Origin of the sequence: Vibrio sp. Isolate30 (genome assembly GCF_022397975.1) — a bacterium.
GTDB classification, from domain to species: Bacteria; Pseudomonadota; Gammaproteobacteria; order Enterobacterales; family Vibrionaceae; genus Vibrio; species Vibrio fortis.
Map to the genome: position 1 here is coordinate 57,380 of NZ_JAKEUS010000006.1, position 54,657 is coordinate 112,036.

The window sequence follows — 54,657 nt, forward strand, 5'->3', positions numbered from 1 at the left end:
TGGCTGCCTTGCTCTCAAACCAGTAGAGTTGCCCCAATGGTGATTCCTTGAGCAACTATTAAGAATATCGATTTAAGCAAAACCGCTTAGCGAGCAGGAGCTTATATGTCCTTTGACCAATCATCGCTTGTCGTTAAATTGGAAAATGTCAGTTTCCGATGGAAGCCAGACCTACCACCAACGCTCGAAATACCCTCTCTTCATATCCATGCCAAAGAGCACCTTTTTATTAAAGGGCCAAGTGGCTGTGGAAAATCAACATTACTAGGGTTATTGACGGGAATAAACCAAGCACAGCAAGGTGAGGTTTCTATCTTAGGTCAAGACCTAAACCAACTATCGCCGCGTCAACGCGACAAGTTTAGAGCCGACCACATAGGCTATATTTTCCAGCAATTTAATCTGTTGCCCTATCTATCTGTAACGGACAACGTGACACTACCTTGCCAGTTTTCCAACATCAGAAAGCAAAATGTCATTCAGGGAAATAGTGGATTAAAGGCAACCGCAGAAACCCTTCTTCAAAGGCTTAAATTGCCGGAAGCATTGATGGATAAGCCGGTAACCGAGCTCAGCATTGGCCAACAACAACGTGTTGCAGCCGCAAGAGCGTTAATGGGGCAGCCACAAATCATTATTGCCGATGAACCAACATCTGCACTAGACCATGACAACAGAGAAGCCTTCATTGAACTGCTGCTCGAGCAAGCGGACCAAGCTAACTCTACGCTTATCTTTGTGAGTCACGATCCCACACTGGAAAAGCTGTTCACACGCAGCATCGACCTTACGACCGTAAACCAAGCGAAGGCTATCGTATGAAAGTAATTACTCACTTAGCACTCAAAAGTGTGCTAAATCGTAAGGCCACCGCCATTCTTACGATTCTTACCGTAGCCGTTTCTGTCATTCTTTTGCTTGGCGTAGAGCGTGTACGTACAGAAGCCAAAAGCAGTTTCGCCAACACCATTTCAGGAACCGACCTTATTGTTGGCGGCCGTTCTGGACAGGTTAACTTGCTGCTCTATTCAGTATTTAGAATCGGCAACGCAACGAATAACATCGACTGGAAAAGCTACCAAGAGTTCAGCCAGCACAAAGCGGTAAAATGGGCGATCCCAATCTCACTCGGTGATTCGCACAAAGGTTTCCGCGTCATGGGTACTAACCACAGCTATTTTGAACACTATCGCTACGGCAGTAAGCAACTACTTACTATCGAACAAGGACGTGAGTTTAATGAGCTATTTGATGTGGTTATCGGTGCTGATGTCGCGAAAAAGCTCAACTATAAGATTGGCGATAAAATCATCTTAGCGCACGGTATTAGTGATGTGGCATTCAGTCGTCACGACAACCTGCCATTTACTGTCGTCGGTATCATTGCGCCAACAGGAACACCAGTAGACAAAACGGTACACGTCTCACTGGAAGCTATTGAAGCTATTCACGTTGGCTGGGAATCTGGGGCTAACCTTGGCCATACACCAGATGCCGAGACACTTAAAACCTACGACTTTCAACCAAAACAGATCACGGCAATGATGCTTGGCTTAAACTCCAAGATTCAGACATTCGCACTGCAACGTGAAATCAACACCTACCGTCAAGAACCATTGAGCGCAATCATGCCTGGTATTGCTTTGCATGAGTTATGGGGCATGATGGCAGTTGCGGAGCAGGCACTACTCGTTGTATCTGGTTTTGTCGTTGTGGCGGGACTACTCGGCATGCTCAGCAGTCTACTGACTAGCTTGCAAGAGCGTCGCAGAGAGATGGCTATCTTACGAGCGATGGGCGCAAGACCAAGGCATGTATTCGGTCTGCTGATCAGTGAAGCAAGTGCGCTTACTTTCCTTGGTATTACGTTAGGCGTCGGATTACTCTTTGGTTTAATTGCAGTAGTTGCTCCTATCGTGCAACAAAGTTATGGTATCAACATATCGATATCCGCAATCACCCCACATGAGTGGAAACTCATTATGATGGTTCAAGTTGCTGGAATTATCATTGGCTTTATTCCCGCATTCCGAGCGTATCGTCAATCTCTTGCTGATGGCATGACCATTCGAATCTAATATAGGAACACATTATGCAGCACAAACTCTTGCTGATCCTTGGGTTGCTTCTTTTTCCGTTTGCGACAACCGCATACGCAGAAGCACCATCAACAGAAGAATCCGTCCTTACTTTGGAATGGATTGACCTAATTCCAGAATCGGAACGTGCCCAGCTCGACCCTTTTGGCATGCCAACCGTCGATCACAGCCAGGAAAGCCCTCAACAATCTAAACTAGGTGCTGTTCGTCCAGAACTGAATGGCAGCAAAGTAAAAATTCCAGGTTTTGTTATTCCGCTGGAAGGGGATGAGAATATGATCACCGAGTTTCTACTGGTGCCATATTTCGGAGCATGTATTCACGTTCCGCCACCGCCACCAAACCAGATCATCTATGTGAAGTTTCCAAAAGGCGCACCGATTCAACAATTGTGGGATGTTATCTATTTAGTGGGAACACTGAAAACAGAAACCATTACGCACGATTTGGCGCAGACTGGCTATCTAATTGAAGGGGTAGCAATCGAAGAATACGACGATATGTAGGGATATCGACTTATCGATTATGAAAATGGTAGCTCAACTGGGCTGCCATTTTTTATAGGCAACGTTTATAAGCAACTAGTGTTATAACAATTTTCTAACGATGAAGTATCGCTAGGTTAAGCAATATATTTAGACAGATACGCTAGGATAGCGACATAACTAACGAGTAATAGTCCGATTGCCAGCTGTTTCTTCAGCTTATTATCATTCACCTGATTCATAACTCCTCCTTGGATTACACAACAAATTTAACATTTTATTATCATCAGAAAAAGTAAATTTTGTTTAATCCTTCAACTTTACTCGTAATATCTAGTCACAAGTTCAATAAAGAGTTACATTTTAACCAGTTAGATTTCTGTCTTAAGGTTTGTAGGTATCGTTATGTCTGACTCTCAACAACCCGTGGTCATTGAACACGTGAATGACACCGCTCCCAAGCAAGAAAAAAAGCCCCATATTGCTGACAGCGCCAGTCGCATGCTCAATATCGCCCAGAACTTCGGTTTAGATGCTCTGCTTAGCCCAGGAAGTAAATCGTCAGATAAAGGTGAGAAATCGCTAATAGAGCGAGCACTGCTGCGAGAAAAGAAGCGTAAAGAGCTACGTCAAAAGAACCTTGAACAGATCCTAAAATTAGCGCACATGTCTTGCAAAGATGAAGCAGCTGGCGACCCAGACCAAGACTGGCTGTATCGATTTTTCGACATGGCTCAAGAGATCCATAATAGCTCGATGCAAAGATTGTGGGCTCAAGTGCTAAAGAGAGAAGTGACCAATCCAGGCTCGACCTCAATGAAGGCACTGAAGATCCTGCAAGATATGACACCTAAAGAGGCACTAACTCTACAACGTGCAGCTTCATTAGCGTGTAGCTTTGGTAGTGACCATAGCCGCAAGCTATTGCTCGGTTTCAAAACGCAGGCGGGCTTATTCAGTTTTGGTAAAAGAACTGGCGCTAGCACGATCAATTTGGGCAGCCATAACCTGCCCTATTCAAGCTTATTGCATCTCATTGAGCTCGGTATTCTGCATGGAACAGAATTAGAATCCGGTGAGATTGATTTTGACCCAGCACTCAACCTAACCTATCAAGGCAAACAGATGGCCGTTACGCCGCTCTCAAAAGGGGTGAAACTTGTCTATTATCGCTTCAGCCCAACCGGTAATGAACTGTGTGTGCTGCTCGGAAACAAGCCTAATAGTGTCTATTATGACCAGCTTATTGCGCTGTTAAGTCAGAAGTTTACGGTACAGACCGAAGCGAAACCTGGCAGCGTAAACCACACCGTATAAAACAAAATAGCCTTGGTATTGAACCAAGGCTACATAGAGTTATGTTGACGATAACTTAGTGTTAGTTAGCAATAATCTGGCGAGCTTCTAACGCTTCAATACACTGCTCCACCAGCTCATCTAATGTCTTATCACCAGCAGGAAGATCGATCTCTGGCGTTTCAGGAGCCTCATAAACGGAGCTGATGCCTGTGAAATTCGGGATCTCACCTGCTCTTGCTTTCTTATAAAGTCCTTTAGGGTCACGCTGCTCACAGACCTCGATTGGCGTGTTCACATAAACCTCTAAAAACTCACCATCGGGTAATAGATTTCGTACTAACTCACGCTCAGCTTTATGAGGAGAGATAAAGGCAGAAAGTACGATGAGACCGGCATCGGCCATCAGCTTGGCGAGCTCACCAATACGACGAATGTTCTCTCGGCGATCTTGCTCTGAAAAGCCCAGATCACTACACAATCCATGTCGAACATTATCGCCATCGAGAAGATAAGTATGGTAACCCAGCTGTGCTAAGCGAGTTTCTAACGCACCAGCCACCGTCGATTTACCTGAACCCGATAACCCTGTAAACCACAATACCGCTGGTTTTTGTGACTTGAGTTGAGAGCGAAAGGCTTTATCAACAGAGTGCTCGTGCCACACGATATTCTCGTCTTTCGGTTTCACTGCAGTGGTCATAATTAGTCCTTTAAATAAACAGCATTAAAATGGGAAAAAATAAGGGATTAGCGTGAGTACTAGCCCAGAGTAAACAATAGAGATCGGGATACCGATACGCAGATAATCTGTCAGGTGGTAGTTGCCCACGCTATACACTAATAAATTGGTTTGATAGCCATAGGGGGAGATGAAACTCGCACTGGCTCCAAACAGAACCGCCATAATAAACGGCATAGGATCAACACCATAACCAACCGCCATGCTGTAGCCGATAGGAAAAGAGAGTGCTGCTGCGGCGTTGTTGGTCACCAGTTCAGTTAACACTAAGGTCATCAGATAGGTCGCCACCAGCGCACCAAATACGCCCCAGCCATTAAACGCTTCAATAAACATCTGCCCCATCTGTTCAGATAAACCAGATGAAATCATCAATTGTGCAATCGACAGCGCAGAGCCAACGATCACCACAATATCAACCGGGAAGCGACGTCTTAGCTCACTCAGCTGTACCACTCCAAACGCAACCAGCAATAACAGAAAACCAGCTAACCCTTTGATAATCGGTAGCATGTTAGTAAGCGCTAGGCCTATCACAGCCGCAAACCCCAATAAAACCAAGGCAGACTTATCCGCGTCCAATTTGGCACTTGAATCCAAATCATTCATCAACACAAACTCTTTGCTGTGTTGCTGGCGTTGCTCTTCAAAACGTTTACCCGGTACCAACACCAGGGTATCACCCGCCGTTAATGTGATGTTTCCCAGCCCACCCTCAAGGCGTTCATGGCCACGACGAATCGCCACGACTACCGCGTCAAAGCGGTCTCTAAACTGACTGGTTTTCAATGTTTTATTACAGAAGCTTGCCGATGAGCTCACAACCACTTCAACAAAGCTCTGGCCATTGAGATGATGCTGACCAAACAGAGTTAGTCCTTGGATTTCTTGCAGCGTCGCGACACTCTCGACATCGCCACAAAACAACAATCGGTCGCGTGCTTGCAACACGAAATCAGGGTCAATTGATGCCGTTGTCTTGCCATCACGAATGACTTCCGCAAGAAACAGTTTACGCAGTGCTCTGAGGTTATTTTCGCTTACGCTACGCCCTACCAGAGGAGAGCCAGGTTCAACACGAGCTTCCAAGAAATAAGGTAACTCATCTTGCGAGCCGTCATCGTAGCTTGGTAGAAAATAACTCAGCGGAATCAAGATCAGCACACCACCGACTAGTACCGCCAAGCCGATCAACGTCGGTGTGAAGAAGTTCAAACTCGGTAAGCCCGCATCTTCCACAAAGCTATTAATGATCAAATTGGTTGAGGTGCCGATCAAGGTTAAGGTACCGCCCAAAATCGCAGCGTACGAAAGTGGGATCAGTAGCTTAGAAGGTGCATGTTGTTGATTGCGTTTGATCGCACCGATCAACGACACCACAACCGCAGTATTATTAGTAAAAGAAGAAAGTAACGCTGTGGAAACACCCAACTTTGCCACAACTGTACCAAGCCGACCTTCTGAAATGTTCCGGCTTACCCAGCTGATTAAGCGAGTTTTCTCCAACGCACTTGAAGCGAGAATTAGCAGCACTAAGGTGAGTAGTGATGAGTTTGTGAAATTGCCAGCCAGACTGGATACATCGATCATTCCAGCCATAAACGCAATGAAAGCCGCACCTGCAAAAATAAAGCTCGGCTTAATACGCGTCGTTAGAAGGCAAGTTACGATGCCAAGCAATAGCGCTAATACAAATCCTTGTTGCCACATATACCTGTCCTTGTATGGCGAGAGCCTAAGCTCTCGCCGATTGCTTTACATCGAAACTTGATACCAATCGTAGTAAATAACTGCTCGCCCTAGCTTGTTAAAATGCTCGATAACTGCGTTAGAATTTTTGATTGTAGAATAACTACTTATCGAAAATTCCGCCTTGTTCTCAAGCCTTTTTTCTGCGCTATTTCTGATCATTTACTTACTGTGATTGGTATGATTACTTAAGTAATTGACTGATATCTTTGGCATCCCAGTGTGGGAAATGCTTACGAACCAGAGCATTAAATTCGATCTCAAACGCTGAGAAGTCACCGACTTTTTGCTCAACAGAATCTAAGCGTTCACGGATTAAACCAGCACCAACCGTTACATTGGTTAGACGGTCAATCACGATGAAACCACCGGTATCTGCACTATCGCGATATTTATCCAGCGCAACGGTTTCATTCAATGACCACTCACACAGACCAATACCATTAAGCGGCAGCTCAGACGCATCATGTGTTGCAAGGTTATTGATGTCGTATTGATGACGAACAGCTGTCACCTGACCTACCGTCTTCTTGCCCGCAATTTTGATGTCGTACTCACGACCCGGTTGCAAAGCCTGCTCCGTCATCCAAACCACGTCAGCCAGGATGTGATTGGTTGATTGCACTTCCGCATTCTCAAGCACAATCAAATCACCACGACTGATATCGATCTCATCTTCCAACGTCAACGTCACAGCAAGGCCAGCCTGCGCCGATTCTAGATCACCATCAAAGGTAACAATGCGTGCTACTTTCGAGGTTTTACCTGATGGAAGCGCCTTGATTTCGTCACCCACCTTGACACTGCCAGAAGCGATCGTGCCGGCAAAACCACGAAAATCTAGGTTTGGACGGTTCACATACTGAACAGGGAAGCGGAACTCACCTGCCGAGCGTTTCTGGTCGATATCAACGCTCTCAAGTACTTCAAGTAGCGATGGACCTTCAAACCAAGCCAGCTCTTTACTCGCCGCAGCAACGTTTGCACCCTCTAGCGCTGAAACCGGTAGGATTTGAATATTCGTCTCGCCCTCTAGGTTTTCTGCAAACTCTAGGTATTCGTCACGAATCTCTTCAAAGCGACCTTGTGAGTAATCGACGAGATCCATCTTGTTAACCGCAACCACGAAATGTTTCAAACCTAGTAGGTTAGAGATGAACGAGTGACGACGAGTTTGATCCAGTACGCCCTTACGTGCATCAATCAAGATCACCGCCAGATCACAAGTCGATGCACCGGTTGCCATGTTACGTGTGTACTGCTCATGCCCTGGAGTATCAGCAATAATAAATTTACGTTTTTGAGTCGAGAAATAACGGTATGCCACATCAATGGTAATGCCTTGCTCACGCTCCGCTTGCAAACCATCAACAAGTAGCGCTAGGTCAGGTTTCTCACCCGTAGTACCTACGCGTTGGCTATCGTTATGAACCGCTGCCAGTTGATCTTCATAGATCTGTTGGGTGTCATGGAGTAAGCGACCGATCAAAGTACTCTTACCATCATCGACCGAACCACATGTTAGGAATCTAAGCATGGATTTATGTTGGTGCTGACTTAGGTAACCTTCGATCCCAAGTTCAGCCAATTCAGCTTCTACTGCACTATTCATTTTTCTTTCCTTAGATCCTTAGAAATAACCTTGACGCTTTTTCAGCTCCATGGAGCCCGATTGATCGTGGTCGATCGCTCGTCCTTGACGCTCACTGGATGTCGCCACCAGCATCTCTTCAATGATGCCTGTTAATGTATTGGCTTCAGATTCAATTGCCCCTGTCAGTGGGTAGCAACCAAGCGTACGGAAACGAACACTCTTCTCTTCAATCACCTCGCCTTCTTGCAGCTCCATACGATCGTCATCAACCATAATCAGCATGCCATCACGCTCAACAACGGGACGCTTCTCTGAAAGGTAAAGCGGTACAATCTCGATGTTTTCTAGGTAGATGTATTGCCAAATATCCAGCTCAGTCCAGTTTGAAAGCGGGAATACACGAATGCTCTCGCCTTTGTTTACCTGACCGTTGTAGGTTTTCCATAGCTCTGGACGTTGGTTTTTCGGGTCCCATGTGTGGTTCTTGTCACGGAAAGAGTAAACACGCTCTTTCGCACGCGACTTCTCTTCATCACGACGAGCACCACCAAAGGCTGCATCAAAACCGTACTTGTTTAACGCCTGCTTCAAGCCCTGAGTCTTCATGATATCGGTGTGCTTTGATGAGCCGTGGACAAACGGGCTACAACCCATTGCTAAACCTTCTGGATTCTTATGAACCAAAAGATCGAAGCCGTACTTCTCAGCAGTGCGATCACGAAACTCAATCATTTCACGGAATTTCCAGTCGGTATCCACGTGTAGAAGAGGGAAAGGGATTTTGCCCGGATAAAACGCTTTGCGAGCTAGGTGAAGCATCACAGAAGAGTCTTTACCGATGGAGTACATCATCACTGGGTTATCAAACTCAGCCGCTACTTCACGGATGATATGTATACTCTCCGCTTCAAGCTGTTTTAGGTGGGTTAAACGTTCTTGGTCCATTTCAGTGCTTCCTTTAAGGCTCGTATCACGAGCGATGCAATACTTGGTTCAACCAAGCATGGGAGTTAACTCATTCACCGTGATGTGAATTGGCGTATTCGGTAGCAACAAAAAGTCTTTGCTATGCATTCAAGCCCAATACGCCCTCAATGAAAGCATTATGACGAGCCTCTCATATTACTGGAAATTCTAAAATTTCATTTTTTATTCGAAAAGCTGATAAGGAATGGTTGTAACATTTATTCCTTATAGAAATGAATGGGCTACCTTTAATAAACGCTTGTTGCGTATGGATTGAGCGGTTTGGGATAAGGGTGGCAGAACAGCATAAAGTAATAAGATCCATGTCACGAATTAGCACATGACGTACTCATTGTTTCATTCCACTTTGTTACATTACGCAACAAATTCTTCCCCATCCAATCTTGGAGCTCCATAATGAAAGTTGCAATGAAACCTTTATCGCTAGCGGTACTGGCTGGACTAGGTTTGACTCTAGCTGGCTGTACAACCACCCCAGACACAGATGAAGTAATCAAACTGCGCGTCGTAGAAACGACTGACATTCATACTAACCTAATGGATTACGACTACTACAAAGACAAGCCATCACAAAAGATCGGTTTAGCGCGTACTGCAACTCTTGTAAAAGAAGCTCAAAGTGAAGTAACGAACAGCATTCTTGTTGATAACGGTGACTTGCTGCAAGGTAGCCCTATGGGTGACTACATGGCAGACAAAGGTATTGTTGCTGGTGAAGTTCACCCAGCATACAAAGCGATGAATCAACTAGATTACGATGCAGCAAACATCGGTAACCACGAGTTCAACTACGGTCTTGAGTTCCTAGAAGAATCTATTAACGATGCTGATTTCCCATACATCAGTGCTAACGTTTACGATGCAGAAACTAAAGAACACTACTTCACGCCTTACATCATTAAGACTCATACCTTTGCAGATACTGCAGGTGTAGAACATGAAGTAAAAGTGGGTTACATCGGTTTTGTTCCACCACAAATCATGACTTGGGATAAGAAGAACCTTGAAGGTAAAGTTATCGCTCGCGACATCCTAGAGACTGCGAATGAACTGGTTCCTCAAATGAAAGCTGAAGGCGCTGAGGTTATCGTTGCGATTCCTCACTCTGGCGTTTCTCAAGACCCATACAAAGCGGGCGAAGAAAACTCAACACTTTACCTATCTGAAGTAGAAGGCATCGATGCGATTGCATTTGGTCACTCTCACGCGGTATTCCCGGGCAAAGGCTTTGACAACATCCAAGGTGTTGACAACCAAGCGGGCACAATGAACGGCGTTGCAGCGGTTATGCCAGGTCGTTGGGGTAGCCACGTAGGTATTATGGACCTAACGCTGGTACAGAAAGACGGCAAATGGGAAGTAGTAAAAGGTCAATCTGAAGCTCGTCCTATCTACGACAAAGTAGAGAAGAAATCACTGGCTGCGGCAGACGAAGGCATTGTGACGGCACTGGAGAAAGATCACGCCGGTACTCGTGACTTTGTAAACCAACCAATCGGCCAAGCTGATGACGTAATGTACAGCTTCCTATCTCTTGTACAAGATGACCCTACGGTTCAAATCGTTAACCTTGCACAGAAAGACTACGTTGAGCGCTTTATTCAAGGCGACCCAGACCTGGACGGTACACCAGTACTTTCTGCAGCCGCTCCGTTTAAAGCAGGTGGCCGTAAGAATGACCCAGCAAACTTCACTGAAGTAGAGTCTGGTCAACTGACTTTCCGTAACGCTGCCGATCTATACCTATACCCGAACACGCTTGTTGCAATGAAGGTAAAAGGTAAAGAAGTTAAAGAGTGGCTAGAGTGCTCAGCAGGTCAATTCAACCAAATCGACGCTAACTCTACAGCTCCACAATCACTGATTGAGTGGGATAACTTCCGTACTTACAACTTCGATGTTATTGATGGTGTGAACTACCAAATCGACGTTACACAGCCAGCAAAATACGACGCGAACTGTAAAGTGGTTAACCCTGAGTCAGAGCGTATCATTGGCCTAACCTACCAAGGTAAGCCAATCGACATGAACCAAGACTTCTTGATTGCGACCAACAACTACCGTGCTTACAGTGCGAAGTTCCCAGGTACAGGTGTTGAGTACATCGCTTTTGATGCACCGGACGAGAACCGTACTGTTCTTGCAAACTACATCTCTCGCGTAAGCAAAGAGCAAGGTAAAGTAAGCCCAACAGCAGATAACAACTGGTCTTTTGCACCAATCGAGACAAGCAAAAAGCTAGACATCCGTTTTGAAACATCACCAAGCGAGAAAGCGGCACAGTTCATCAAAGAGAAGGGTCAGTACCCGATGAAACGTGTTGCGACTGACGATGTTGGCTTTGGCGTTTACCAAATCGACCTAACTAAATAAGATTTTTCAATCATCTTTAGTTAATGTTTCAAAAGGCTGAATTTAACGATTCAGCCTTTTTTCATATAGGTAAGTCACCTCTGTAAAAATCTTTATTTTTCTGGATGTTAATCGTCAAAAGCGTTTAATTTTAAGCAAGTCCCTTATCCCATAAATTCACAATTCCCTCCCCCATTTCTGCTCCTAAGAGTGCACTGTAAGCACAAAAATTCTACAACTCACTGCAAGTTTTTATCCACTGCCCGTGTCTATTTCATTTACTACACTCAATGAGTGGTCAGTAAGGCATTCATTTATACGATAGATAGGGACATTTGATGGGCACCATCGAAAGCATTCAAGCGTGGTTACATTCAGGGGAAGAGTCTCTGCTCTGGCTGATGCTCGGTATCATTGCGCTCTCTTATCTACTTGAAGACTTAGCCATTGTGTCTGCGGCAGGACTGGCGACTCAAGGCCTCTTGCCAGCACAGTATGCACTGTTGGCTATTTTCATCGGTATCGCGACCGGTGACTTGGGGCTCTATTACCTTGGTAAATCAGGGCGATATTTTAGAGGTGTCCGTTATAAAGCTCTGACTAACCGTTACTTTCGCACGCTTCGAACCAAGCTTCGTCACAACTCATTCAGTAGCCTTTTTATCATTCGCTTTATTCCAGGGCTGCGCACTGTTGGTTTTACCTTAAGTGGCTTTTTCGTCATCCCTCTTCCGATTTTCTTATTGGCCGTTATCAGTGCGACCGCGCTCTGGACTGGTGTGGTCTTCTCTACCATCTACTATTTAGGGACATCAGCGTGGCTGCAAGCCTCTGAATATCAATGGGTCGTTATCCCGTGTGCTATTGCATTGCTGTTTATCAGTAATCGATTAATGAATAAAACCTACTCTAGAGGACTGTCATGAGTTCATCGCAAGATATTCACATCATTCCAGCACATCAAATCAATGCCGGGATGCCCATACTCGAAAAAGATACCGTGCGTAGCGTTTCTCCCTATGAGTTTCTTCCTGCTTGGTTTTTCTACACGCCAGTGGTGGCTCAGAGTTTGATTCAAGGGTTACGGCATTTTGACTGGGCACTGCCTTTAGTTGCCAACCCAAGCATCAAACTCAGTGGCATGGTTGGAGAGTCAAAGCACGATATCTTGAGTCTTGCTGGATCGTATAGTCAGCGCTGGATCTCTCCCTTTATTACGTTAACCAAAACTGATCTCAACAGTGAAAAACAGGCAGAGGATGCACACCGAGCCTTGATCCAATCGAATCTTGATTTCCCCGTCGTCGCTAAGCCGGATCTTGGCTGTCGCGGTGCGGGCGTTAAATTGATCAATACTCAAAACCAGCTAGAGCAATATGTTGAGTCCTTCCCTCAGGGCGCTCGTTTTTTGCTACAAGAAAAAGCGCCTTACCAAGCGGAAGCGGGACTGTTTTACGTTCGTTATCCCAATCGTCGCCAAGGAGAGATCATTTCGATCACACTCAAATACGCGCCAATGGTGACAGGCGATGGCACATCTACAATCAAGCAGCTAATTGAAAGCAGCCCACGCGCGGGACAGCTCAGCCACCTTTACCTGCCAAGACATCAAGATAAGTTGGATCATGTGCTTGCTGATGGCAAAGAGTTTCAACTCGCTTTTGCTGGTAGCCATAGCCGCGGCTCTATTTTTAGAGATGGTAATCAGTACATCACCACAGCGCTAACCGATCGCCTAGATAAGATATTTAACGATTTTGATGGATTCCACTATGGAAGATTAGACGTCAAGTTCAAAGACATTCATAGCCTAATGAGGGGCGAAGAATTTACGATTCTTGAGGTCAACGGGGCGAGCAGTGAGGCGGCACACATCTGGGATCGAAACACCCCACTACGAGAAATATTTTCTACGCTGCTTCAGCAATATCGCATTCTTTTTGATATTGGCGCGCAACAGAAACAGCGAGGCCATCAGCCACCTTCTTTTAAAAGTCTGTTTGCTGCGTGGCAAAAAGAGCGACGCCTTGTTCAACAATACCCGACCACTGACTAACCTTATACGAGGATCATGAATGAACCCGATAGCCCAACCAAGCGCCTTCACTTCTTTCTCTCCTAGTATCCAAGGAGCCGTTGAAATATTGAATCAAGGCCAAGAGTTCTTGTTAGCCATCTCTGACAGTGACTACCTGACACGTGCTAAGCCACACGTCTCAAGCTCCATTGGTGAGCATACTCGCCACACGCTTGATCTGTTTCATGCTCTGATTTTAAAAGAGAACGCGACCATTGATTACAACACTCGTCGCCGCGGTCATCCAGTCGAGTTCGACCGCTCGATTGCCTTAAAAGAGATCCAATATGTCATCAACTGGCTTGAGCGATTAGATCATGATGATCTCAAAGCTCCTATAACGGTCCAAACCGAGGTTTCAATGGATACTCAGGTGCTTGCAAATTTGCCTTCAACGCTCGAAAGAGAGATCACTTTTGCTGCCCTACATGCGAATCATCACTACGCAATGATCAAGGTGATCACCACCTTCCTTGACGTAGAAACCTGCAACACCTTTGGCTATGCCCCAACCACCAATAGCTACCTGAGGGAGCAGTAATCATGTGTTCAGTATCTTGGCTGCTCGAAGAAAATGGCTATCAGGTCTTTTTTAATCGTGATGAGCAGAAAACACGAGCGTTAGCTATGCCGCCGAAGCAATATCAGGTTAACGGTGTCGATATCATTATGCCGCTTGACCCTGCTGGAGGTGGTAGTTGGATCAGCATTAACGAGTTTGGTCTTTCACTGTGCTTGCTCAATAACTACCAAGGTATTGTGCCAGATGGTCCATTGACTAGCCGTGGGATATTGCTTAAGAACATGTCGTCATGTCGCAATATCAATCAGCTCACAGAGGCATTTCAGCGACTAGATTTGAATGCTTTCGCGCCATTTACCCTGCTCGCTTTCGCCCCCAATTTGACCCAACACAACGGTGTCGTCGTCGCTTACAAGTGGGATGGACTTGAGCACAACATTGTTGAAACCGATTCGCCACTGTTCTCTTCAGGCATCGATTTGGCAAGAGTGCAGGCCTACCGACAAGCAAAATACGACCAGCTTATCTCTGCAGGTAAGAACCAACAAAGTTTATTGAAGTTCCACTCTCACCATCACAGTGAACAACCCCATTTGGGTACTTGTATGCACCGTACCGATGCTCATACAGTCAGCTTTACCCATTTACGTAATCAGCAGGGCCAAGCGTCGATGTTCTACGCATCAGGAGCTCCCTGTGAACCGCTACAACCTGCTCAGATAAACCAGCAACGTTTCACCTTCGACCTTGCCCCAGCAATCAACTTATAGATGGAGTCTATTATGAGAAAACTACTCACGATGATCATGCTACTTGTTAGCCCATACGTGCTTGCCGCCGATGAAATCTATACCGGCTTTTTCAGCAATAAAGCACTCGATGGCTACGATACAGTCGCCTACTTCACTTCTGGCCAGCCCATTGAAGGAAGTAAAAAGTTCAGCACCGAATACAAAGGCGCGGATTGGTACTTCTCTTCTGAAAAGAATCTGACTTTATTTGTTAATAATCCTGAAAAGTATGCGCCTCAGTATGGTGGTTATTGCGCATGGGCCGTTTCTGCCAAAAACGACTTTGCACCTGGCGATCCACAATATTGGACCATAGTTGATGACAAACTTTACCTTAACTACGACCAAGAGATTCAAGAGACGTGGGAGCAAGACCGTGCACAACACATTCAACAAGCCGATAAAGCTTGGCCGAAGCTGATCAAGTAAGGGAATCACGAGGCATATTCCTAGCTTAACAACCTCCTTTAATAAGGTAGCTATATTATGATTGATAGTCCTTTTCGTTTACCACGTTACACGCCTTTTGGCCTAGGAGAGTCTGTTGTCGAGTGGGCAACTGGGCTATCTAAGCTAGACCGACTCTATCAAGATCGACAAGACGAGTTATCTAGCTTTGAATTCATGAATTACACCCTATCGGCGCTCAATATTGACTACTCCATTGCATCGGGAGGCACGGACAACATCCCCAAAGAGGGGCCTGTGGTGATCGTGGCAAACCACCCGCTTGGCGCCATTGAAGGAGTGATCCTTGCTGATCTCGTCGGATCGGTTAGAAAGGATGTGAAGGTACTGGCCAATGAACTGCTCAAGCGACTGCCTGAGTTGGATGATCTTTTCATTGGTGTCGATGTCTTTAATAGCAAAGAATCAAAACGAACCAATGCCAAAGCGATCCGAGACGCTAATCGTCACTTAGCTGACGGCGGATTACTGATTGTATTTCCGGCTGGCGAAGTGTCTAGCTACCGTAAAGGAGCAAAAACACTCACTGATATCGAATGGAGCAAATCAGTCGCGAAATTCGTTAAACGTCATCAAGCCACAACGGTTCCTATCTTTATCAATGGCAAAAACAGTGAGCTTTTCTACCAAGCAGGGCGTGTTCACCCGCTGCTAAGGACGGCTTTACTTGGTCGTGAGCTCCTAAACAAGCAAGCGACGACCATCTCGATTTCAATTGGCGCTTCCATCCCTTATTCAGAGATCAAGTCGTTTGAACAAGAGATGGATATCGTCAACTACCTCAGGCTCAATACCTACCTAATGAGTCAACAAGAGAGTTCTGATAGCCTCATCCAAGCGCCCTCTTTTGATACTCAAGTGATCGCCCCAATTTCATCAGAGGTATTAGCGATTGAGGTTGGTTCACTTCCCAATGAAATGAAGCTCCTTGAGCAAGGCGAGTTTGAGGTCTACTGTACACCAAGCCAATCTATTCCTAATCTGATGCGTGAAATTGGCCGAGTTAGAGAAGAGAGCTTTCGAGAAGTCGGCGAAGGCAGTGGACTCGCCTGTGATTTAGATGAATACGACCTTTACTACCATCAACTGTTCGTGTGGAACAAAGCCAAGGCGGAGCTGGTTGGTGCCTATCGATTGGGTATGGTGGACAAACTGATAGCCGAACACGGACTTGATCAGCTCTACTCCCGTAGTCTGTTTAACTACAATCAAGAGTTCATTGATACCCTTGAAAACAGTATTGAGCTGGGGCGTTCAGTGGTGAGTAAGCCTTATCAAAAGAGTCTTAATTCACTGTTGCTGCTGTGGAAAGGCATCGCGACCTTTGTGTCTCGTCACCCACAATACACTCATCTTTTTGGCCCAGTCAGCATCAGCAACGATTACAGTCATAACGCACGACTGTTGATCGCCACGACCTTATCAATCCACCACTACGATGAAGAGAAAGCTAACCTAGTTTCACCGTCATCTCCTTTGAACAGCAGTAGTCATGTGTTCTGGCAAAATCACTTGCTCTCTTCTTTGGCGAGTGTCCCATTGCTCTCCAAAGTCCTTGCACGCATGGAGCAAGGAAAAGGCCTTCCAGTGTTACTTCGTCAATATCTAGGCATGAACGGCAAACTGGTGTGTTTTAATGTCGACCCATCTTTTAATGACGCCTTAGATGGTTTGATTGTCGTGAACCTTAAAAAAGTACCGCTAAAAACGCTTGGTAAATACATGGGTAGAGAGCAAGCTCAAGATTACTTGGATTCTCATACCTCCTCTCAAGCTCAGTAATTCAACATAAGCTAGCGCTATACCTAAGCCATAGAAAGTGCGATTATCTTTGCATTGAAATGGCTTAGGTAGTGACCATGCACCACGCATTAACAGAACAATTAGAAAGCTTTGGCTTTACCCCATCCCAAATCGAGTCTCTCCTTGAGATAGCTAAACCACTAGAGTTGCCTACTCGACATATCCTCACCAATCAAGGCGAGGTGCCAGACTCGTTTTACTTCATTGTTGAAGGCCTATGCCACGCGTGTTATCTAACGCAAGAAGGTAAACAGTTCAGCAAAGAGTTCTATTGGGAGCATGATTGGGTGATAGGCTTTGAAAGCCTGATTAAGCAACAACCGTCTCCATACCTGTTAGAGACATTGACGCCAATCTCATTGTTTGAGCTACCAATGCAAGCCCTGACAGAGTGGCGCGATACGAACAACCCTCTGTACCTCAAGCTGCTCGAGACTCAATTGATGCACAAAGAGAACAAAGAACGCTTTATGTTGCTCTATACCCCAGAGCAGCGTTACCAACTGTTCTGCGAGCACTACCCTGATTTGTTGCAGCGCTTGAACGACAATCAAATAGCAGCCTACCTTGGTATTACCGCAATCAGCCTGAGCAGAATCAAGAGCAGAATTAACAATGGTTAATGCACGGCATCGTCGGTGCTGCTAGATTGGCGCCAAGTACAGATTTAGGAAGATATTATGATCACTTGGTCTACCCCAACCTTTGCCGAGTTAACCACAACCGAACTTTATGAGTTACTGAAGCTGCGAGTTGACGTGTTTGTTGTCGAGCAAACTTGTCCCTACCCAGAACTGGATGGCAAAGACACTCAGCCTGGTGTGCGCCACCTCTTGGGGTATGAAGGCGGCCAACTGGTCGCTTGCGCTCGTTTGCTGCCTGCGGGTACCACCTATGACAATGTCAGTATTGGTAGAATCGCAACCAAAGCCGAAGCTCGAGGTGCCGGTTTAGGCCATAAGCTTTTAACGGAAGCCATCAAGCATAGCCGTGAGCTGTGGCCAAATAGCACCATTGATATCGGTGCTCAACAACACTTAGAAGCCTTTTACCAAAGTCACGGCTTTGTTACGATCTCAGAGATGTACCTTGAGGACGATATTCCGCATATCGATATGAGATTACAGGGCTAATGTCCAACATTACACTTGGGATTTTGCTGCTGGTGGCAGGTAATTTTTTTGCTTCGCTCTCTGATGTGGCAGTGAAATTGCTCAATGGTGAAGTGCCGCCACTGCAATACATCTTCTTTCGCCAACTATTGTCACTGCTTTTAATTACGCCATTGTGGTTAAAACAAAGCACAGTACAACGCCAACTCAAACAGGCAAAGATCACCTTTGCTCGCGGCCAACTGATATTAATTGGTAGCGGATGTATGGTCGTGGCGATTACTCACTTACCGCTGGCGACAGCCAACGCCGTATTTTACGTTGCGCCATTGTTGATGCTCCCATTATCGGTACTGTTGTTAGACGAACGCCCTGCTCTGGGGAAAGTCATCGCTACTACAATCGGTTTTATCGGTGCGCTAATCGTACTCAGACCATCGCAATTTCATTGGGCGGCGGTATTTGCGCTTGGTACGGCATGTACCCTAGCGCTGTTCAATGTTTTAGTTCGCAAACTCCCGAGTGAGCAATCGGTAGTGACGACACTTTGGTGGACTACTCTGTTCTCGCTACCCATTTCTTTAATACTTTGCGTACTATTTTGGTCACCAGTGTCTTGGGGGCACCTTGGTTATATCGCCTTAAGCGCAACGCTGATCTTGGCTTATAACGGGTTGGCAGTTTCGGCTTATCAGAAAGCACATTCGAGCCAAATTGCCCTAGCAGAATACTCGGGGTTAGTTTTCGTAGCACTCATCGGTATGATTTGGTTTAACGAAATCCCAGATATTCTCACTTTTATCGGTATTCTTTTGATTGTACTGCCTTTAGCGCCAATTCCGCGCATAAAAAAAGGAGCGAGATAAACGCTCCTTTTCGAATCTTTTAAAATACTTACTTGCTGCGCCCAAAACCACCATCAGACAGGCGGAAGAACATCACCGAGCTGCTGCCTTTCTCAAGCTGAAGAATGTCTAACTGTCCATTCTCTGCGAGCTTAAATCGAACTAATTGGCCTTTTCTGATCTGACTCAGAGGTTTATCGTCGCCCTCAATGCGTACCAGCGCATTAAGGTCAGATAAAGGCAGTTGGTTATTACGAAATACCTGCGCTAAGGTATCCCCTTGTTGTACCAAGTACTCTTTCCAATGGCTTGATTTTAGAGACTGCTGTTGCTCACTTTTCTGCTCGCTCAAACCGACAGTATTAATCTCAAGCTCGACGCGGCTAGTTGCCGGCTCGCTTTGAGTCATTTCTGATTTTGGAAAAGGGACGATTAATAGCAACAATACGACAGGCGTCAGCACCATCAAAGCGCGTTGGTGTAATTTAGGCAAGCTCTGCCATAAGCCACTAATCTTATTTTTGGCTTCGCCAAATTCGATGGCATTGAATTTATCTTTGCACAGCTGCAAATAATCTACTTGTTGTTTCTTCTTATGACGACGATTCATACGGCTGCGCCCTAACTATTGATTAACTACAGTATAAAAACCAAAACTTGAACAGTATAGATTTTTCCTTCATTACGGGAGCAATGCAATAAAAATAGTGCCATTGTGATTTGAGTACGTGAAAGCTAGGGCGAATCAGGGTGTAGCCGTTTCTTCGAGCTGTTAATACTGGTATTCTTACCTTTTTCGTACTGACACAAAAAGAGTAACTTTCATGTCTGAAGTAAAATTTGAAACTGTAGAGCAAAAAGCTAGCTACGGTATCGGTCTACAAATGGGCCAACAACTAGCTGGTTCTGGTCTTGAAGGCCTAAACGTTGACGCAATCGCTGCTGGTATCGCAACTGCACTAACTGGTGACATGCCAGCTATCGAAGTTGACGAAATCAACAAAGCTCTTCAAGAGCTTCACACTCGCGCAGAAGCAATCCGTCAAGAAGCAGCTAAAGCAGCAGCAGCTGACGGCGAAGCGTTCCTAACTGACAACGCTCTACGTCCAGAAGTAACTGTTCTTGAGTCTGGCCTACAGTACGAAGTAATCACTGAAGGTACTGGTGAAATCCCAACTGCTGATAAGCAAGTTCGCGTTCACTACCACGGTGAGCTAACAGACGGTACTGTATTTGACAGCTCTGTATCTCGCGGTCAACCAGCTGAGTTCCCAGTAACTGGTGTTATCCAAGGTTGGGTTCAAGCTCTACAAATGATGCCTGTAGGTTCTAAGTGGAAACTATACATCCCACAAGATCTTGCATACGGTGAGCGTGGCGCAGGTGCTGCTATCCCTCCATTTGCAGCTCTAGTATTCGAAGTAGAACTTCTAGCTATCCTTTAATTTTAAAAGCCCTTGGTAAACAACCTACTAAGAGCAAAATAAAGTTAAATTAATACAACGGCGATGTAACAACATCGCCGTTTTTCGTTTATAGTGAAAGTGACGATTACTTTATTACTTAAGGAAGAATAATGAAGAAAGCACTCATCACTGTATTCAGCGCATTGGCTGTTGCCTCTTGCGCAAGCACTTCAGACCAAGCTTCAACAAGCGCTGCCGCAACGACCGACTACTCTCAACTGACTCAGACAGCCCTAATGGCTGCAGTAAACCTATGGTCACAGCAAAATGAATCGACGCCTTTAGCAGATACAGTTGCTGAACAAGCATCTGTAAGTAGCGATCAAGCTCTGGGCGGTATTGGTTCAATGCTGGCGCTAGCGCAAAACTCTCTAGGTAGTGCCGATAACAAAGAACTGTCTTCACTGATTCCAGGCATGTCGACGCTTGAATCGACAGGTTTAACTTCTATCCTAAATTCACAAGGTGCTGTAGAAAGTGCATTCTCTGGTCTAGGCATGGACTCTTCAATGATCACGACTTTTGCACCAATTATCCTACAAGCGCTTCAATCTCAAGGTGCAACGACTGGGTTACTTGATTCGTTATCAGCGATTTGGGGCTAATCCTTCAACCGATATGAGTTTAGATAGTTTGTATTAAGGGCACTTCGGTGCTCTTTTTTGTGGGTGTTAGAAATTGAGATACGAGATACGAGATACGAGATACGAGATACGAGATACGAGATACGAGATACGAGATACGAGATACGAGATACGAGATACGAGATACGAGATACGAGATACGAGATATTTTGAGAAAGGAACGCCGTAAAGCAAGAGAAAGTGCCAAGTATCATGATGCAAGATTGAAAAGTACCAGATACAAAAAAGCCGAGCTAGGCTCGGCTTTTTGTATTAACAATCTAGTATAGATTACTCAGCAGCTTCTTCAGCAGCTGGGCGGTCTACAAGCTCAATGTATGCCATTGGAGCTTTATCACCAGTACGGAAACCACATTTAAGAATGCGAGTGTAACCACCTTGGCGAGCCGCGAAACGCGGGCCTAGTTCATTAAATAGTTTTGCAACAACTTCGTTATCACGAGTGCGTGCGAATGCAAGACGACGGTTAGCAACACTGTCTGTCTTAGCTAGGGTAATCAACGGCTCAATTACGCGACGTAGTTCTTTTGCTTTTGGCACGGTAGTTTTGATAACTTCGTGACGAACAAGAGAGCTAGCCATGTTGCTGAACATCGCTTTGCGATGACTGCTGTTGCGGTTGAGTTGACGACCACTCTTACGATGGCGCATGACCTAATCCTTCTAACTTTTTCGATTAATCTTCAGCGATTGACGCTGGTGGCCAGTTTTCTAGACGCATGCCTAGAGATAGACCACGTGAAGCAAGCACATCTTTAATCTCTGTAAGAGATTTCTTACCAAGGTTTGGCGTTTTAAGTAGCTCAACCTCAGTGCGCTGTACAAGATCACCGATGTAGTGAATCGCTTCTGCTTTCAAACAGTTAGCAGAGCGAACTGTTAGTTCAAGATCGTCTACAGGACGTAGTAGGATAGGATCGAATTCTGGCTTCTCTTCCTTCTCCTCAGGTACACGTACATCACGTAGATCTACGAACGCATCCAGTTGTTCAGCTAGGATAGTAGCTGCACGACGGATTGCTTCCTCAGGTTCTAGAGTACCGTTCGTTTCCATATCGATAACAAGCTTGTCTAAGTCAGTACGTTGTTCTACACGTGCCGCTTCTACAGCGTAAGCGATTTTATCAACCGGGCTGTAAGTAGCGTCAACTAGTAGACGACCGATTGGACGCTCATCTTCTTCAGTATGGATACGAGCTGAAGCTGGAACGTAACCACGACCACGTTCTACTTTGATACGCATAGCGATCTCAGCGTTGTCATCCGTTAGGTGACAAATTACGTGCTCAGGGTTAGCGATCTCTACATCACCATCGTGGGTGATGTCACCTGCAACAACAGGGCCTGAGCCTGATTTGTTCAGTGTAATAAACACTTCATCTTTGCCTTCAGCAACGCGTACAGCCAAACCTTTTAGGTTTAGAAGGATTTCAAGGATATCTTCCTGAACGCCTTCTTTAGTGCTGTATTCGTGTAGCACACCTTCAATTTCAACTTCTGTTACGGCACAACCCGGCATAGAAGATAGAAGAATGCGGCGAAGAGCATTACCTAGAGTGTGGCCGAAACCGCGCTCTAATGGCTCAAGAGTTACTTTTGCGTGTGTCGTATTGATCTGTTCAATGTCAACAAGACGCGGCTTAAGAAATTCTGTTACAGAACCCTGCATTGTGTCCTCTCTTTTTTTAACCTTACTTAGAGTAAAGTTCGACGATCAAGTGTTCGTTGATGTCAGCTGATAGGTCAGAACGCTCAGGCATACGCTTGAATGTACCTTCCATTTTGCCAGCATCTACTTCAATCCAAGTTGGTTTTTCACGTTGTTCAGCAACTTCTAAAGCCGCTTTAATACGAGATTGCTGTTTAGCTTTCTCGCGGATAGAAACAACGTCATTAGCCGCTACTTTGAAAGAAGGAACGTTTACAACTTTACCGTTAACTAGGATAGCTTTGTGGCTAACTAGTTGACGAGATTCAGCGCGAGTTGCACCAAAGCCCATGCGGTAAACTACGTTATCAAGACGACCTTCAAGAAGCTGAAGTAGGTTTTCACCTGTGTTGCCTTTAAGACGTGCAGCTTCTTTGTAGTAGTTACGGAATTGTTTTTCTAGAACGCCGTAGATACGACGAACTTTTTGCTTCTCACGAAGCTGAACGCCATACTCAGATAGACGACCGCGACGAGCGCCGTGTACACCTGGTGCGTTATCAATTTTACACTTGGTATCGATCGCGCGAACACCAGACTTAAGAAATAAGTCAGTGCCTTCACGACGGCTAAGCTTCAGCTTAGGACCCAAATATCTTGCCATGATCTTTCTCCAATTATCCTAGAAACGAATTAAACGCGACGTTTCTTAGGTGGACGACAACCGTTATGAGGGATTGGAGTCGCATCAACAATGTTTGTGATACGGAAACCAGCAGCGTTCAGTGCGCGAACAGTAGATTCACGACCTGGACCTGGACCCTTAACCATAACTTCCAAGTTCTTTAGGCCATATTCTTTAGCCATTTCACCACAACGCTCAGCTGCAACTTGTGCTGCGAACGGAGTAGATTTACGAGAACCACGGAAACCTGAACCACCTGCTGTAGCCCATGCAAGAGCGTTGCCTTGACGGTCAGTGATAGTTACGATTGTGTTGTTGAAAGAAGCATGGATGTGCGCTACGCCATCAGCTACTTGCTTGCGTACGCGCTTACGAGCGCGAGTTGGTTGTTTTGCCATTGTACTCTACCTTATCCGATTATTTCTTGATCGGCTTGCGCGGACCCTTACGGGTGCGAGCGTTGGTTTTAGTACGCTGTCCACGTAGTGGTAGACTGCGACGATGACGAAGACCGCGGTAACAGCCAAGGTCCATAAGACGCTTGATGTTCATCGATACTTCACGACGTAGATCACCTTCTACAGTGTACTTAGCTACACCATCACGCAGTTGATCGATCTGCTCTTCAGTTAGTTCACTGATCTTAGCATCTTCAGCAATACCCACTTCAGCTAGAATAGCTTGAGAGCGAGTTTTACCGATACCGTAGATTGCAGTAAGTGCAATCACAGAATGCTTGTGATCAGGAATGTTAATGCCTGCTATACGGGCCATTATTCACTCCAATGTTTCATAAAAGAATTATCCGCAGCAAAGCCCGTTATGGATACGCTGCGGCATACTACTTCTTTTGCACGCAAAAGGTAGGCCGAGAAATATACTCGACTCTACCTTGTATTTCAAGTAAAAATTTCTGCTAATTAGCCTTGGCGTTGCTTATGCTTTGGCTCACTGCAAATCACGCGAACGACACCGTTACGCTTGATAACTTTACAGTTACGGCAGATTTTTTTAACGGAAGCACGAACTTTCATTGCTAAACTCCGTAAATGGAACTGAACGTCACCGCCGGATTAACGGCCGTAACCTTTCAGATTCGCTTTCTTTAACACAGAATCATACTGTTGGGACATCAGATGAGTCTGTACCTGTGCCATGAAATCCATGATAACAACAACTACGATTAGTAGTGATGTACCGCCGAAGTAGAAACGTACGTTCCACGCGACCATCATGAATTCAGGAATCAGACAGATAAAGGTAATGTATAGAGCGCCCGCTAGGGTCAATCTTGTCATCACTTTATCGATATACTTCGCTGTCTGCTCACCTGGGCGGATACCGGGTACGAATGCACCAGACTTCTTCAAGTTATCAGCTGTTTCACGTGGGTTAAACACCAACGCTGTATAGAAGAAACAGAAGAAGATTATAGCTGCAGCATATAGCATTACATACAGAGGTTGACCTGGGCTAAGAGCCAATGACACGTCAGTTAACCAACCGAACGCGCTGCTCTCACCATTCTGACCAAACCACTGAGCCAATGTTCCTGGGAACAAGATAATGCTCGATGCAAAGATTGCTGGAATAACACCTGCCATGTTGATTTTCAACGGTAGGTGCGAGCTTTGTGCTGCAAATACTTTACGACCTTGTTGACGCTTCGCGTAGTTAACAACGATTCGGCGTTGACCACGTTCCATGAAAACAACGAAGTAAATTACAGCAAAAGACAGTACAGCAATTAACAGCAGAAGAAGCACATGCAATTCACCTTGACGCGCTTGCTCGATTGTTTGACCGATTGCAGAAGGCAATCCAGCAACAATACCTGCAAAAATCAGAATGGAAATACCATTACCGATTCCTCGCTCAGTGATTTGTTCACCTAACCACATTAAGAACATGGTACCAGTTACTAAACTCACGGTAGCAATAAGCGTAAACATGGTTTGGTTGATAACAACCAGATTATCGACCATGTTTGGTAAGCCCGTTGCAATACCAATAGCTTGGAATGTTGCAAGTACAAGCGTGCCGTAGCGTGTATATTGGCTGATCTTACGACGGCCTGCTTCACCCTCTTTCTTGAGTTCCGCTAACGCTGGATGAACTACAGTTAACAATTGGACTACGATCGATGCCGAAATATACGGCATGATACCCAATGCTAATATAGATGCACGCTCAAGAGCACCACCGGAGAACATGTTAAACATTTCAACGATGGTACCTTTTTGCTGTTCGAACAAATCGGCAAGTACAGCAGCGTCAATACCAGGGATCGGCACAAAAGAGCCTGCTCGGAATACTAAAAGTGCACCAATTACGAATAATAAGCGCGACTTTAGTTCACTTAAGCCGCTCTGAGCACTACGAAAATCTTGTCCTGGTTTCTTAGCCATCTGTACCTCGTTCCTCGAGATTATTCCTCGATTTTACCGCCTGCAGCTTCGATTGCAGCTTTAGCGCCTTTAGTCACGCGTAGACCTTTAACAGTCACAGCTTTGCTAAGTTCACCAGAAAGAACGATCTTAACGAATTCGATGTTCTTAGTGATAACGTTAGCAGCTTTTAGGCTGTTCAGATCAACTACGTCACCAGTTACTTTCGCTAGCTCAGCTAGACGAACTTCAGCAGACACTAGGCTCTTACGAGAAGTGAAACCGAATTTTGGTAGACGCTGTTTCAGAGGCATTTGACCGCCTTCGAAACCTGGACGAACTGAACCGCCAGAGCGTGATTTTTGACCTTTGTGACCACGGCCACCTGTTTTACCAAGGCCAGAACCGATACCACGACCTACACGCTTCTTAGAAGGTTTAGAGCCAGCAGCCGGTGATAGAGTATTCAAACGCATTCTGATTACTCCTCAATCTTAACCATGTAGTAAACCTTGTTGATCATACCGCGTACGCACGGAGTATCTTCAAGTTCTACTGTATGGTTGATGCGACGAAGGCCTAGACCTTTAAGACACGCTTTGTGCTTAGGTAGGCGACCAATTGAGCTTTTAGTTTGAGTTACTTTAATAGTTGCCATCGTGTGCTTACTCCGAAATAGATTCAACAGTTAGACCACGTTTAGCAGCAACCATTTCTGGTGACTTAACGTCTACTAGAGCACCAATCGTTGCACGAACGATGTTGATAGGGTTCGTAGAACCGTATGCTTTAGAAAGTACGTTGTGTACACCTGCAACTTCAAGTACAGCACGCATTGCACCACCGGCAATTACACCTGTACCTTCTGCAGCTGGCTGCATGTAAACTTTAGAGCCCGAATGACGACCTTTCACCGGGTGGTGAAGTGTGCCTTCGTTCAGCGCAACAGTAACCATGTTACGACGCGCTTTTTCCATTGCTTTTTGGATCGCTGCAGGTACTTCACGAGCTTTGCCGTAACCGAAACCTACACGACCGTTACCGTCACCAACTACTGTTAGTGCAGTGAAGCTCATGATTCGACCACCTTTAACCGTCTTAGAAACACGGTTAACTGCGATCAGCTTTTCTTGCAAATCATTAGCTTGTTGTTGTTCTTTAGCCATCTTCCAACCCTACCTTAGAATTTCAGACCAGCTTCGCGAGCAGAATCTGCTAGCGCCGCTACTCGACCGTGGTATTGGAAACCAGAACGATCAAATGCAACAGCAGTTACGCCTTTTTCAAGAGCGCGCTCAGCAACAGCTTTACCTACTGCTTTAGCTGCATCGATGTTACCAGTGTTCTTAACTTGCTCACGGATCGCTTTTTCTACAGTAGAAGCAGCTGCGATAACCTCAGAGCCGTTTGCCGCGATAACTTGTGCGTATACGTGACGAGGAGTACGGTGTACTACTAGACGCTCAACGCGAAGTTCTGCAATCTTACGACGTGCACGTGTAGCACGACGGATGCGAGATGCTTTCTTATCCATAGTGATACCTTACTTCTTCTTAGCTTCTTTAGTACGCACATTTTCATCTGCGTAACGTACACCCTTGCCTTTGTATGGCTCAGGTTCACGGTAAGAACGAATGTCAGCCGCAACTTGACCAACTAGTTGCTTGTCACAACCAGTTACAACGATCTCAGTTTGGCTAGGGCACTCAGCTTTAATACCTTCAGGTAGAGCGTGCTCTACTGGGTGAGAAAAACCAAGAGTTAGAGCTACAGAGTTGCCTTTCATAGCAGCACGGTAACCAACACCCTTTAGAGTTAGCTTCTTAGTGAAGCCCTCAGTAACACCCACAACCATGTTGTTAACTAGAGCGCGAGCTGTACCAGCTTGTGCCCATGCGTTAGCAACACCTTCTTTCGGACCGAAAGTTAGGTTGTTTTCTTCCTGTGCGATAACTACGGCGTCGTTAAGAACGCGAGTAAGCTCACCTTTACCACCTTTTACAGTGATTTCTTGGCCGTTTAGTTTCACCTCTACGCCAGCTGGAATAGCGACAGGTGCTTTAGCAACACGAGACATAATCTACTCCTTATTAAGCTACGTAACAGATGATTTCACCGCCAAGACCTGCTTTGCGAGCAGCACGGTCAGTCATAAGACCCTTGGAAGTAGAAACAACTGCAATACCAAGACCACCCATCACTGTTGGTAGCGAGTCTTTATTTTTATAAACTCGTAGACCAGGGCGTGATACGCGCTTGATTTGCTCGATTACAGGTTTAGCTTGGAAGTACTTAAGAGTAACTTCTAGCTCAGGTTTTGCTTCGCCTTCTACAGCGAAGTCAGTGATGTAACCTTCAGCTTTTAGTAGTGCAGCAATTGCAACTTTAAGCTTTGAAGAAGGCATTTTAACAGCAACTTTGTTTGCTGCCTGACCGTTACGAACGCGGGTCAGCATATCCGAAATCGGATCTTGCATGCTCATAAGATTTACTCCAAATGATTAAGTGGCAATTACCAGCTAGCCTTACGAAGTCCAGGAATCTCGCCTTTCATGCAAGCTTCACGAACTTTGATACGGCTTAGACCGAACTTACGTAGGTAACCGTGTGGACGACCAGTTTGGTTACAACGGTTGCGCTGACGTGATGCACTTGAATCACGTGGAAGAGCTTGCAGTTTAAGAACTGCGTTCCAACGATCTTCTTCAGATGCGTTTACATCGCTGATTAGAGCTTTTAGTGCTGAACGCTTTTCAGCGAATTTAGCAACTAGCTTCGCACGCTTAGCTTCACGTGCTTTCATTGATTGTTTAGCCATAACAGTAACCCTTCACCTTACTTACGGAATGGGAAGTTAAAGGCAGCCAGCAGAGCACGGCCTTCCGCATCAGTGCCAGCAGACGTCGTGATAGTAATATCAAGACCGCGCACACGATCGACTTTATCGTAGTCGATTTCCGGGAAGATGATTTGCTCGCGAACGCCCATGCTGTAGTTACCGCGACCGTCAAAAGACTTAGCGCTAACACCACGGAAATCACGTACACGTGGAAGAGCGATAGAGATAAGACGCTCTAGGAACTCCCACATACGTTCGCCACGTAAGGTTACTTTACAACCAATTGGGTAGCCTTCACGAATTTTGAAACCTGCAACAGATTTACGCGCTTTAGTGATAAGAGGCTTTTGACCAGAGATCGTTGCCATATCAGCTGCTGCGTTTTCTAGCAGTTTCTTATCGTTGATTGCTTCACCAACGCCCATGTTTAGGGTGATTTTCTCAATCCTAGGGACTTGCATGACGCTTGTGTAGCCGAACTCTTTGGTAAGCTCAGCGACTACAGACGACTTGTAGTAATCATGCAGTTTCGCCATAGTAGAACTCCAAATTACTTCTAATTAGTTAGAAACAGTTTCGCCGTTAGACTTAAAGAAACGAACTTTCTTACCATCTTCGATACGGAAACCGATGCGGTCTGCTTTACCAGTAGCCGCGTTAAAGATTGCAACGTTAGAAGCATCGATTGCTGCTTCTTGTTCAACGATGCCACCTTGTTGACCTAGAGCCGGTTGAGGCTTTTGGTGCTTCTTAACAAGGTTGATACCTTCAACGATAACTTTACCAGTTGTCAGAACCTTAGTTACTTTACCTTTCTTGCCTTTATCTTTACCAGCAAGAATGATTACTTCGTCATTACGACGGATTTTAGCTGCCATGTTGCCGCTCCTTACAGAACTTCAGGTGCTAGTGACACAATTTTCATGAATTTCGCGTTACGAAGTTCACGAGTCACAGGACCAAAGATACGTGTGCCGACTGGTTGCTCAGTAGTGTCGTTTAACAATACACAAGCATTACTGTCGAAGCGAATGACAGAACCGTCTGGGCGACGAACGCCTTTACGGGTGCGCACTACAACCGCCTTCAGAACATCACCTTTCTTTACTTTACCGCGAGGAATTGCTTCCTTAACTGTAACTTTGATGATGTCACCGATATGTGCATAACGACGGTGAGAGCCACCCAGAACCTTAATACACATTACCTTGCGCGCGCCAGAGTTATCTGCTGCGTCAAGTGTACTTTGCATCTGGATCATTGTTAGTGCTCCGCTAAATATTAAAACTAGACCCTCTCGGGTCGGGCTGCCTCTTTAAAAGGGACGCGAATTGTACCACCCTTTTTTGGAATTGGGTAGACAAAAAACAAGCGGCCCCAAAAAATATTTTGGAGCCGCTTATAAGTTATAGAATTACAAAGATTAAATCTTCGCTTTTTCTAGAACTTTAACCAATGTCCAAGACTTAGTCTTAGACAGAGGACGACACTCAGCGATTTCAACTTTGTCGCCTAGGCCACAAGTGTTGTTCTCGTCGTGTGCGTGTACTTTAGTCGTGCGCTTAACGTATTTACCGTAAATTGGGTGTTTTACAGTACGCTCGATAGCAACAACGATAGACTTGTCCATCTTGTCACTAATTACACGACCTTGCTGGATGCGGTTAGTTTCGCTCATTATGCGCCTGCCTTTTCAGTCAAAACAGTTTTCACACGTGCGATATCACGGCGTACAGCTTTTAGAGTATGAGTTTGCTGAAGCTGACCAGTAGCAGCCTGCATGCGCAGGTTGAACTGTTCGCGTAGCAAATTCAATAGCTCAGCGTTAAGCTCTTCAACGTTCTTTTCGCGTAGATCTTGTGCTTTCATTACATCACCTGCTTAGTTACAAAAGTAGTTTTAACAGGCAGTTTACGTGCCGCTAGGCGGAACGCTTCACGTGCCAACTCTTCTGGTACGCCATTCATTTCGTACATAACCTTACCAGGTTGGATTTGTGCTACCCAGTACTCAACGTTACCTTTACCTTTACCTTGACGAACTTCAAGAGGTTTTTCAGTAATCGGTTTGTCTGGGAAAATACGAATCCAGATTTGACCTTGACGCTTAATGTGACGTGTCATAGCACGACGTGCCGCTTCGATCTGACGAGCAGTGATACGGCCACGGCCAACAGCTTTAAGACCGAATTCGCCGAAGCTTACTTCTGTGCCTTTAGCTAGACCACGGTTACGACCAGTCTGAACCTTGCGGAACTTAGTACGTTTTGGTTGTAGCATCGTTCGACTCCTTACTTACGGCCTTTACGCTGCTTCTTAGGCTTATCGCCTTTAGGCTCTACTGCGTTAGCAGCTGGCATACCGCCTAGAATCTCACCTTTGAAGATCCAAACTTTAATGCCGATCACACCGTATTGAGTGTGAGCCGAAGAAGTTGCGTAATCAATGTCTGCACGTAGAGTGTGTAGAGGCACACGGCCTTCACGGTACCACTCAGAACGTGCGATTTCAGCGCCGCCTAGACGACCGCTTACTTCCACTTTGATACCTTTAGCGCCTAGACGCATAGCGTTTTGTACTGCGCGCTTCATAGCACGACGGAACATAACACGACGCTCTAGTTGAGACGCGATGCTATCAGCTACTAGCTGACCATCCAACTCAGGCTTACGTACTTCAGCGATGTTAATCTGCGCTGGTACACCTGCGATTTTAGCTACAGCTGCGCGTAGCTTCTCAACGTCTTCACCTTTCTTACCGATAACAACGCCAGGACGAGCTGTGTGAATTGTCACACGGATGCTCTTAGCTGGACGCTCGATAACGATACGAGATAGTGATGCTTTTTGTAGTTCCTTAGTAAGGAACTGACGTACCTTGAAGTCGCCGTCTAGGTTGTCAGCGAAATCTTTGGTGTTAGCAAACCATGTAGCATTCCAAGGCTTAACGATGCCAAGACGAATACCATTAGGATGTACTTTCTGACCCATTGCTTACTCTCCTAGTCTCTAGCGATCTGCTACAACAACAGTGATGTGGCTTGAACGCTTCAAGATACGATCCGCACGGCCTTTAGCACGAGGCATAATACGCTTCATGATAGGGCCCTCATCTACGAAGATTTTAGCGACATTTAGATCGTCGATATCTGCACCTTCGTTATGCTCCGCGTTTGCGATAGCTGACTCTAGAACTTTCTTAACTAGAACAGCAGCTTTTTTGTTGCTGAAAGTTAGAATTTCTAGAGCTTGGTCTACCGACTTACCGCGAATTTGGTCTGCAACTAAGCGAGCTTTCTGTGGAGAAATACGAGCAAAGTTATGTTTAGCTAAAGCTTCCATCATCTACTCCTTACTTCTTCTTAGCTTTCTTATCTGCAGCGTGACCGCGATAAGTACGAGTTGGTGCAAATTCACCCAGTTTGTGACCGATCATTTCTTCGGTAACGAAAACTGGAACGTGCTGACGACCATTATGGACAGCGATGGTCAAACCAATCATTGTTGGGATGATCATTGAGCGACGGGACCAAGTCTTAATAGGCTTTTTGTCTCCGCTTTCCACCGCTTTCTCTACCTTCTTCAGCAAGTGTAGGTCAATAAAAGGACCTTTCTTGAGAGAACGTGGCATGGCGATTCCTCTTTATATAGATTACTTGTTACGACGACGTACGATGTACTTGTCAGTGCGCTTGTTCTTACGAGTCTTGAAGCCCTTAGTAGGAACGCCCCAAGGAGAAACTGGGTGACGACCACCAGATGTGCGGCCTTCACCACCACCGTGTGGGTGATCAACCGGGTTCATTACTACACCACGTACGGTTGGACGTACGCCGCGCCAGCGTGAAGCACCAGCTTTACCAAGTTCACGTAGCATATGCTCAGAGTTACCAACTTCACCGATCGTTGCACGACCTTCAGAAAGTACTTTGCGCATTTCACCAGAACGTAGACGGATAGTTACGTATGCACCGTCGCGAGCAACGATTTGAGCATAAGCACCAGCCGAACGAGCTAGTTGAGCACCTTTACCAGGCTTAAGTTCAACACAGTGTACAGTAGAACCTACTGGGATGTTGCGCATCGGCAGAGTGTTACCTGCTTTGATTGGCGCATCTACACCAGATTGGATCTGGTCACCTGCGTTAACACCTTTTGGTGCAATGATGTAACGACGCTCACCGTCTGCGTACAGAACTAGAGCGATGTTAGCGCTACGGTTTGGATCGTATTCTAGACGCTCAACTTTCGCTGGGATACCGTCTTTAGTACGTTTGAAGTCAATTACACGGTAGTGGTGCTTGTGACCACCGCCGATGTGACGTACTGTGATACGACCGTTGTTGTTACGACCACCGTTCTTAGAGTTTTTCTCTAGAAGTGGTGCGTATGGCTTACCCTTGTGTAGGTCAGCGTTAACAACTTTAACGACGTGACGACGACCAGGGGAAGTCGGCTTACATTTAACAATAGCCATTTTTAACTACTCCTGTTATTCCGCGCCGCCAACGAAGTCAAGATCTTGACCTTCTTTCAAAGTAACGTAGGCTTTCTTAACGTCTGAACGACGGCCTTCACGCATACCTTGACGTTTGGTCTTACCCTTAAGAACAAGAGTATTTACAGACTTAACTTCAACTTCAAATAGCTTTTCTACAGCTGCTTTGATCTCTTTTTTAGTCGCATCTTTAGCTACTTTGAAAACGATAGTGTTCGCTTTCTCAGCTGCCATAGTTGCTTTTTCAGAGATGTGCGGAGCACGTAGAACTTTTAAGATACGCTCTTCAGTGATCATGCTAGCGACTCCTCAACTTGCTTAACTGCGTCAGCAGTCATTAGAACCTTGTCAAACGCAATTAGAGATACTGGGTCGATACCAGCAACGTCACGCGCGTCAACTTTGTAAAGGTTACGAGCAGCTAAGAATAGATTTTCATCTACTTCGCCAGTAACAATCAGAACGTCGCTTAGCTCAAGCTCTTTAAGCTTAGCTACAAGTTCTTTTGTTTTTGGTGCTTCTACTGAGAAGTTATCAACAACGATTAGACGCTCTTGACGAACAAGCTCAGAAAGAATGCTCTTCATAGCACCACGGTACATTTTCTTGTTTACTTTTTGGCTGTGATCTTGAGGTTTCGCAGCAAAAGTAACACCACCTGTACGCCAGATTGGGCTACGAATTGTACCAGCACGTGCGCGGCCAGTACCTTTTTGACGCCATGGCTTAGCGCCACCGCCAGATACTTCAGAACGAGTCTTTTGAGCACGAGTACCTTGACGAGCACCTGCTGCGTATGCAACAACTACTTGGTGTACAAGAGCTTCGTTGAAGTCACGTCCGAAAGTAGTCTCGGAAACAGTTAGTGCATCAGCACCTTTAACCATCAATTCCATTACTTACTCCTAGACGTTATGCTTTAACAGCAGGTTTTACGATCACGTTGCCGCCTGTTGAGCCTGGTACTGCACCTTTAATAAGAAGCAGATTGCGCTCAGCGTCAACACGTACGATCTCTAGGTTTTGAGTCGTTACACGCTCAGCACCCATGTGACCTGCCATTTTCTTGCCTTTAAACACGCGACCTGGAGTTTGACATTGGCCAATTGAACCCGGTGCACGGTGAGACAAAGAGTTACCGTGAGTCATATCTTGAGTAGAGAAGTTCCAACGCTTAACTGCGCCTTGGAAGCCTTTACCTTTAGATGTACCAGTAACGTCTACTTTTTTAATTTCGTTGAAAAGTTCTACGTTTAGCTCAGCGCCAACTTCAAACTCTTCGCCGTTTTCTAAACGGAATTCCCAAAGACCGCGGCCTGCTTCAACACCCGCTTTCGCGAAGTGACCAGCTTCAGGCTTAGTTACACGGTTAGCTTTCTTAGCACCAGTAGTTACTTGGATTGCTGCGTAGCCGTCGTTCTCTAGAGTTTTAACTTGAGAAATACGGTTCGCTTCAACCTCAACAACAGTTACTGGGATAGAAACGCCTTCTTCAGTAAATACGCGGGTCATACCCACTTTACGTCCGACTAGACCAATCATTATTCTTATCTCCCTTAACCTAGGCTGATTTGAACATCAACGCCAGCAGCAAGATCAAGACGCATTAGAGCATCAACAGTTTTGTCTGTTGGCTCAACGATGTCGATCAAACGCTTGTGAGTACGGATTTCGTACTGGTCACGTGCATCTTTGTTGACGTGTGGAGAGATAAGAACAGTGAAACGCTCTTTACGAGTAGGTAGTGGGATAGGACCACGAACCTGTGCGCCAGTACGTTTTGCTGTTTCAACGATTTCCGCAGTAGAAGCGTCGATTAGCTTGTAATCGAAAGCTTTTAGGCGGATACGAATACGTTGGTTCTGCATGAGACAGAGCTCCAATTATTAAAAATTACACAAACAATATCGCCACTCAAACTCGAAAAGACGAGAGAATGCCGATTGATTTATGTGAAACCGTAGTATCCAAAATTAGGACACATTGTCAGTTAACTTTTGAAGTAAGACGAGCTTACTATTTTTATTAACCGCGAACATAAGCTGAGTATACATTACTAGGCAAAGCCTACTCCTCAGTGCTCATTGGTTCACAACCAGCTTAAGCCAGTGCGGTGCATTATACAGATCACACTTTGGTATGCAAGTGGTGTTTGAAAATTAATCGCGAAAACTTCAAACCCGACCGACTAGTCCGTCATATAACGCAAAAAGCAGAGGCAAGGTGCTCTCTACTTTTTGCGATAATCTTTCCGATTTTAACTAACTACTTTTAGCCATCGTCATCTTCATCAACATATTGAGCTTGTAGGTAGTTTTGGATTCCTGTCATTTTAACAAGACCTAGCTGTGTTTCTAACCAGTCAACGTGTTCCTCTTCATCTTCCAATATTTCAAGGAACAGATCACGTGATACATAGTCATGAATATCTTCGGCATAAGCGATGGCGTTTTTTAGATCTGGGATGGCCTCCATCTCCAAAGCTAAATCGCACTCCAACATTTCCTGGGTATCTTCACCTATTTTGAGTTTGCCTAAGTCTTGCAGATTAGGTAGTCCTTCGAGAAACAAGATTCGTTCTATCAGATGGTCGGCATGTTTCATCTCGTCAATAGATTCATGATATTCCTTATCAGCCAAATGCTTTAGACCCCAGTCTTTGTACATTCGTGCATGAAGAAAATATTGGTTAATGGCAACCAGCTCGTTACCAAGAATTTTATTGAGATGTTGAATTATGATTGGATCGCCTTTCATGAGCACACTCTCCTCTTCGGTTCTTCTAACTGTAGAACCAAATTGAGAAGTGTCAAAAAGCTTGGTTGAGTTTTAAGTAACTAACCAGCTTGCTTAAACAATGTGGCGGCGCTTTCGTTGATGATTTCTTTTGCTGAACGTACACACTTCCCGCATTGACTGCCGAGTGCCGTACATTTCTTAATTCCTTTTATATCAGTAATGCCCTCTTCGACAACGAGTTTTCGGATTTTCTTATCCGATACTCCATGGCATAAACAGACGTACATATTCAAACCTAAACTTATAACTTGAGATTAAATATAAAGAGGAATCATTCTTATTACCAGTCTTATCTTTTACTACTGTTAGACCGTTTTGTTATAGAAAAATCATGCTTTTCACAGGTGGGAACACTTAGCGAAACAGCGTTAAGACTATATTGTGCTAAGTAATTGTATTACCGGATATTAGAGGTACGCGTTAATAGCGCATTTCAAAGTTTTCTTATAACCACTCGTATTTTACTGAAAATAAAAAAGGGAAGCCGAAGCCTCCCTTTTTATGATGCGCCTCTTCTAATGAAGAGAGAGCAAAATCATTCGTTATTAAGCGAAGATTTTAGCTACAACACCAGCACCTACAGTACGGCCACCTTCACGGATAGCGAAACGTAGGCCTTCGTCCATTGCGATTGGAGCGATTAGCTCAACAGTCATTTGAACGTTATCACCTGGCATTACCATCTCTACGCCTTCTGGTAGAGTGATGTCGCCTGTTACGTCAGTTGTACGGAAGTAGAACTGTGGACGGTAACCTTTGAAGAAAGGAGTGTGACGGCCGCCTTCATCTTTAGAAAGTACGTACACYTCTGACTCAAATTTAGTGTGTGGGTTGATAGAACCTTTAGCAGATAGTACTTGACCACGTTCAACTTCGTCACGCTTAGTACCACGTAGAAGTGCACCAACGTTCTCACCTGCACGACCTTCGTCAAGAAGCTTACGGAACATCTCAACACCAGTACAAGTAGTCATTGTTGTTTCTTTGATACCAACGATTTCTACTTCGTCACCTACGCGTAGGATACCACGCTCGATACGACCAGTTACAACAGTACCACGACCTTGGATCGAGAATACGTCTTCGATTGGTAGTAGGAACGGTTGGTCTACTGCACGCTCTGGCTCTGGGATGTAAGAATCTAGTGCTTCTGCAAGCTCAACGATCTTGTCTTCCCATTGCTTCTCGCCGTTTAGTGCGCCAAGAGCTGAACCTTGGATTACTGGTAGGTCATCACCTGGGAATTCGTACTCAGAAAGAAGTTCACGAACTTCCATTTCTACTAGTTCTAGTAGCTCTTCGTCATCAACCATGTCACATTTGTTCATGAATACGATGATGTAAGGGATACCAACTTGACGACCAAGTAGGATGTGCTCACGAGTTTGAGGCATTGGGCCGTCAGTCGCAGCAACAACTAGGATACCGCCGTCCATTTGTGCAGCACCAGTGATCATGTTTTTAACATAATCCGCGTGTCCTGGACAGTCTACGTGTGCGTAGTGACGTGATGGAGTGTCGTACTCAACGTGAGAAGTTGCGATTGTGATACCGCGCTCACGCTCTTCTGGAGCGTTATCGATAGATGCGAAGTCTTTCGCTTCACCACCGTACACTTTTGCAAGTGTAGTACAGATAGCAGCAGTTAGAGTTGTTTTACCGTGGTCAACGTGGCCGATAGTACCAACGTTTACGTGCGGTTTCGTACGTTCAAATTTTTCTTTAGACANGATAGATGCGAAGTCTTTCGCTTCACCACCGTACACTTTTGCAAGTGTAGTACAGATAGCAGCAGTTAGAGTTGTTTTACCGTGGTCAACGTGGCCGATAGTACCAACGTTTACGTGCGGTTTCGTACGTTCAAATTTTTCTTTAGACACGATCGTGTTCCTTCCTAGTTATGATTCGCCACGACCATTATTGGTCGAGACGCGCCAGAAATTGCTATTTTATGCGCCAACTCTCGTTAGCGCAATATTTGGACGCATTAGATCTTTCAAAAAAATGAAAAAAATGCAGCCCTATTGTTTAACCACGCTCTGCAATGATTGCTTTTGCAACATTGTTTGGCACTTCAGCGTACTCACTAAACTCCATAGAGTAAGAAGCACGACCTTGTGTCGCAGAACGTAAATCAGTTGAATAACCGAACATGACAGACAACGGAACTTGTGCACGAATTATCTTCAGGCCAGCTGTCCCCTCGTCCATACCTTCGATGATGCCGCGACGACGGTTAATATCGCCAACAACGTCACCCATCCAGTCTTCTGGAGTAGTTACTTCAACTTTCATCATAGGCTCAAGCAGAACCGGTTGCGCTTCTAGTGCACCCGTTCTGAAAGCCATAGAGGCAGCGATTGTAAACGCCATCTCACTTGAATCTGTTTCATGGTAAGAACCATCATATAGTGTAGCTTTGATATCCAGAACTGGGTAGCCAGCAAGCACACCATTGTTCATCTGCTCTTCAACGCCTTTAGCCACTGAAGTGATAAACTCTTTTGGTACAGTACCATTGGCAATTTCATCCACGAAGACAAAGCCTTCGCCAACTTCTGATGGTTCCAGTTTCAGCCACACGTGACCGTACTGACCTTTACCACCGTGTTCACGGATAAATTTACCTTCCGCTTTCGCTGTACCACGAATTGTTTCACGGTAAGCCACTTGCGGATTACCAACGTTGCAGTTCACGCTAAATTCACGCTTCATACGGTCAACGATGATATCTAAGTGTAGTTCACCCATACCAGAAATCAGAGTCTGGCCTGTTTCGTCGTCCATATCGACGCGGAACGATGGGTCTTCTGCTGCTAGCTTAGCTAGAGCAATTGTCATTTTATCTTGATCAGCTTGTGAGCTCGGCTCTACAACGATCTGGATAACTGGATCTGGGAACTCCATGCGCTCAAGAACAATCTTATGGTTCTGGTCACATAGCGTTTCGCCGGTAGTCACTTCTTTCAAACCAATAATGGCTGCGATGTCACCAGCTCGTACTTCTTTCACTTCTTCACGCTTGTTTGAGTGCATTTGTACAATGCGCCCTAGACGTTCACGCTGTTTCTTCACTGAGTTGTAAGCCGTTTTACCACTTTCAACCACACCAGAGTAAACACGGATGAAGGTTAGAGTACCAACGAATGGGTCGGTTGCGATCTTAAATGCAAGTGCAGAGAACGGTTCGTTGTCATCTGCGTGACGCTCTGCTTCATTCTCGTCTTCGTCGATACCTTTGATTGCAGGTACATCAACTGGAGAAGGAAGGAAATCAACCACTGCATCAAGAACAGCTTGTACGCCTTTGTTTTTGAATGCACTACCACAAGTTGCCAGTACAATTTCATTGTTAAGGGTACGAGTACGAAGGCCTAGCTTAATCTCTTCTTCTGATAGTTCGCCTTCTTCAAGGTACTTATCCATCAACTCTTCAGAGGCTTCAGCCGCCGCTTCAATAAGTTCTGTACGATATTCTTCCGCCATTTCTTGCATGTCTGCAGGAATGTCTTCGTACGTAAATGTCATGCCTTGGTCAGCTTCGTTCCAGTTAATTGCCTTCATCTTGATAAGATCGACAACACCTTGGAAGTTTTCTTCAGCACCGATGTTCAATTGAATTGGAACAGGGGTCGCGCCTAGGCGATCCTTGATTTGATCAATTACACGCAGGAAGTCTGCGCCTGTACGGTCCATTTTGTTAACGAAAACCATACGAGGAACTTGGTACTTGTCAGCTTGACGCCATACTGTCTCTGATTGAGGTTCAACACCAGACGAGCCACAGAACACAACAACTGCGCCATCAAGTACACGCAGAGAACGTTCTACTTCAATCGTGAAGTCAACGTGTCCAGGAGTGTCGATGATGTTGATACGGTGATCTGGGAATTGAGCTTCCATACCACGCCAAAACGTAGTGGTTGCTGCTGAAGTGATTGTGATACCACGTTCTTGCTCTTGCTCCATCCAGTCCATGGTTGCTGCACCATCGTGAACTTCGCCGATTTTGTGAGAAAGACCGGTATAGAACAGAATACGTTCACTTGTGGTTGTTTTACCTGCATCTACGTGAGCAACAATACCGATATTACGGTAGCGCTCAATAGGAGTTTTACGAGCCACGGTTGAATCCTCTTTACTTAGAGACTTAGGGACTATTGCTATATCCAGATTAGTTGCTAAAAAGCATCCCTCTAGAAATAGCAATAGTTCCTAGCATACGCATAGGAACTAAAGAAGTGCTGCAAGGAACCTTGCAGCACTGAAAAGGTATTACCAACGGTAATGAGCGAACGCTTTGTTTGCGTCAGCCATGCGGTGAACGTCTTCACGTTTCTTAACCGCAGTACCTTTGTTCTCAGACGCGTCTAGCATTTCAGCTGCTAGGCGTTGAGCCATAGATTTTTCACCACGCTTACGCGCAGCTTCAACTACCCAACGCATAGCAAGTGCGTTACGGCGAACCGGACGTACTTCTACAGGTACTTGGTAAGTTGAACCACCTACACGGCGAGATTTAACCTCTACCGCTGGGCGAACATTTTCAAGAGCTTCTTCAAATACAGCTAAGTGATCTTTACCAGATTTCTCAGCCATTGCATCTAGTGCAGTGTAAACGATTTTTTCTGCAGTAGATTTCTTACCGTCAACCATTAGGATGTTAACGAATTTTGCCAGCAGTTCAGATTTGAACTTTGGATCTGGAAGGATCTTACGCTGACCGATGACGCGACGACGTGGCATGGATTTTCTCCGTTGTCTTCTTCAGGTTATCCAAAACTTTTCAGTTTCTTCAAAAATTAAAATTAATTTAGTGTTTGGCCTTACTTAACGGATACCATTAAGATTTAGGACGCTTAACACCGTACTTAGAACGACCTTGCTTACGGTCGTTAACGCCAGCACAGTCTAGTGCGCCGCGAACTGTGTGGTAACGTACACCCGGAAGGTCTTTTACACGACCGCCACGGATTAGAACAACACTGTGCTCTTGAAGGTTGTGACCTTCACCACCGATGTACGAAGTTACTTCGAAACCGTTAGTTAGACGTACACGACATACTTTACGTAGTGCCGAGTTAGGTTTTTTAGGTGTAGTAGTGTAAACACGAGTACATACACCACGTTTTTGTGGACACGCTTCTAGTGCAGGCACGTTGCTTTTAACAACTTGCTTTGCACGAGGCTTACGTACCAACTGGTTAATAGTTGCCATTAACTAGCTCCTGAAATTTACTTGAAAGTAAGCTTTGTGAAAAATCTATCCCTAACTACACGTGGCAATTAGGGACGCAAAATTCTATTCAGCAGTGGGATGTGTGTCAAGAAATATACAGATCTTTTTTAGCCATCTAGAGCTAAGGATGCTCTATTCGGTCGATAAAAGTGGGAAAGGACTACCAAGTGATGGATTGTTGATGCTGCTCGGTGAGCGTAACGAAGCCCAAATAGTCCACTTTTGTTAATGATTCCGACACAAGAGTTTGCAAACCACGGCTGTTGAGATCTGCCTCCAGCACAGACACTTCTTCGATATCCATTAACTGCTGCGCAAGCTCATGACTTGGCAATGCTGCGTAAACCGCCTCTTCAGTTAATAATAAGTGTTCGCCGAGCTGACGATAGGTGAGTGCGAGACTGAGCTTTTCAATCGTCTTGATGATGTGCAGCATGTTAAACCTCTAAAATGTGAGTATCTGGTCGCATTGCGCAAATTGCTGCGCCATAGCACTTGGGGCCAATACTTGAGTATCAATCACGAGCTGCTCACTCGATAGTCCAAAGCGCTGTAAACTCTGCTCACATACATAGACCTGCTCGATATCGTAAAGCTCTATCAATTTAAATGCTGCGATATAATCGCGAGATAAAGACTCTCCTGGTTGCTGCTGTTCTAGCAGTTGTGTCACCCCATTACCGACAAAAAACACTAAGATGTCTTCGGTATAAGCTGATGCCGCTAGTAGCGCATCCAGGCCTTCTCTTCCCGATGCGGTACTATGAGGAAAGCTGTTAAATACGTACCCTAACTTTTTCAAAACTGTACTACCCTATCGTGAGTCAACATTGCCTCAGCAAGGCTACCTAAACCCGCTTGCTCAAAACCTTCCGCCAAGTTATGGCTATCAAGCTGATGTTGATTCGCTTCGTCTTCGCTCACCACACCTCGACGCAATGCCGCTGCCACACAAGTTTCCAATCGAACCTCATGTTGTGACGCTAACTTTTGCCATGCTCCAGCAAGATCGAATTCGTCATTAGCCGGTACGGTCAGTGCTGAACCATTGCTCACGCCGTCTTGATAAAAGAAGACACTCTTGAGTTGGTGTCCTCTCTCTATCACTGCAAGCGCAAACTGATAGGCATTTTTCGCAGACTGGGAGCCGTAGATTGGCCCATTAACTAACAGGGTATACGTTAGGCTTGAACTCAACTCTCATCATCCTCTGTTTTACGCTGACGGATATACAGGTAAACCGTATGTTTTGAGATATTTAGGCGCTCTGCAACGCGGTTAATCGCATCTTTAATATCGAAGATCCCTTTGTCGTAGAGTTCCATGACGATTTGACGGTTCTTAGTGTTGTTCGACACCGACTTATCCGCATTGATCTCTTCGATTGTGCGCTCTACGGTTTGGTCTACCAGCTCTTCAACGTCACTTGCAAAGTTCACTGAAGACGCCGCTTCATCTGCATCTTGCGTTGGCATGAACGATTGCAACACTTGTGAGAACGGTGCATCAAGGTTTACGTTGATACAAAGCAGGCCAATAACTCGGTCGTCACCATTACGGATAGCCACCGTAATCGACTTCATTAACACACCACCTTTTGCGCGAGTAAAGTATGAACGAGAGAAATTACGCTTAGAGCCTTCGATATCTTTCAGCATTTTTAGCGCTAAATCGGTGATTGGAGATCCAACCTGACGCCCAGTATTCTCGCCGTTGGCAATCTTAATCGCAGAGGTATTGAGATCCTCTAACGAGTGCAAAACGATTTCACAAAACGGACCAATAAGACTTGCGATGCCATCAACAACGGCCTCATAAGATCTTAGAATGATTTTATCGTGTTCACTGAATGGCATGACATTGACTGATTCCATTTCAAGTAACACATCCGCATTGACTGTTTCTGTAGTAGTCACTTAATTCCTTACCTTCGTGTGAAAAATCAACAAATTTATGTAAGTTTATCAGAAATTTTTAATTGCACACCTAGCTAACATTGCAACTAGTGATTTAGAACAAGTTAAAAAACCAAATACTCAAAATGAAAGCATAAAAAAAGGCCTAACTGAGTTAGGCCTTAGAACACTTCGTGAAACGCTTATTGTGCAGCTGTTTCTTCTGCGTTATCAATCTTCAGTAGCTCAACTTCGAATACAAGCGTTGAGTTTGCTGGGATTGTTGGTGTGTCTTGCTCACCGTACGCTAGCTCTGGCGGGATAACAAACTTGTACTTAGAGCCAACTTGCATTAGCTGTACGCCTTCAGTCCAACCAGGGATTACGCGGTTTAGTGGGAATGTTGCTGGTTCGCCACGGTCGTAAGAGCTATCAAACTGAGTACCATCAGTTAGTGTACCTTTGTAGTGTACTTGTACTGTGTCAGTGTCTTTTGGAGACTCACCTTCAGCTGCAGTCATCACTTGGTATAGTAGGCCAGAGTCAGTTTTTTGAACGCCTTCTGTCTTCTCAAACTCAGCGCGGTACTCATCACCCGCTTTCTTAGTTTCTGCTGATTTCTCCGCAGCTTGAGCTTGCATTGTTTCTGCTACACGCTGATCAAGAGCTTCTAGTGCCGCGCGAGTCTCTTCTTCATTTAATGCTGTGTTGCCTGCGAACACATCTTCGATACCTTTTAGTACCATCTCTTTGTCTAGGTTAATACCTAGTTCGCTTGGCTTATCAATGCTTGTGCTTAGGTAGTTTGCGAATGAAACACCGATTGCGTAAGCCGCTTTGTCGTCTTCTGTTTTAAAGTTTACTGCTTCAACTTTCACTTCTTCGACTTGAGGAGCTTCTGCCTTTGGTTCTTCTTTCTGACAACCAACTGCTAGCATAACCGTCGCGGCAAGCAGTGATACTTTTAAAACTGATTTCATTGAATACTCCAATTAATGGCCAAGCCATTGGTTATTGTGCACAAATCTAATGATTAGATTGGTGTGAATACGTTAGTTATAACAATATACTAGTTCTATGTCTTCTGACACAAACCGGATTGTTAGACGTGATGCGAATATTTTTTCACTCATTACTATATGCAATTGTCATCACTCTGTTAAATGGATGTTTTTTCTTCCAAGAGGATGATCAACGTTGGGATATCGAACCCAGCGGTACCACCAGCTTTGCGCTAAGCAGAGACGGTCGTTTTGCTCTGCTCTATTCCCAACAGAAACACTTGTTGCTTTGGGATTTAGCTGAGAATCAAGAACTCGCGCAGCTTGGAGAGCAAGACCAAGAAAGCTCCCCTGTTACACGAATTAAAATCTCTGACAATGGTCGCTATGCGGTGACAGCCAGTCAGATGAACTTTGCCGTTTGGGACCTGACTTGGACACAAGCCGAAGGGCTTTGGTCGATCTCTGACGGATTAATCCGCGACGTCGACATCTCCAGTAACGGCGAGAAAGTCCTGCTCGGGTTATCAAACGGTAAAGCCATCTACGTGGACTTAGTCACTGGCCGTCGCTTAGAGTTCCTTGCCCATCGAGAAAAAGTCAATTCTGTTTCGCTTTCTTCCAATGGTCGTTATGCACTTTCGGGGGGGAACGACTACAAAGCCTACCTTTGGGATACTGAATCAGGGTTGGTTTTACGTACCTTCGAACACGAACAGCGCGTTGTGCGAGTAGTATTGCAGCGTGATGGTGAATTGGCGTTTACTTCTGATGGTGGAAACCAAGCGATTGTTTGGGACCTTGAAACGGGAGAATCACAAGCAGAGCTGCAAAGCCTATCGCGCCAGCTGATTTTCTCTACGGCTCGATTCTCGGATGACGGTAAGCAGCTAGTCACGGGGACACCTTCCAGTCAGGTCAGTGTATGGGATACACAAACGGGTAAACGGATAGCTCGTTACGAAGCGGAGCCGTTAAAAGATGCTCGCCCTCCTCGTGCGGTAGTGTATGATGCAGCCTTTGATAATCAGAGCCGTGTAATATCGGGAACATCAGCGGGCATAGCCCAAGCTTGGAATGTGGACTAAGAACGATGACAGAGAAGCTAGTTGAACAACTAGAGAGCCGAGTGAATGACCTTGAGTGTCAGCTGGCTTTCCAAGAGCAGACCATTGAAGAACTCAATGAAGCGCTTAGCCAGCAACAGATGTTGATCACTAAGATGCAAGACCAAATGAAATACGTAGTGGGCAAAGTAAAGAACATTGACGGTTCTAACTTGGCTGATGCATCGGAAGAGACGCCACCTCCACACTACTAATGTACGTTGACAATGAGCTGCGGCTTGTTGGGCTGGTTGAAAAACAAAAGGCGACAGAGAATATCTGTCGCCTTTTGTGTATCTGATTGGGAGCTTGAGTTACACCGATGCTTGGCTAGTCATCGGCATAGATCTTAACTTCCACTCGTCCTTCAGTATCGACGCTAGCACGATACATACCCGAGCTGTTCATTGCGAAGTGAATATCGCCTTGGTTGTCAATCGCGATCAAGCCACCTTCCCCGCCCATGGTTTTCAGTTCACCTTGGATGATCTGTTCACATGCGGTATGAACGTCTTCTTTAAGGTAACGCATACGTGCAGCCACATCACTGGCCACCATTTTTCTTAAAAAGAACTCACCCATGCCGGTTGTTGAAACCGCAACGTTTCCATTCTCAGCAATGGTACCCGCACCAATGATTGGCGAGTCTCCTACGCGACCGTATTTCTTATTGGTGACACCACCTGTGCTGGTTGCAGCCGCTAAGTTCCCTGCTTGGTCTAACGCCACTGCACCGACAGTGCCGTACTTTTTGTCATCTGGGTATTTGTCAGCTTGCTGCTCATCATATTTTGCTTCAGACAACGCAAAGAGACCTTTCTCTTTCATCGATTGAAGCTGATCGTAGCGGCGCTCAGTAAAGAAGTAGTCTTGCTCAGTAAAGATATAGTCATGCTCAAAGGCAAACTTCTCGGCACCTTCACCAATCAGTAACACATGATCGCTTTTAAGCATCACATCGCGAGCAAGTTCGATCGGGTTTTTAATGTGGCGTACGCCAGCAATGGCACCTGCATCCATTTCGCGACCATGCATCACAGACGCATCCATCTCAACAAATTCATCATGCGTCAGAACAGAGCCCTTACCTGCGTTGAAATGAGGGCTGTCTTCCATCACTTTGACCGATGCTACTACCGCATCCAAAGCATCGCCACCCGATTGCAATACGTGGTAGCCAGCCAAAACCGACTTTTCCAAAGCATCGGTAATGCCCGCTTTTAACTCATCACTCATTTGCTCTCGCAAGATGGTTCCAGCACCACCATGAATCGCAATTGAAAAAGGCTGTGACATGTAAATTCTCCACTGACATATTCTTATGAGTTGTCGCTATCAATATCATATCCAAAGTCCTATGTCTGATAGCCACAACAAATCTTTTGGTTAGCGTTATTGCTCTCGCTTTGAAACAATAACCTCAATACGAAAAAAGCCTCCGCAAGGGAGGCTTTCATATTCTAAAACTAAACCGTTAACTCGGTATTAGTGAGAACCACAGCTACCGCCGCCGCAGCAGCCGTCTTTTTTCTCTTCACCGTGGTCATGGCCTTCGCCACCACAGCAACCGCCTTCGTGATCATGGTCGTGACCGTGACCGCCACAGCCGCCTTCTTGGTGTACGTGACCGTGTTGAATTTCTTCTTCAGTCGCTTCACGAACAGCAACAACTTCAACGTCAAACGTTAGAGTTTGGCCAGCTAGCATGTGGTTGCCGTCAACAACAACTTCGTCGCCATCTACTTCAGTTACTTCTACTGGGATTGGACCTTGGTCAGTATCTGCTAGGAAACGCATACCAACTTCGATTTGCTCAACACCTTGGAATACGTCAGCAGGAACACGTTGCACTAGTGCGTCGTTGTGCTCACCGTAAGCGTCTTCTGGAGTAACGGTTGCAGAGAACTTGTCACCAGCAACTTTGCCTTCAAGCTCTTTTTCAAGACCTGTAATTAGGTTGTTGTGACCGTGAAGGTAATCTAGTGGAGCTTCTGCAGTTGATTGGTCAACTACTACGCCATCTTCAAGTTTCACTTGATATGCAACACTAACTACTACGTTCTTTTCAATTTTCATGAGAGCTCCAAGGAGGTTTGGACTAAGCTCCAACAATTGAGCTTAGGATAAATTCTGTACCCCGGTATTATGGGGATCAATTAACGAAACTCAATCATTCTGGCTTAAAAATACCGATCATTTCTTGATTCGCATGTTCAGATTTCTCTACAGTTTTCGGTTTGCGCTGCTCTGTGAAGTCACAATCAACACACTCCACCAGCTCAATATTATTCTCAACCCACCAGCGTAGTGTGTCTTGAGTGTTGCAGCTTGGGCAGCTAGCACCAGCAATAAAGCGTTTTTTCTGTTTCACGTTATCTATCCTTTACAACTTGGATTCGTGCCACTCAACGATGGCCATTATCTTTATTATTTTAGGGGCAATGTATTACTGCCAGTAGTTTCGAGATTGATGGTCATTCTCCATCTCATGTCCAAAAATCTCCTCCAACTCTTTACGCGCCTCTTTGGCTCTTTGCGCCAATTCAGCGTCTTCACTGTGCTGAGGAAGCAGATCTTTAAGCATGGCATTATCCAGCTTACGAAAGTGCGCCTCGGCACGCTTGGCTTTGTATGGGTGCATACCTAGCTCGGTGAGAGCTTGCCTTCCCAAGTCTAACGCCCCTAAGAAAGTTTCACGAGAGTAGTTGGTCACACCATGATTCAATAGTTGGTACGCTTCAACACGGCTTCGGGCACGAGCCAAGATCTTTAAGCGCGGAAAATGCTGACGACATAAGTCGACGGTTTTCATGATTTCGTCTGGAGAATCGGTACACAAAATAATCGCTTCGGCTTTATCGGCTCCTGCAGCACGCAATAGCTCCAAGTGGGTCGAGTCACCGTAAAACACCTTATATCCGAACTTACGCAAGATATGAATTTGGCTGGCGTCACTCTCTAAGATGGTAATACGAATCTTATTGGCATACATCAAGCGCCCAATGATCTGACCGAAACGACCAAAGCCAGCGATGATCACGCGAGGGCTGCGATCCACCACATCAGAAGACATCGCATTCTCACTGATTTGATTTAATTGACGCGCAAAGAACTTATCTTGCAGTTTAAGCATCAATGGCGTGGTCACCATAGATAAGCTCACCACTACCAGTAGGAAAGAGACTTGCTCCATGCTCAAGATGCCTTGGGCACTGGCCGCGGTGAAGATAACGAAAGCAAACTCACCACCTTGGCTCAAGATCATCGCCATACGACTGCGTGCTTTGGCTTGTGTACCGAAAATACGAGCGAGGGCGTACAACACCAGACCTTTCATCACCACCAATGCCAATACCGCCATCAAGATTGCAAACGGACTTTCAGCAAGTAAGCCTAAGTTTACGGCCATACCCACAGAGATAAAGAACAAGCCTAGTAACAAGCCTTTAAAAGGTTCAATCGCTATCTCTAGCTCATGACGGTATTCACTCTCGGCCAATAACACACCAGCTAAGAAGGTCCCGAGCGCCATCGATAACCCTATCTGCTGCATGATTACAGCAATACCAATCACCAAAAGGAGCGCTGCGACAGTAAACAGTTCACGCACACCACTTAATACGACGTAGCGAAATAGAGGGCGCAGTAGGAAGTGACCACCGACCAACAAGCCAATCACACCAGCTAACATCCACAGCATATCGGCCCAGCTACCACCTGTATTACCCGCAAGCAATGGCAGCATAGCCAGCATTGGAATTACTGCGATATCTTGAAACAGTAATACGGCAAACCCAGATTGGCCCGCCTCTTTACCACTTAGCTCACGCTCTTCAATAACACGCAGTGCAATGGCTGTTGATGAAAGAGCTAAACCCATACCAATGACCAAACTGGTCTGCCAACTCAATCCAAATAGACAAGCGACACCCGTGATCAGTAAGGTTGTGATGACAACTTGGGCGCCACCGAGCCCCAATATCGGCCCGCGCATCGTCCAGAGCTTTTTGGGATTAAGCTCAAGACCAATGAGAAACAGTAACAGCACCACCCCGAACTCGGAGAAATGGAGAATCGCTTCGACATCGCTAATTAGCCCAAGCCCCCAAGGGCCAATCGCCACACCCGCTAAAAGGTAGCCAAGAACAGACCCTAAACCTGCACGTTGCGCAATCGGCACGGCAACAACCGCAGCCGATAAGAAAATCACACTGCTTTGGAGGAATTCATTGGTTAATGCCATTACTGCGCCTCCCTGTGCTGCTCTTCAAGAAGCTGCAATGGTTCCCTTAACCAGTTTCGGTAAGACTCGGCGTGTTGATAACGTGTCATGTCTGATACATTTCGAGCCCAATGCAGAACCAAAGGCTCTAGCCAATGCATTTGACACAAGGCAGCCGTCAGCTCAAAGGGTTGCAAGATCTCTTGTAGTGGATATTTATTATAGCCCGAAGCACCAAATGCCTCCTCTTTACCACCTGTCGTTATCACGCTGCGCCAGTACTTACCTTTCAACGCACTCTGTTCACCGAACGCAAACCCTTTGCCCAGTACGCGATCAAACCACTCTTTCAATAATGCAGGACAAGAGTACATAAACAGCGGATGTTGAAAGACGATGATGTCATGCTCAAGGAGCAATTCATGTTCAAATGGGACATCAATAAAGAAGTCTGGATAGGCCGCATAAAGATCATGAATTTTAACATGACCGAGCGACTCTATTTTTTTCAGCATCACTTGATTGGCAATCGAGGTTTGGGGCTCTGGGTGAGCAAATATCACCAAGACCTTGGGTACTGTGTTATTTGTAGATAACAAATCACTCATTCCTTTGAAACATTCCTTACAGGGCAAACGGTGGCAATGCCAAGAAAATTCTAACAAAAGTTATTAATATGTTATTGGCATCATAACCCAATTTGCATTGTGATCGACTTTTATCTGGTTTCCGCCTACTATGCAGGCGTCTGTTCACCTCTTAATTCATTGCGATTTCTATGATTACTTTCTCGGATATTCAACTACTGCGCGGCGGTAAACCTCTGCTTGACCAAGCATCTGCGACTCTACACCCTGGCGACAAGGTGGGTTTAGTCGGTAAAAACGGTTGTGGTAAGTCCACACTGTTCGCTCTTATCAAAGACGAACTATCAATTGATGCCGGATCATTCAGTAAACCAGCACACTGGGAGCTGGCATGGGTTGCTCAAGAAACGCCGGCACTCGAGAGAACCGCAATAGAGTACGTAATTGATGGCGATCGTGAATATCGCGGTCTAGAAGAACAGCTGATTAAAGCAGAGCAAGCGGACAACGGTACCCTTGTTGCTGAGATTCACGGAAAAATAGAAACCATTGGTGGCTACAGCATCAAAGCAAGAGCCGCAGAACTTTTGGACGGCTTAGGCTTTAGCCAAGATCAGATGAGTTGGAATCTGACCCAGTTCTCTGGTGGTTGGCGTATGCGTCTAAACCTAGCACAAGCGCTATTGTGCCGCAGTGACTTACTATTGCTTGATGAACCGACCAACCACTTGGATTTAGACGCCGTAATGTGGCTAGAGCGTTGGCTGCAAACCTACCCTGGCACATTGATCCTAATCTCGCACGATAGGGACTTCCTAGACCCAATCGTCAATCGCATTGTTCACGTTGAGAACCAGAAGCTCAACGAGTACACAGGTAACTACTCATCATTTGAGAATCAACGTGCCCAGAAGTTAGTACTGCAACAAGCGATGTACCAGAAGCAGCAAAAGCAGATGGCGCACATGCAGAGCTACATCGACCGCTTCCGCTACAAAGCCTCTAAGGCTCGCCAAGCACAAAGCCGTATCAAAGCGCTCGAAAAGATGGAGCAAGTGTTACCAGCTCAATTCGACAACCCATTCAGCTTTGAATTTAGAGAACCTGATGCTCTGCCAAACCCTATCTTGATGATGGATGAAGTATCCGCAGGCTACGGTGATAACCTGATCCTAGAAAAGATCCGCTTGAACCTTGTTCCTGGTAGTCGCATTGGTCTACTCGGCCGTAACGGTGCGGGTAAATCGACGCTGATCAAGCTGCTTTCTGGTGAACTGAAACAACAAGCGGGTGAGCTGAGCTATTCGCAGGGTGTAAAAATCGGCTACTTTGCACAACATCAATTAGAGACACTGCACCCAGAAGAGACGCCGCTGCAACACATGATGCAGATTGCACCGAAGCATACGGAGCAACAACTGCGTGATTACTTAGGTAGCTTTGGTTTCCAAGGTGATAAAGCACTTGATAAGGTCGCACCGTTCTCTGGTGGTGAAAAGGCTCGCTTGGTACTGGCTCTGCTGGTTTGGCAAAAGCCGAACTTACTGCTACTCGATGAACCAACCAACCACTTGGATCTCGACATGCGTCAAGCGTTAACCATGGCGTTGCAAACCTTCGAGGGCGCAATGGTGATTGTATCGCACGACAGATACTTACTGCGTGCAACTACCGATGACCTATATCTAGTGCATGACCGCCAAGTTGCACCTTTTGACGGCGACCTCAACGACTATTACAAGTGGCTGACTGATCAGCAAAAACTCGAGCGTAAAGAGGCTCAAGCGCAAGCTCCTGCTAAAGATGGTGCCAATAGCGCAGCGGCAAAGAAAGAGCAGAAACGTCGTGAGGCAGAGTTTAGAAAACTAACAGCGCCACTGCGTAAAAAGCTGACTCAGTTCGAGAAGCAGATGGACAAGTTCACAGCCGATCTTGAAGACGCTGAGCAGCAATTGTCTGATACTTCTCTGTATGAAGCCGAAAACAAAGCTAAACTTAATCAAGTACTCGCGCTCCAAGCAACAAGTAAATCTCAGCTTGAAGAGGTTGAAATGGAGTGGATGTCTGTTCAAGAAGAGCTTGAGCAGATGGAACAGGATATGGAAAACTTATGAGTTCAGAGCATGCGTCAACCACACTAACACTAGAGAGACTTTGGCAATTTAGCCTCAGTTATTATAGTGCTCGTGGCGTCAAAGATGCATGCCTAGCCCTACAAAACCAATATCATGGCAATGTAAACCTACTGTTGCTCCTCAAATGGCTAGATGAGCAACAGATGGCTTTCGAAAAAACTGAATGGCATCACATTCAACAATGCTTAGGTCGTTCAGAGTCGCTGCTTCTTAGCTATCGAGAACTGCGCAAACATCTCAAACCTCATGTAGTCGACTCACTTTATAGAGAAGCATTGCAATTCGAACTTCAGCTAGAAAAGCAGCAACAATCTGACCTTGTCGACTGTATCAATGGTCTTCCTCTAACATTGAACACCGATATACCCTTGGTATTGCAGTACTGCCGCCTACTCTCCGCCGAGTCACTTTATGAGTTCTTTTCAGAGCCATTGGCACCGGAAGAACACAGAGTAATAAACTAGACATCACGCTACTGCACTTAAGTTTCAATGCATTAGCTACGTCAATTCTTGGTCAACACTCATCACTCACCACTTGCACAGCTCGCCAAGATAGACCAAGCTCAAAGAGAAACGCGAGTGATATCTCAGCCCCAGAGAATGATGGAACCTCTACTATGACAATTTTTACCGCTGCGACTGGCCTATCTAACCCCCACCTTCAAACCTTAGTCCCTAGGTTTATTCGCAAGCAGGCGTTGTTCCACCCTCATTGGCAAACATTGGAAACACCCGACCATGATTTTCTCGATCTCGCATGGAGCGAAGACCCAAGCAATGAAGGTCTAGACCGCAAGCCAATTTTCGTACTATTTCATGGTCTTGAGGGCAGCTTTGAAAGCCCTTACGCTAATGGCCTTATGAATGCCTTCGCTGAAGATGGGTGGTTATCGGTAATGATGCATTTTCGTGGCTGCAGCGGTAAGCCCAACCGTCTAGCTCGTGCTTACCACTCAGGCGAAGTGGAAGACGCACGCTTTTTCTTAAGAAACCTGCATGCTCAGTTTCCTAATAATCCTAAAGTGGCGGTCGGTATCTCTTTAGGCGGTAACATGTTAGCCAACTATCTGGCTGAATACGCCGATGATCCTCTGCTCTCTGCGGCCACTATCGTCTCAGCGCCGTTTGATCTTGCCAGTTGCTCAAGTCGAATCGAAAAAGGGTTCTCTAAGGTTTACAAGAAGTACTTGTTGAACTCACTAAAATCCAACGCACTCAAGAAAGAGAAGCTGCTTTCAGAAAAATTAGGCATCACAGCAGATACGATCAAGAAGATCGAGAAACTGTATGAGTTTGATGATTTGATCACAGCACCTCTACATGGATTTAAGAATGCTCAAGACTACTATGCGCAATGTTCTGCGTTGCCGAAGCTTAATCGCATCAAGCTGCCCACGCAGATCATTCATGCCAAAGACGATCCTTTCATGACCGATGATGTGATTCCTAAGTTCATTCTGCCAGATAACATTGATTACCGACTGTTTCAGAAAGGCGGACATGTGGGCTTTATTACAGGCAGTACCTTTAACCCTAAGTTTTGGTTAGAAGAAGCACTGCCTGCCTACTATGAAAGTATTCAGGATTCGGCATAATAGCGCCACAATAAGGTAAATTGACAGCGGCTATGCTGCACTCATTCACCTTTACAAACACATACCCATGAACATAAAAGAGAGATGTATTTATGATCATTCCATGGCAAGACATCGCGCCTGAAACTCTAGACAATCTGATCAAAGAGTTCGTGCTCAGAGAAGGCACCGACTACGGTGATGTTGAGATCTCACTGCAATCCAAAATCGACCAAGTGAAACAGCAACTGCAATCAGGGGAAGCGAGTATTGTTTTTTCTGAGCTGCATGAAACCGTCGATATCCAACTCACTAAACGCTTCTAGGCTGCCATAAAAAAATAGCCGTGTTATAGTGGAAAACGATTGCTAACAAGTAAGTTATTCTAACGACAAGGGTTGTCATGTCCGCTAAACATCCAATTATTGCGGTTACGGGTTCTTCAGGAGCCGGAACCACCACCACCTCAGAAGCCTTCCGAAAAATGTTCAACATGATGGACGTAAAGGCTGCTTGGGTTGAAGGCGATAGTTTCCACCGCTTTACTCGTCCAGAAATGGATGTCGAGATCCGTAAAGCTCGAGAGCAAGGCAAGCACATCAGTTACTTCGGCCCGCAAGCCAATGATTTTGGTGCGCTTGAAGAGTTCTTTCGTCAATATGGCAACGAAGGTACAGGGCAAGTCCGACGCTACCTGCACACCTTTGACGAAGCGGTGCCTTACAATCAAATGCCAGGTACCTTTACTCCGTGGCAAGAGATCCCTGAAAACTCGGATGTGATGTTTTACGAAGGCTTACATGGTGGTGTCGTCGATGGCGACGTCAACGTATCACAGCACGTTGACCTGCTGATTGGCATGGTACCCATCGTAAACCTAGAGTGGATTCAGAAGTTCGTCCGAGACACACGCGATCGTGGGCATTCCCGTGAAGCAGTGATGGACTCCATTGTTCGCTCTATGGATGATTACCTCAACTACATCACTCCACAGTTTTCGCGCACTCAT

The 54,657-nt window shown here is 45.6% G+C and carries 72 protein-coding genes (1 of these 72 running past the window's edge); 23 read left to right on the top strand and 49 right to left on the bottom strand.

Annotation, left to right across the window (positions count from 1 at the left end):
- Window positions 1-105: 105 nt before the first annotated feature.
- The 4 genes from L1D60_RS15050 (at window position 106) to L1D60_RS15065 (ending at window position 3,901) form a co-directional block, all read left to right on the top strand.
- Complete coding sequence (locus tag L1D60_RS15050; protein ID WP_239841865.1) at window positions 106-822, top strand: ABC transporter ATP-binding protein; 717 nt, start codon at window positions 106-108, stop codon at window positions 820-822.
- Window positions 819-2,078, top strand: a complete 1,260-nt coding sequence (locus L1D60_RS15055) for an ABC transporter permease (protein ID WP_239841866.1) — start codon at window positions 819-821, stop codon at window positions 2,076-2,078. Before L1D60_RS15050 ends, L1D60_RS15055 begins: the two co-directional genes overlap by 4 nt.
- Window positions 2,079-2,092: 14 nt before the next feature.
- The gene (locus L1D60_RS15060) at window positions 2,093-2,605 is read left to right on the top strand and encodes a DUF3299 domain-containing protein (RefSeq protein ID WP_239841867.1); all 513 of its coding nucleotides are present in this window, start codon (window positions 2,093-2,095) and stop codon (window positions 2,603-2,605) included.
- A gap of 384 nt (window positions 2,606-2,989) precedes the next feature.
- Window positions 2,990-3,901, top strand: coding sequence for a TIGR03899 family protein (locus L1D60_RS15065; RefSeq protein ID WP_239841868.1), 912 nt, complete (start codon window positions 2,990-2,992; stop codon window positions 3,899-3,901).
- 61 nt (window positions 3,902-3,962) lie between these two features.
- On the opposite strand, the gene cysC is transcribed toward L1D60_RS15065, so the two are convergent.
- The 4 genes from cysC to cysD all read right to left on the bottom strand — a co-directional run bounded on the left by cysC (window position 3,963) and on the right by cysD (window position 8,946).
- The gene (gene cysC / locus L1D60_RS15070; RefSeq protein WP_239841869.1) at window positions 3,963-4,583 is read right to left on the bottom strand and encodes an adenylyl-sulfate kinase; all 621 of its coding nucleotides are present in this window, start codon (window positions 4,581-4,583) and stop codon (window positions 3,963-3,965) included.
- A 24-nt stretch (window positions 4,584-4,607) separates the two neighbouring features.
- Complete coding sequence (locus L1D60_RS15075) at window positions 4,608-6,332, bottom strand: SLC13 family permease (protein WP_239841870.1); 1,725 nt, start codon at window positions 6,330-6,332, stop codon at window positions 4,608-4,610.
- Between the two features lie 223 nt (window positions 6,333-6,555).
- On the bottom strand, window positions 6,556-7,983 hold the full coding sequence (gene cysN / locus L1D60_RS15080; protein ID WP_239841871.1) for a sulfate adenylyltransferase subunit CysN: 1,428 nt from the start codon (window positions 7,981-7,983) through the stop codon (window positions 6,556-6,558).
- Between the two features lie 18 nt (window positions 7,984-8,001).
- Complete coding sequence (gene cysD / locus L1D60_RS15085) at window positions 8,002-8,946, bottom strand: sulfate adenylyltransferase subunit CysD (RefSeq protein WP_225310897.1); 945 nt, start codon at window positions 8,944-8,946, stop codon at window positions 8,002-8,004.
- 402 nt (window positions 8,947-9,348) lie between these two features.
- On the opposite strand from cysD, the gene L1D60_RS15090 reads away from it, so the two are divergent.
- The 10 genes from L1D60_RS15090 to L1D60_RS15135 all read left to right on the top strand — a co-directional run bounded on the left by L1D60_RS15090 (window position 9,349) and on the right by L1D60_RS15135 (window position 18,944).
- Window positions 9,349-11,325 (top strand): bifunctional 2',3'-cyclic-nucleotide 2'-phosphodiesterase/3'-nucleotidase, encoded by a 1,977-nt coding sequence (locus L1D60_RS15090; RefSeq protein WP_239841872.1) that lies wholly within the window; start codon window positions 9,349-9,351, stop codon window positions 11,323-11,325.
- Between the two features lie 317 nt (window positions 11,326-11,642).
- Window positions 11,643-12,230: a VTT domain-containing protein gene (locus tag L1D60_RS15095; protein ID WP_239841873.1), complete on the top strand. Its 588-nt coding sequence runs from the start codon at window positions 11,643-11,645 to the stop codon at window positions 12,228-12,230.
- Window positions 12,227-13,360, top strand: a complete 1,134-nt coding sequence (locus tag L1D60_RS15100) for an ATP-grasp domain-containing protein (RefSeq protein WP_239841874.1) — start codon at window positions 12,227-12,229, stop codon at window positions 13,358-13,360. The genes L1D60_RS15095 and L1D60_RS15100 overlap by 4 nt, the downstream gene beginning before the upstream one ends.
- A 19-nt stretch (window positions 13,361-13,379) precedes the next feature.
- A complete protein-coding gene (locus tag L1D60_RS15105; protein WP_239841875.1) occupies window positions 13,380-13,922 on the top strand; it encodes a DinB family protein in 543 nt (180 codons plus the stop codon).
- A 2-nt stretch (window positions 13,923-13,924) separates the two neighbouring features.
- Entirely contained in the window at window positions 13,925-14,674 is a 750-nt protein-coding gene (locus tag L1D60_RS15110; protein ID WP_239841876.1) for an NRDE family protein, read from the top strand.
- A gap of 12 nt (window positions 14,675-14,686) precedes the next feature.
- Window positions 14,687-15,124 carry a YHS domain-containing (seleno)protein gene (locus L1D60_RS15115; RefSeq protein ID WP_239841877.1) on the top strand — a complete coding sequence of 146 codons (438 nt, stop codon included), beginning with the start codon at window positions 14,687-14,689 and terminating at the stop codon, window positions 15,122-15,124.
- Between the two features lie 57 nt (window positions 15,125-15,181).
- Complete coding sequence (locus tag L1D60_RS15120; protein ID WP_239841878.1) at window positions 15,182-16,945, top strand: lysophospholipid acyltransferase family protein; 1,764 nt, start codon at window positions 15,182-15,184, stop codon at window positions 16,943-16,945.
- 77 nt (window positions 16,946-17,022) lie between these two features.
- Entirely contained in the window at window positions 17,023-17,589 is a 567-nt protein-coding gene (locus tag L1D60_RS15125; protein ID WP_239841879.1) for a Crp/Fnr family transcriptional regulator, read from the top strand.
- 57 nt (window positions 17,590-17,646) lie between these two features.
- A complete protein-coding gene (locus L1D60_RS15130) occupies window positions 17,647-18,099 on the top strand; it encodes a GNAT family N-acetyltransferase (protein ID WP_239841880.1) in 453 nt (150 codons plus the stop codon).
- Entirely contained in the window at window positions 18,099-18,944 is an 846-nt protein-coding gene (locus L1D60_RS15135) for a DMT family transporter (RefSeq protein WP_239841881.1), read from the top strand. Before L1D60_RS15130 ends, L1D60_RS15135 begins: the two co-directional genes overlap by 1 nt.
- A 28-nt stretch (window positions 18,945-18,972) precedes the next feature.
- Here L1D60_RS15135 and L1D60_RS15140 read toward each other — a convergent pair whose 3' ends face one another.
- Window positions 18,973-19,533: a LysM-like peptidoglycan-binding domain-containing protein gene (locus L1D60_RS15140; RefSeq protein ID WP_239841882.1), complete on the bottom strand. Its 561-nt coding sequence runs from the start codon at window positions 19,531-19,533 to the stop codon at window positions 18,973-18,975.
- Window positions 19,534-19,747: 214 nt separating this feature from the next.
- Between L1D60_RS15140 and L1D60_RS15145 the strand changes: the two genes are divergently transcribed.
- Both L1D60_RS15145 and L1D60_RS15150 read left to right on the top strand, forming a co-directional pair.
- Window positions 19,748-20,368, top strand: a complete 621-nt coding sequence (locus L1D60_RS15145; protein WP_032553319.1) for an FKBP-type peptidyl-prolyl cis-trans isomerase — start codon at window positions 19,748-19,750, stop codon at window positions 20,366-20,368.
- A gap of 131 nt (window positions 20,369-20,499) precedes the next feature.
- The gene (locus tag L1D60_RS15150; RefSeq protein ID WP_239841883.1) at window positions 20,500-20,994 is read left to right on the top strand and encodes a DUF2780 domain-containing protein; all 495 of its coding nucleotides are present in this window, start codon (window positions 20,500-20,502) and stop codon (window positions 20,992-20,994) included.
- A gap of 309 nt (window positions 20,995-21,303) precedes the next feature.
- Here L1D60_RS15150 and rplQ read toward each other — a convergent pair whose 3' ends face one another.
- The 39 genes from rplQ to fkpA form a co-directional block, all read right to left on the bottom strand.
- Window positions 21,304-21,684, bottom strand: a complete 381-nt coding sequence (rplQ, locus tag L1D60_RS15155) for a 50S ribosomal protein L17 (RefSeq protein ID WP_004729812.1) — start codon at window positions 21,682-21,684, stop codon at window positions 21,304-21,306.
- 25 nt (window positions 21,685-21,709) lie between these two features.
- Window positions 21,710-22,702 (bottom strand): DNA-directed RNA polymerase subunit alpha, encoded by a 993-nt coding sequence (gene rpoA / locus L1D60_RS15160; RefSeq protein ID WP_004729813.1) that lies wholly within the window; start codon window positions 22,700-22,702, stop codon window positions 21,710-21,712.
- Between the two features lie 22 nt (window positions 22,703-22,724).
- Window positions 22,725-23,345, bottom strand: coding sequence for a 30S ribosomal protein S4 (gene rpsD / locus L1D60_RS15165; RefSeq protein ID WP_032553321.1), 621 nt, complete (start codon window positions 23,343-23,345; stop codon window positions 22,725-22,727).
- Between the two features lie 29 nt (window positions 23,346-23,374).
- On the bottom strand, window positions 23,375-23,764 hold the full coding sequence (gene rpsK / locus L1D60_RS15170; protein WP_004738778.1) for a 30S ribosomal protein S11: 390 nt from the start codon (window positions 23,762-23,764) through the stop codon (window positions 23,375-23,377).
- A 19-nt stretch (window positions 23,765-23,783) separates the two neighbouring features.
- On the bottom strand, window positions 23,784-24,140 hold the full coding sequence (gene rpsM, locus L1D60_RS15175; RefSeq protein WP_004738779.1) for a 30S ribosomal protein S13: 357 nt from the start codon (window positions 24,138-24,140) through the stop codon (window positions 23,784-23,786).
- 146 nt (window positions 24,141-24,286) lie between these two features.
- Complete coding sequence (gene rpmJ / locus L1D60_RS15180) at window positions 24,287-24,400, bottom strand: 50S ribosomal protein L36 (RefSeq protein ID WP_000868186.1); 114 nt, start codon at window positions 24,398-24,400, stop codon at window positions 24,287-24,289.
- Between the two features lie 39 nt (window positions 24,401-24,439).
- Entirely contained in the window at window positions 24,440-25,774 is a 1,335-nt protein-coding gene (gene secY / locus L1D60_RS15185; protein WP_032553323.1) for a preprotein translocase subunit SecY, read from the bottom strand.
- A 20-nt stretch (window positions 25,775-25,794) separates the two neighbouring features.
- Complete coding sequence (rplO, locus tag L1D60_RS15190; protein WP_032553324.1) at window positions 25,795-26,229, bottom strand: 50S ribosomal protein L15; 435 nt, start codon at window positions 26,227-26,229, stop codon at window positions 25,795-25,797.
- Between the two features lie 5 nt (window positions 26,230-26,234).
- Window positions 26,235-26,411 (bottom strand): 50S ribosomal protein L30, encoded by a 177-nt coding sequence (rpmD, locus tag L1D60_RS15195; RefSeq protein WP_004736756.1) that lies wholly within the window; start codon window positions 26,409-26,411, stop codon window positions 26,235-26,237.
- A 7-nt stretch (window positions 26,412-26,418) separates the two neighbouring features.
- Window positions 26,419-26,919, bottom strand: a complete 501-nt coding sequence (rpsE, locus tag L1D60_RS15200) for a 30S ribosomal protein S5 (protein ID WP_004738783.1) — start codon at window positions 26,917-26,919, stop codon at window positions 26,419-26,421.
- A gap of 14 nt (window positions 26,920-26,933) precedes the next feature.
- Complete coding sequence (gene rplR / locus L1D60_RS15205) at window positions 26,934-27,287, bottom strand: 50S ribosomal protein L18 (protein ID WP_032553325.1); 354 nt, start codon at window positions 27,285-27,287, stop codon at window positions 26,934-26,936.
- A 9-nt stretch (window positions 27,288-27,296) separates the two neighbouring features.
- Entirely contained in the window at window positions 27,297-27,830 is a 534-nt protein-coding gene (gene rplF, locus L1D60_RS15210) for a 50S ribosomal protein L6 (RefSeq protein WP_032553326.1), read from the bottom strand.
- 13 nt (window positions 27,831-27,843) lie between these two features.
- Complete coding sequence (rpsH, locus tag L1D60_RS15215; protein WP_032553327.1) at window positions 27,844-28,236, bottom strand: 30S ribosomal protein S8; 393 nt, start codon at window positions 28,234-28,236, stop codon at window positions 27,844-27,846.
- A gap of 29 nt (window positions 28,237-28,265) precedes the next feature.
- Entirely contained in the window at window positions 28,266-28,571 is a 306-nt protein-coding gene (rpsN, locus tag L1D60_RS15220; RefSeq protein WP_032553328.1) for a 30S ribosomal protein S14, read from the bottom strand.
- 17 nt (window positions 28,572-28,588) lie between these two features.
- Complete coding sequence (gene rplE / locus L1D60_RS15225) at window positions 28,589-29,128, bottom strand: 50S ribosomal protein L5 (RefSeq protein WP_239841884.1); 540 nt, start codon at window positions 29,126-29,128, stop codon at window positions 28,589-28,591.
- A gap of 24 nt (window positions 29,129-29,152) precedes the next feature.
- Window positions 29,153-29,470, bottom strand: coding sequence for a 50S ribosomal protein L24 (rplX, locus tag L1D60_RS15230; RefSeq protein ID WP_032553330.1), 318 nt, complete (start codon window positions 29,468-29,470; stop codon window positions 29,153-29,155).
- 11 nt (window positions 29,471-29,481) lie between these two features.
- Complete coding sequence (gene rplN / locus L1D60_RS15235; protein WP_004738793.1) at window positions 29,482-29,853, bottom strand: 50S ribosomal protein L14; 372 nt, start codon at window positions 29,851-29,853, stop codon at window positions 29,482-29,484.
- A 162-nt stretch (window positions 29,854-30,015) separates the two neighbouring features.
- On the bottom strand, window positions 30,016-30,270 hold the full coding sequence (gene rpsQ, locus L1D60_RS15240) for a 30S ribosomal protein S17 (protein ID WP_239841885.1): 255 nt from the start codon (window positions 30,268-30,270) through the stop codon (window positions 30,016-30,018).
- On the bottom strand, window positions 30,270-30,461 hold the full coding sequence (gene rpmC / locus L1D60_RS15245; RefSeq protein ID WP_004736737.1) for a 50S ribosomal protein L29: 192 nt from the start codon (window positions 30,459-30,461) through the stop codon (window positions 30,270-30,272). Before rpmC ends, rpsQ begins: the two co-directional genes overlap by 1 nt.
- Entirely contained in the window at window positions 30,461-30,871 is a 411-nt protein-coding gene (gene rplP, locus L1D60_RS15250) for a 50S ribosomal protein L16 (protein WP_004398466.1), read from the bottom strand. The genes rpmC and rplP overlap by 1 nt, the downstream gene beginning before the upstream one ends.
- Window positions 30,872-30,882: 11 nt before the next feature.
- Entirely contained in the window at window positions 30,883-31,581 is a 699-nt protein-coding gene (rpsC, locus tag L1D60_RS15255; protein WP_004738797.1) for a 30S ribosomal protein S3, read from the bottom strand.
- An 18-nt stretch (window positions 31,582-31,599) separates the two neighbouring features.
- Entirely contained in the window at window positions 31,600-31,932 is a 333-nt protein-coding gene (gene rplV, locus L1D60_RS15260; protein WP_032553332.1) for a 50S ribosomal protein L22, read from the bottom strand.
- Between the two features lie 10 nt (window positions 31,933-31,942).
- Window positions 31,943-32,221: a 30S ribosomal protein S19 gene (gene rpsS, locus L1D60_RS15265; RefSeq protein WP_004736729.1), complete on the bottom strand. Its 279-nt coding sequence runs from the start codon at window positions 32,219-32,221 to the stop codon at window positions 31,943-31,945.
- A gap of 21 nt (window positions 32,222-32,242) precedes the next feature.
- Window positions 32,243-33,067: a 50S ribosomal protein L2 gene (rplB, locus tag L1D60_RS15270; RefSeq protein WP_032553333.1), complete on the bottom strand. Its 825-nt coding sequence runs from the start codon at window positions 33,065-33,067 to the stop codon at window positions 32,243-32,245.
- Window positions 33,068-33,082: 15 nt separating this feature from the next.
- Entirely contained in the window at window positions 33,083-33,385 is a 303-nt protein-coding gene (gene rplW, locus L1D60_RS15275) for a 50S ribosomal protein L23 (RefSeq protein WP_004736765.1), read from the bottom strand.
- Window positions 33,382-33,984, bottom strand: coding sequence for a 50S ribosomal protein L4 (gene rplD / locus L1D60_RS15280; RefSeq protein WP_032553334.1), 603 nt, complete (start codon window positions 33,982-33,984; stop codon window positions 33,382-33,384). The genes rplW and rplD overlap by 4 nt, the downstream gene beginning before the upstream one ends.
- Window positions 33,985-34,000: 16 nt before the next feature.
- Entirely contained in the window at window positions 34,001-34,630 is a 630-nt protein-coding gene (gene rplC, locus L1D60_RS15285) for a 50S ribosomal protein L3 (RefSeq protein WP_004738804.1), read from the bottom strand.
- Between the two features lie 14 nt (window positions 34,631-34,644).
- Entirely contained in the window at window positions 34,645-34,956 is a 312-nt protein-coding gene (gene rpsJ, locus L1D60_RS15290) for a 30S ribosomal protein S10 (RefSeq protein ID WP_001181007.1), read from the bottom strand.
- Between the two features lie 403 nt (window positions 34,957-35,359).
- Window positions 35,360-35,845 carry a bacterioferritin gene (bfr, locus tag L1D60_RS15295; RefSeq protein ID WP_032553335.1) on the bottom strand — a complete coding sequence of 162 codons (486 nt, stop codon included), beginning with the start codon at window positions 35,843-35,845 and terminating at the stop codon, window positions 35,360-35,362.
- Window positions 35,846-35,925: 80 nt separating this feature from the next.
- Complete coding sequence (locus L1D60_RS15300) at window positions 35,926-36,114, bottom strand: bacterioferritin-associated ferredoxin (protein ID WP_032553336.1); 189 nt, start codon at window positions 36,112-36,114, stop codon at window positions 35,926-35,928.
- A gap of 318 nt (window positions 36,115-36,432) precedes the next feature.
- The gene (gene tuf, locus L1D60_RS15305) at window positions 36,433-37,767 is read right to left on the bottom strand and encodes an elongation factor Tu (protein ID WP_239841886.1); all 1,335 of its coding nucleotides are present in this window, start codon (window positions 37,765-37,767) and stop codon (window positions 36,433-36,435) included.
- A gap of 148 nt (window positions 37,768-37,915) precedes the next feature.
- Complete coding sequence (gene fusA / locus L1D60_RS15310; protein WP_239841887.1) at window positions 37,916-40,012, bottom strand: elongation factor G; 2,097 nt, start codon at window positions 40,010-40,012, stop codon at window positions 37,916-37,918.
- A 150-nt stretch (window positions 40,013-40,162) separates the two neighbouring features.
- A complete protein-coding gene (gene rpsG, locus L1D60_RS15315) occupies window positions 40,163-40,633 on the bottom strand; it encodes a 30S ribosomal protein S7 (protein ID WP_004737195.1) in 471 nt (156 codons plus the stop codon).
- 97 nt (window positions 40,634-40,730) lie between these two features.
- Complete coding sequence (rpsL, locus tag L1D60_RS15320; protein ID WP_004399892.1) at window positions 40,731-41,105, bottom strand: 30S ribosomal protein S12; 375 nt, start codon at window positions 41,103-41,105, stop codon at window positions 40,731-40,733.
- A 181-nt stretch (window positions 41,106-41,286) separates the two neighbouring features.
- Window positions 41,287-41,562 (bottom strand): sulfurtransferase complex subunit TusB, encoded by a 276-nt coding sequence (tusB, locus tag L1D60_RS15325; RefSeq protein WP_239841888.1) that lies wholly within the window; start codon window positions 41,560-41,562, stop codon window positions 41,287-41,289.
- A gap of 9 nt (window positions 41,563-41,571) precedes the next feature.
- Window positions 41,572-41,928, bottom strand: coding sequence for a sulfurtransferase complex subunit TusC (gene tusC, locus L1D60_RS15330; RefSeq protein WP_239841889.1), 357 nt, complete (start codon window positions 41,926-41,928; stop codon window positions 41,572-41,574).
- Entirely contained in the window at window positions 41,925-42,323 is a 399-nt protein-coding gene (tusD, locus tag L1D60_RS15335; protein ID WP_239841890.1) for a sulfurtransferase complex subunit TusD, read from the bottom strand. Before tusD ends, tusC begins: the two co-directional genes overlap by 4 nt.
- Window positions 42,320-43,042 (bottom strand): transcriptional regulator, encoded by a 723-nt coding sequence (locus L1D60_RS15340; protein ID WP_032550043.1) that lies wholly within the window; start codon window positions 43,040-43,042, stop codon window positions 42,320-42,322. The genes tusD and L1D60_RS15340 overlap by 4 nt, the downstream gene beginning before the upstream one ends.
- Window positions 43,043-43,224: 182 nt before the next feature.
- Window positions 43,225-44,001, bottom strand: a complete 777-nt coding sequence (gene fkpA / locus L1D60_RS15345) for an FKBP-type peptidyl-prolyl cis-trans isomerase (RefSeq protein WP_239841891.1) — start codon at window positions 43,999-44,001, stop codon at window positions 43,225-43,227.
- A gap of 131 nt (window positions 44,002-44,132) precedes the next feature.
- Here fkpA and L1D60_RS15350 point away from each other — a divergent pair, with 131 nt between their 5' ends.
- Together L1D60_RS15350 and L1D60_RS15355 are read left to right on the top strand one after the other, a co-directional pair.
- Window positions 44,133-45,110, top strand: coding sequence for a PQQ-binding-like beta-propeller repeat protein (locus L1D60_RS15350; RefSeq protein WP_239841892.1), 978 nt, complete (start codon window positions 44,133-44,135; stop codon window positions 45,108-45,110).
- Window positions 45,111-45,115: 5 nt separating this feature from the next.
- A complete protein-coding gene (locus tag L1D60_RS15355) occupies window positions 45,116-45,343 on the top strand; it encodes a SlyX family protein (RefSeq protein ID WP_239841893.1) in 228 nt (75 codons plus the stop codon).
- A 115-nt stretch (window positions 45,344-45,458) separates the two neighbouring features.
- Here L1D60_RS15355 and L1D60_RS15360 read toward each other — a convergent pair whose 3' ends face one another.
- From L1D60_RS15360 to kefG, 5 genes are all read right to left on the bottom strand, one after another.
- A complete protein-coding gene (locus tag L1D60_RS15360) occupies window positions 45,459-46,424 on the bottom strand; it encodes an isoaspartyl peptidase/L-asparaginase (RefSeq protein WP_239841894.1) in 966 nt (321 codons plus the stop codon).
- Window positions 46,425-46,613: 189 nt separating this feature from the next.
- Window positions 46,614-47,204 carry a peptidylprolyl isomerase gene (gene slyD, locus L1D60_RS15365; protein WP_004737185.1) on the bottom strand — a complete coding sequence of 197 codons (591 nt, stop codon included), beginning with the start codon at window positions 47,202-47,204 and terminating at the stop codon, window positions 46,614-46,616.
- A gap of 94 nt (window positions 47,205-47,298) precedes the next feature.
- The gene (locus L1D60_RS15370; protein ID WP_017632113.1) at window positions 47,299-47,499 is read right to left on the bottom strand and encodes a YheV family putative zinc ribbon protein; all 201 of its coding nucleotides are present in this window, start codon (window positions 47,497-47,499) and stop codon (window positions 47,299-47,301) included.
- A 75-nt stretch (window positions 47,500-47,574) separates the two neighbouring features.
- Complete coding sequence (gene kefB, locus L1D60_RS15375) at window positions 47,575-49,371, bottom strand: glutathione-regulated potassium-efflux system protein KefB (RefSeq protein WP_239841895.1); 1,797 nt, start codon at window positions 49,369-49,371, stop codon at window positions 47,575-47,577.
- Window positions 49,371-49,958 carry a glutathione-regulated potassium-efflux system ancillary protein KefG gene (gene kefG, locus L1D60_RS15380; protein WP_239841896.1) on the bottom strand — a complete coding sequence of 196 codons (588 nt, stop codon included), beginning with the start codon at window positions 49,956-49,958 and terminating at the stop codon, window positions 49,371-49,373. Before kefG ends, kefB begins: the two co-directional genes overlap by 1 nt.
- A gap of 170 nt (window positions 49,959-50,128) precedes the next feature.
- Between kefG and L1D60_RS15385 the strand changes: the two genes are divergently transcribed.
- The 5 genes from L1D60_RS15385 to L1D60_RS15405 all read left to right on the top strand — a co-directional run.
- Window positions 50,129-52,051 carry an ABC transporter ATP-binding protein gene (locus tag L1D60_RS15385; protein WP_239841897.1) on the top strand — a complete coding sequence of 641 codons (1,923 nt, stop codon included), beginning with the start codon at window positions 50,129-50,131 and terminating at the stop codon, window positions 52,049-52,051.
- Complete coding sequence (locus L1D60_RS15390; protein WP_239841898.1) at window positions 52,048-52,536, top strand: TIGR02444 family protein; 489 nt, start codon at window positions 52,048-52,050, stop codon at window positions 52,534-52,536. The genes L1D60_RS15385 and L1D60_RS15390 overlap by 4 nt, the downstream gene beginning before the upstream one ends.
- A 155-nt stretch (window positions 52,537-52,691) precedes the next feature.
- On the top strand, window positions 52,692-53,669 hold the full coding sequence (locus L1D60_RS15395) for a hydrolase (protein WP_239841899.1): 978 nt from the start codon (window positions 52,692-52,694) through the stop codon (window positions 53,667-53,669).
- A gap of 92 nt (window positions 53,670-53,761) precedes the next feature.
- Window positions 53,762-53,974: a YheU family protein gene (locus L1D60_RS15400; RefSeq protein WP_239841900.1), complete on the top strand. Its 213-nt coding sequence runs from the start codon at window positions 53,762-53,764 to the stop codon at window positions 53,972-53,974.
- Between the two features lie 77 nt (window positions 53,975-54,051).
- On the top strand, window positions 54,052-54,657 hold the 5' portion of the coding sequence (locus tag L1D60_RS15405) for a phosphoribulokinase (RefSeq protein ID WP_032550028.1). 264 nt of this gene lie beyond the right edge of the window; the window shows 606 of its 870 coding nt (coding positions 1-606); the start codon lies at window positions 54,052-54,054; its stop codon lies beyond the right edge, outside the window.

What these genes read in the sequence shown, in the direction of transcription:
- L1D60_RS15055 (WP_239841866.1), top strand. Translation starts at nt 819, where the DNA reads ATGAAAGTAATTACTCACTTAGCACTCAAAAGTGTGCTAAATCGTAAG.
- rplC (WP_004738804.1), bottom strand. Translation starts at nt 34,630, where the DNA reads ATGATTGGTCTAGTCGGACGTAAAGTGGGTATGACCCGCGTATTTACT.
- rplV (WP_032553332.1), bottom strand. Translation starts at nt 31,932, where the DNA reads ATGGAAGCTTTAGCTAAACATAACTTTGCTCGTATTTCTCCACAGAAA.
- L1D60_RS15120 (WP_239841878.1), top strand. Translation starts at nt 15,182, where the DNA reads ATGATTGATAGTCCTTTTCGTTTACCACGTTACACGCCTTTTGGCCTA.
- L1D60_RS15100 (WP_239841874.1), top strand. Translation starts at nt 12,227, where the DNA reads ATGAGTTCATCGCAAGATATTCACATCATTCCAGCACATCAAATCAAT.
- tusB (WP_239841888.1), bottom strand. Translation starts at nt 41,562, where the DNA reads ATGCTGCACATCATCAAGACGATTGAAAAGCTCAGTCTCGCACTCACC.
- L1D60_RS15395 (WP_239841899.1), top strand. Translation starts at nt 52,692, where the DNA reads ATGACAATTTTTACCGCTGCGACTGGCCTATCTAACCCCCACCTTCAA.
- L1D60_RS15150 (WP_239841883.1), top strand. Translation starts at nt 20,500, where the DNA reads ATGAAGAAAGCACTCATCACTGTATTCAGCGCATTGGCTGTTGCCTCT.
- rpsN (WP_032553328.1), bottom strand. Translation starts at nt 28,571, where the DNA reads ATGGCTAAACAATCAATGAAAGCACGTGAAGCTAAGCGTGCGAAGCTA.
- fkpA (WP_239841891.1), bottom strand. Translation starts at nt 44,001, where the DNA reads ATGAAATCAGTTTTAAAAGTATCACTGCTTGCCGCGACGGTTATGCTA.
- cysC (WP_239841869.1), bottom strand. Translation starts at nt 4,583, where the DNA reads ATGACCACTGCAGTGAAACCGAAAGACGAGAATATCGTGTGGCACGAG.
- rpsD (WP_032553321.1), bottom strand. Translation starts at nt 23,345, where the DNA reads ATGGCAAGATATTTGGGTCCTAAGCTGAAGCTTAGCCGTCGTGAAGGC.
- rpoA (WP_004729813.1), bottom strand. Translation starts at nt 22,702, where the DNA reads ATGCAGGGTTCTGTAACAGAATTTCTTAAGCCGCGTCTTGTTGACATT.
- L1D60_RS15300 (WP_032553336.1), bottom strand. Translation starts at nt 36,114, where the DNA reads ATGTACGTCTGTTTATGCCATGGAGTATCGGATAAGAAAATCCGAAAA.
- L1D60_RS15110 (WP_239841876.1), top strand. Translation starts at nt 13,925, where the DNA reads ATGTGTTCAGTATCTTGGCTGCTCGAAGAAAATGGCTATCAGGTCTTT.
- rpsG (WP_004737195.1), bottom strand. Translation starts at nt 40,633, where the DNA reads ATGCCACGTCGTCGCGTCATCGGTCAGCGTAAGATCCTTCCAGATCCA.
- L1D60_RS15105 (WP_239841875.1), top strand. Translation starts at nt 13,380, where the DNA reads ATGAACCCGATAGCCCAACCAAGCGCCTTCACTTCTTTCTCTCCTAGT.
- L1D60_RS15095 (WP_239841873.1), top strand. Translation starts at nt 11,643, where the DNA reads ATGGGCACCATCGAAAGCATTCAAGCGTGGTTACATTCAGGGGAAGAG.
- rpsM (WP_004738779.1), bottom strand. Translation starts at nt 24,140, where the DNA reads ATGGCCCGTATAGCAGGCATTAACATTCCTGATCACAAGCATTCTGTG.
- L1D60_RS15090 (WP_239841872.1), top strand. Translation starts at nt 9,349, where the DNA reads ATGAAAGTTGCAATGAAACCTTTATCGCTAGCGGTACTGGCTGGACTA.
- cysN (WP_239841871.1), bottom strand. Translation starts at nt 7,983, where the DNA reads ATGAATAGTGCAGTAGAAGCTGAATTGGCTGAACTTGGGATCGAAGGT.
- rplF (WP_032553326.1), bottom strand. Translation starts at nt 27,830, where the DNA reads ATGTCTCGTGTTGCTAAAGCACCTGTCGCTATTCCAGCTGGCGTAGAG.
- rplB (WP_032553333.1), bottom strand. Translation starts at nt 33,067, where the DNA reads ATGGCTATTGTTAAATGTAAGCCGACTTCCCCTGGTCGTCGTCACGTC.
- kefG (WP_239841896.1), bottom strand. Translation starts at nt 49,958, where the DNA reads ATGAGTGATTTGTTATCTACAAATAACACAGTACCCAAGGTCTTGGTG.
- L1D60_RS15050 (WP_239841865.1), top strand. Translation starts at nt 106, where the DNA reads ATGTCCTTTGACCAATCATCGCTTGTCGTTAAATTGGAAAATGTCAGT.
- rplX (WP_032553330.1), bottom strand. Translation starts at nt 29,470, where the DNA reads ATGGCAGCTAAAATCCGTCGTAATGACGAAGTAATCATTCTTGCTGGT.
- L1D60_RS15130 (WP_239841880.1), top strand. Translation starts at nt 17,647, where the DNA reads ATGATCACTTGGTCTACCCCAACCTTTGCCGAGTTAACCACAACCGAA.
- rpmD (WP_004736756.1), bottom strand. Translation starts at nt 26,411, where the DNA reads ATGGCAACTATTAAAGTAACTCAAACTAAAAGCTCAATTGGTCGCCTA.
- L1D60_RS15360 (WP_239841894.1), bottom strand. Translation starts at nt 46,424, where the DNA reads ATGTCACAGCCTTTTTCAATTGCGATTCATGGTGGTGCTGGAACCATC.
- rplW (WP_004736765.1), bottom strand. Translation starts at nt 33,385, where the DNA reads ATGATCACTGAAGAGCGTATCTTAAAAGTTCTACGTGCTCCGCACATC.
- L1D60_RS15135 (WP_239841881.1), top strand. Translation starts at nt 18,099, where the DNA reads ATGTCCAACATTACACTTGGGATTTTGCTGCTGGTGGCAGGTAATTTT.
- rplO (WP_032553324.1), bottom strand. Translation starts at nt 26,229, where the DNA reads ATGCGTTTGAATACTCTATCACCGGCTGCTGGCTCTAAACCTTCTAAG.
- rpsJ (WP_001181007.1), bottom strand. Translation starts at nt 34,956, where the DNA reads ATGCAGAACCAACGTATTCGTATCCGCCTAAAAGCTTTCGATTACAAG.
- rplD (WP_032553334.1), bottom strand. Translation starts at nt 33,984, where the DNA reads ATGGAATTGATGGTTAAAGGTGCTGATGCACTAACTGTTTCCGAGACT.
- L1D60_RS15145 (WP_032553319.1), top strand. Translation starts at nt 19,748, where the DNA reads ATGTCTGAAGTAAAATTTGAAACTGTAGAGCAAAAAGCTAGCTACGGT.
- rpmC (WP_004736737.1), bottom strand. Translation starts at nt 30,461, where the DNA reads ATGAAAGCACAAGATCTACGCGAAAAGAACGTTGAAGAGCTTAACGCT.
- rpsL (WP_004399892.1), bottom strand. Translation starts at nt 41,105, where the DNA reads ATGGCAACTATTAACCAGTTGGTACGTAAGCCTCGTGCAAAGCAAGTT.
- kefB (WP_239841895.1), bottom strand. Translation starts at nt 49,371, where the DNA reads ATGGCATTAACCAATGAATTCCTCCAAAGCAGTGTGATTTTCTTATCG.
- rplN (WP_004738793.1), bottom strand. Translation starts at nt 29,853, where the DNA reads ATGATCCAGATGCAAAGTACACTTGACGCAGCAGATAACTCTGGCGCG.
- rplQ (WP_004729812.1), bottom strand. Translation starts at nt 21,684, where the DNA reads ATGCGCCATCGTAAGAGTGGTCGTCAACTCAACCGCAACAGCAGTCAT.
- rpsE (WP_004738783.1), bottom strand. Translation starts at nt 26,919, where the DNA reads ATGGCTAAAGAACAACAACAAGCTAATGATTTGCAAGAAAAGCTGATC.
- rpsC (WP_004738797.1), bottom strand. Translation starts at nt 31,581, where the DNA reads ATGGGTCAGAAAGTACATCCTAATGGTATTCGTCTTGGCATCGTTAAG.
- L1D60_RS15390 (WP_239841898.1), top strand. Translation starts at nt 52,048, where the DNA reads ATGAGTTCAGAGCATGCGTCAACCACACTAACACTAGAGAGACTTTGG.
- L1D60_RS15075 (WP_239841870.1), bottom strand. Translation starts at nt 6,332, where the DNA reads ATGTGGCAACAAGGATTTGTATTAGCGCTATTGCTTGGCATCGTAACT.
- L1D60_RS15115 (WP_239841877.1), top strand. Translation starts at nt 14,687, where the DNA reads ATGAGAAAACTACTCACGATGATCATGCTACTTGTTAGCCCATACGTG.
- L1D60_RS15065 (WP_239841868.1), top strand. Translation starts at nt 2,990, where the DNA reads ATGTCTGACTCTCAACAACCCGTGGTCATTGAACACGTGAATGACACC.
- rplE (WP_239841884.1), bottom strand. Translation starts at nt 29,128, where the DNA reads ATGGCGAAACTGCATGATTACTACAAGTCGTCTGTAGTCGCTGAGCTT.
- L1D60_RS15400 (WP_239841900.1), top strand. Translation starts at nt 53,762, where the DNA reads ATGATCATTCCATGGCAAGACATCGCGCCTGAAACTCTAGACAATCTG.
- rplP (WP_004398466.1), bottom strand. Translation starts at nt 30,871, where the DNA reads ATGCTACAACCAAAACGTACTAAGTTCCGCAAGGTTCAGACTGGTCGT.
- L1D60_RS15385 (WP_239841897.1), top strand. Translation starts at nt 50,129, where the DNA reads ATGATTACTTTCTCGGATATTCAACTACTGCGCGGCGGTAAACCTCTG.
- L1D60_RS15125 (WP_239841879.1), top strand. Translation starts at nt 17,023, where the DNA reads ATGCACCACGCATTAACAGAACAATTAGAAAGCTTTGGCTTTACCCCA.
- bfr (WP_032553335.1), bottom strand. Translation starts at nt 35,845, where the DNA reads ATGAAAGGCGATCCAATCATAATTCAACATCTCAATAAAATTCTTGGT.
- rpsK (WP_004738778.1), bottom strand. Translation starts at nt 23,764, where the DNA reads ATGGCAAAACAACCAACTCGCGCTCGTAAGCGCGTACGCAAGCAAGTA.
- rpsQ (WP_239841885.1), bottom strand. Translation starts at nt 30,270, where the DNA reads ATGAGCGAAACTAACCGCATCCAGCAAGGTCGTGTAATTAGTGACAAG.
- L1D60_RS15060 (WP_239841867.1), top strand. Translation starts at nt 2,093, where the DNA reads ATGCAGCACAAACTCTTGCTGATCCTTGGGTTGCTTCTTTTTCCGTTT.
- rplR (WP_032553325.1), bottom strand. Translation starts at nt 27,287, where the DNA reads ATGGATAAGAAAGCATCTCGCATCCGTCGTGCTACACGTGCACGTCGT.
- slyD (WP_004737185.1), bottom strand. Translation starts at nt 47,204, where the DNA reads ATGAAAATTGAAAAGAACGTAGTAGTTAGTGTTGCATATCAAGTGAAA.
- rpmJ (WP_000868186.1), bottom strand. Translation starts at nt 24,400, where the DNA reads ATGAAAGTTCGTGCTTCCGTTAAAAAAATCTGCCGTAACTGTAAAGTT.
- secY (WP_032553323.1), bottom strand. Translation starts at nt 25,774, where the DNA reads ATGGCTAAGAAACCAGGACAAGATTTTCGTAGTGCTCAGAGCGGCTTA.
- rpsS (WP_004736729.1), bottom strand. Translation starts at nt 32,221, where the DNA reads ATGCCACGTTCTCTCAAGAAAGGTCCTTTTATTGACCTACACTTGCTG.
- L1D60_RS15140 (WP_239841882.1), bottom strand. Translation starts at nt 19,533, where the DNA reads ATGAATCGTCGTCATAAGAAGAAACAACAAGTAGATTATTTGCAGCTG.
- L1D60_RS15355 (WP_239841893.1), top strand. Translation starts at nt 45,116, where the DNA reads ATGACAGAGAAGCTAGTTGAACAACTAGAGAGCCGAGTGAATGACCTT.
- rpsH (WP_032553327.1), bottom strand. Translation starts at nt 28,236, where the DNA reads ATGAGCATGCAAGATCCGATTTCGGATATGCTGACCCGCGTTCGTAAC.
- L1D60_RS15350 (WP_239841892.1), top strand. Translation starts at nt 44,133, where the DNA reads ATGCGAATATTTTTTCACTCATTACTATATGCAATTGTCATCACTCTG.